This window comes from Mesorhizobium shangrilense (assembly GCF_040537815.1).
In the GTDB taxonomy this organism is placed as follows: Bacteria; Pseudomonadota; Alphaproteobacteria; order Rhizobiales; family Rhizobiaceae; genus Mesorhizobium; species Mesorhizobium shangrilense.
In genome coordinates this window covers 3,606,609-3,662,889 of the sequence record NZ_JBEWSZ010000001.1, presented here as the reverse complement: position 1 = coordinate 3,662,889, position 56,281 = coordinate 3,606,609, and the positions used below count along the sequence as shown (strand labels likewise).

General features: G+C 63.3%; 55 protein-coding genes and 1 other RNA gene (2 of these 56 only partly in view). 45 read left to right on the top strand and 11 right to left on the bottom strand.

Annotated features, from left to right (window positions below; genetic code table 11):
* Window positions 1-207, top strand: partial view of a 3-deoxy-manno-octulosonate cytidylyltransferase gene (locus tag ABVQ20_RS17890; protein ID WP_354460829.1) — the final stretch only. The gene continues 522 nt to the left of window position 1, outside the view; only the last 207 of its 729 coding nucleotides appear in the window; its start codon lies off the left edge, out of view; the stop codon is at window positions 205-207.
* Between the two features lie 36 nt (window positions 208-243).
* Window positions 244-1,107, top strand: coding sequence for a prephenate dehydratase (locus ABVQ20_RS17885; protein ID WP_354460828.1), 864 nt, complete (start codon window positions 244-246; stop codon window positions 1,105-1,107).
* Here the strand turns inward: ABVQ20_RS17885 and ABVQ20_RS17880 are convergent.
* From ABVQ20_RS17880 to ABVQ20_RS17870, 3 genes are read right to left on the bottom strand one after another with little or no spacing between them, the layout of a single operon-like run.
* Window positions 1,104-1,409, bottom strand: coding sequence for a Dabb family protein (locus ABVQ20_RS17880; RefSeq protein ID WP_354460827.1), 306 nt, complete (start codon window positions 1,407-1,409; stop codon window positions 1,104-1,106). The two genes, ABVQ20_RS17885 and ABVQ20_RS17880, sit on opposite strands and share 4 nt — an antisense overlap.
* 38 nt (window positions 1,410-1,447) lie before the next feature.
* Window positions 1,448-2,389, bottom strand: coding sequence for an NAD(+) diphosphatase (nudC, locus tag ABVQ20_RS17875; RefSeq protein WP_354460826.1), 942 nt, complete (start codon window positions 2,387-2,389; stop codon window positions 1,448-1,450).
* A 39-nt stretch (window positions 2,390-2,428) separates the two neighbouring features.
* The gene (locus ABVQ20_RS17870) at window positions 2,429-2,848 is read right to left on the bottom strand and encodes an HIT domain-containing protein (protein ID WP_354460825.1); all 420 of its coding nucleotides are present in this window, start codon (window positions 2,846-2,848) and stop codon (window positions 2,429-2,431) included.
* 153 nt (window positions 2,849-3,001) lie between these two features.
* On the opposite strand from ABVQ20_RS17870, the gene ffs reads away from it, so the two are divergent.
* The 7 genes from ffs (at window position 3,002) to ABVQ20_RS17835 (ending at window position 8,808) form a co-directional block, all read left to right on the top strand.
* Window positions 3,002-3,098, top strand: an RNA gene (gene ffs, locus ABVQ20_RS17865) — signal recognition particle sRNA small type.
* 105 nt (window positions 3,099-3,203) lie between these two features.
* Window positions 3,204-5,006, top strand: coding sequence for a DNA polymerase III subunit gamma/tau (locus ABVQ20_RS17860; RefSeq protein WP_354460824.1), 1,803 nt, complete (start codon window positions 3,204-3,206; stop codon window positions 5,004-5,006).
* 27 nt (window positions 5,007-5,033) lie between these two features.
* Complete coding sequence (locus ABVQ20_RS17855; protein WP_227349139.1) at window positions 5,034-5,357, top strand: YbaB/EbfC family nucleoid-associated protein; 324 nt, start codon at window positions 5,034-5,036, stop codon at window positions 5,355-5,357.
* A gap of 16 nt (window positions 5,358-5,373) precedes the next feature.
* Window positions 5,374-5,781, top strand: coding sequence for a hypothetical protein (locus tag ABVQ20_RS17850; protein WP_354460823.1), 408 nt, complete (start codon window positions 5,374-5,376; stop codon window positions 5,779-5,781).
* Window positions 5,782-5,913: 132 nt separating this feature from the next.
* A complete protein-coding gene (locus ABVQ20_RS17845; RefSeq protein ID WP_354462204.1) occupies window positions 5,914-6,831 on the top strand; it encodes a cell wall hydrolase in 918 nt (305 codons plus the stop codon).
* A gap of 76 nt (window positions 6,832-6,907) precedes the next feature.
* Window positions 6,908-7,513 (top strand): recombination mediator RecR, encoded by a 606-nt coding sequence (recR, locus tag ABVQ20_RS17840; protein WP_354460822.1) that lies wholly within the window; start codon window positions 6,908-6,910, stop codon window positions 7,511-7,513.
* Window positions 7,514-7,536: 23 nt separating this feature from the next.
* Complete coding sequence (locus ABVQ20_RS17835) at window positions 7,537-8,808, top strand: lytic murein transglycosylase (protein WP_354460821.1); 1,272 nt, start codon at window positions 7,537-7,539, stop codon at window positions 8,806-8,808.
* 60 nt (window positions 8,809-8,868) lie between these two features.
* On the opposite strand, the gene ABVQ20_RS17830 is transcribed toward ABVQ20_RS17835, so the two are convergent.
* Complete coding sequence (locus ABVQ20_RS17830) at window positions 8,869-9,138, bottom strand: hypothetical protein (protein WP_354462270.1); 270 nt, start codon at window positions 9,136-9,138, stop codon at window positions 8,869-8,871.
* Between ABVQ20_RS17830 and ABVQ20_RS17825 the strand changes: the two genes are divergently transcribed.
* Genes ABVQ20_RS17825 through ABVQ20_RS17805 form a run of 5 tightly spaced genes read left to right on the top strand, consistent with a single transcriptional unit; the run spans window position 9,068 to window position 14,295 of the window.
* Window positions 9,068-10,711 (top strand): ABC transporter substrate-binding protein, encoded by a 1,644-nt coding sequence (locus ABVQ20_RS17825; protein WP_354460820.1) that lies wholly within the window; start codon window positions 9,068-9,070, stop codon window positions 10,709-10,711. The two genes, ABVQ20_RS17830 and ABVQ20_RS17825, sit on opposite strands and share 71 nt — an antisense overlap.
* A gap of 18 nt (window positions 10,712-10,729) precedes the next feature.
* On the top strand, window positions 10,730-11,791 hold the full coding sequence (locus tag ABVQ20_RS17820; protein ID WP_354460819.1) for an ABC transporter permease: 1,062 nt from the start codon (window positions 10,730-10,732) through the stop codon (window positions 11,789-11,791).
* On the top strand, window positions 11,788-12,708 hold the full coding sequence (nikC, locus tag ABVQ20_RS17815) for a nickel transporter permease (RefSeq protein WP_354460818.1): 921 nt from the start codon (window positions 11,788-11,790) through the stop codon (window positions 12,706-12,708). The genes ABVQ20_RS17820 and nikC overlap by 4 nt, the downstream gene beginning before the upstream one ends.
* A 10-nt stretch (window positions 12,709-12,718) precedes the next feature.
* Window positions 12,719-13,552: an ABC transporter ATP-binding protein gene (locus ABVQ20_RS17810; RefSeq protein WP_354460817.1), complete on the top strand. Its 834-nt coding sequence runs from the start codon at window positions 12,719-12,721 to the stop codon at window positions 13,550-13,552.
* Window positions 13,549-14,295, top strand: coding sequence for an ABC transporter ATP-binding protein (locus tag ABVQ20_RS17805; RefSeq protein ID WP_354460816.1), 747 nt, complete (start codon window positions 13,549-13,551; stop codon window positions 14,293-14,295). The genes ABVQ20_RS17810 and ABVQ20_RS17805 overlap by 4 nt, the downstream gene beginning before the upstream one ends.
* Before the next feature lie 30 nt (window positions 14,296-14,325).
* Here the strand turns inward: ABVQ20_RS17805 and ABVQ20_RS17800 are convergent, their stop codons facing one another.
* From ABVQ20_RS17800 to ABVQ20_RS17790, 3 genes are read right to left on the bottom strand one after another with little or no spacing between them, the layout of a single operon-like run.
* Window positions 14,326-17,427 (bottom strand): efflux RND transporter permease subunit, encoded by a 3,102-nt coding sequence (locus ABVQ20_RS17800; protein ID WP_354460815.1) that lies wholly within the window; start codon window positions 17,425-17,427, stop codon window positions 14,326-14,328.
* Entirely contained in the window at window positions 17,424-18,500 is a 1,077-nt protein-coding gene (locus ABVQ20_RS17795; protein WP_354460814.1) for an efflux RND transporter periplasmic adaptor subunit, read from the bottom strand. Before ABVQ20_RS17795 ends, ABVQ20_RS17800 begins: the two co-directional genes overlap by 4 nt.
* Window positions 18,497-19,546 (bottom strand): efflux RND transporter periplasmic adaptor subunit, encoded by a 1,050-nt coding sequence (locus tag ABVQ20_RS17790; protein ID WP_354460813.1) that lies wholly within the window; start codon window positions 19,544-19,546, stop codon window positions 18,497-18,499. The genes ABVQ20_RS17795 and ABVQ20_RS17790 overlap by 4 nt, the downstream gene beginning before the upstream one ends.
* A 352-nt stretch (window positions 19,547-19,898) precedes the next feature.
* Here ABVQ20_RS17790 and ABVQ20_RS17785 point away from each other — a divergent pair, with 352 nt between their 5' ends.
* Complete coding sequence (locus ABVQ20_RS17785) at window positions 19,899-21,176, top strand: 4-aminobutyrate--2-oxoglutarate transaminase (RefSeq protein WP_354460812.1); 1,278 nt, start codon at window positions 19,899-19,901, stop codon at window positions 21,174-21,176.
* Between the two features lie 96 nt (window positions 21,177-21,272).
* Here the strand turns inward: ABVQ20_RS17785 and ABVQ20_RS17780 are convergent, their stop codons facing one another.
* Entirely contained in the window at window positions 21,273-22,514 is a 1,242-nt protein-coding gene (locus tag ABVQ20_RS17780; protein WP_354460811.1) for an NAD(P)/FAD-dependent oxidoreductase, read from the bottom strand.
* 497 nt (window positions 22,515-23,011) lie between these two features.
* On the opposite strand from ABVQ20_RS17780, the gene ABVQ20_RS17775 reads away from it, so the two are divergent.
* From ABVQ20_RS17775 to trmB, 18 genes are all read left to right on the top strand, one after another.
* The gene (locus tag ABVQ20_RS17775; RefSeq protein ID WP_354460810.1) at window positions 23,012-24,301 is read left to right on the top strand and encodes an imelysin family protein; all 1,290 of its coding nucleotides are present in this window, start codon (window positions 23,012-23,014) and stop codon (window positions 24,299-24,301) included.
* Between the two features lie 95 nt (window positions 24,302-24,396).
* The gene (locus ABVQ20_RS17770; RefSeq protein ID WP_354460809.1) at window positions 24,397-24,708 is read left to right on the top strand and encodes a (2Fe-2S)-binding protein; all 312 of its coding nucleotides are present in this window, start codon (window positions 24,397-24,399) and stop codon (window positions 24,706-24,708) included.
* Window positions 24,674-25,159: a bacterioferritin gene (gene bfr / locus ABVQ20_RS17765; RefSeq protein WP_354460808.1), complete on the top strand. Its 486-nt coding sequence runs from the start codon at window positions 24,674-24,676 to the stop codon at window positions 25,157-25,159. Before ABVQ20_RS17770 ends, bfr begins: the two co-directional genes overlap by 35 nt.
* Before the next feature lie 12 nt (window positions 25,160-25,171).
* Entirely contained in the window at window positions 25,172-26,779 is a 1,608-nt protein-coding gene (locus ABVQ20_RS17760) for a di-heme oxidoreductase family protein (protein ID WP_354460807.1), read from the top strand.
* Complete coding sequence (locus ABVQ20_RS17755) at window positions 26,779-27,852, top strand: imelysin family protein (RefSeq protein WP_354460806.1); 1,074 nt, start codon at window positions 26,779-26,781, stop codon at window positions 27,850-27,852. Before ABVQ20_RS17760 ends, ABVQ20_RS17755 begins: the two co-directional genes overlap by 1 nt.
* A gap of 85 nt (window positions 27,853-27,937) precedes the next feature.
* Window positions 27,938-29,041, top strand: coding sequence for a DUF1513 domain-containing protein (locus ABVQ20_RS17750; RefSeq protein ID WP_354460805.1), 1,104 nt, complete (start codon window positions 27,938-27,940; stop codon window positions 29,039-29,041).
* 135 nt (window positions 29,042-29,176) lie between these two features.
* Complete coding sequence (gene tsaB / locus ABVQ20_RS17745) at window positions 29,177-29,854, top strand: tRNA (adenosine(37)-N6)-threonylcarbamoyltransferase complex dimerization subunit type 1 TsaB (RefSeq protein ID WP_354460804.1); 678 nt, start codon at window positions 29,177-29,179, stop codon at window positions 29,852-29,854.
* Window positions 29,855-29,936: 82 nt separating this feature from the next.
* Window positions 29,937-30,431 carry a ribosomal protein S18-alanine N-acetyltransferase gene (gene rimI / locus ABVQ20_RS17740; protein WP_354460803.1) on the top strand — a complete coding sequence of 165 codons (495 nt, stop codon included), beginning with the start codon at window positions 29,937-29,939 and terminating at the stop codon, window positions 30,429-30,431.
* A 29-nt stretch (window positions 30,432-30,460) separates the two neighbouring features.
* Window positions 30,461-31,261, top strand: coding sequence for a lyso-ornithine lipid O-acyltransferase (gene olsA / locus ABVQ20_RS17735; RefSeq protein WP_354460802.1), 801 nt, complete (start codon window positions 30,461-30,463; stop codon window positions 31,259-31,261).
* 62 nt (window positions 31,262-31,323) lie between these two features.
* Window positions 31,324-32,721 carry a tRNA (N6-isopentenyl adenosine(37)-C2)-methylthiotransferase MiaB gene (miaB, locus tag ABVQ20_RS17730; protein WP_354460801.1) on the top strand — a complete coding sequence of 466 codons (1,398 nt, stop codon included), beginning with the start codon at window positions 31,324-31,326 and terminating at the stop codon, window positions 32,719-32,721.
* A gap of 83 nt (window positions 32,722-32,804) precedes the next feature.
* The gene (locus ABVQ20_RS17725) at window positions 32,805-33,797 is read left to right on the top strand and encodes a PhoH family protein (protein WP_227349586.1); all 993 of its coding nucleotides are present in this window, start codon (window positions 32,805-32,807) and stop codon (window positions 33,795-33,797) included.
* A 17-nt stretch (window positions 33,798-33,814) separates the two neighbouring features.
* Window positions 33,815-34,321, top strand: a complete 507-nt coding sequence (gene ybeY / locus ABVQ20_RS17720) for an rRNA maturation RNase YbeY (RefSeq protein ID WP_354460800.1) — start codon at window positions 33,815-33,817, stop codon at window positions 34,319-34,321.
* A 28-nt stretch (window positions 34,322-34,349) separates the two neighbouring features.
* Entirely contained in the window at window positions 34,350-35,423 is a 1,074-nt protein-coding gene (locus tag ABVQ20_RS17715; RefSeq protein WP_354460799.1) for a hemolysin family protein, read from the top strand.
* A 16-nt stretch (window positions 35,424-35,439) separates the two neighbouring features.
* A complete protein-coding gene (locus tag ABVQ20_RS17710; protein ID WP_354460798.1) occupies window positions 35,440-35,910 on the top strand; it encodes a VOC family protein in 471 nt (156 codons plus the stop codon).
* Between the two features lie 104 nt (window positions 35,911-36,014).
* Complete coding sequence (gene lnt / locus ABVQ20_RS17705) at window positions 36,015-37,604, top strand: apolipoprotein N-acyltransferase (protein WP_354460797.1); 1,590 nt, start codon at window positions 36,015-36,017, stop codon at window positions 37,602-37,604.
* A 138-nt stretch (window positions 37,605-37,742) separates the two neighbouring features.
* Entirely contained in the window at window positions 37,743-38,162 is a 420-nt protein-coding gene (locus ABVQ20_RS17700) for a helix-turn-helix domain-containing protein (protein ID WP_227349111.1), read from the top strand.
* Window positions 38,163-38,329: 167 nt separating this feature from the next.
* Window positions 38,330-39,595, top strand: a complete 1,266-nt coding sequence (gene metK / locus ABVQ20_RS17695; RefSeq protein WP_354460796.1) for a methionine adenosyltransferase — start codon at window positions 38,330-38,332, stop codon at window positions 39,593-39,595.
* 28 nt (window positions 39,596-39,623) lie between these two features.
* A complete protein-coding gene (trmB, locus tag ABVQ20_RS17690; protein WP_354460794.1) occupies window positions 39,624-40,325 on the top strand; it encodes a tRNA (guanine(46)-N(7))-methyltransferase TrmB in 702 nt (233 codons plus the stop codon).
* On the opposite strand, the gene ABVQ20_RS17685 is transcribed toward trmB, so the two are convergent.
* A complete protein-coding gene (locus ABVQ20_RS17685) occupies window positions 40,305-41,717 on the bottom strand; it encodes a sensor histidine kinase (protein ID WP_435528374.1) in 1,413 nt (470 codons plus the stop codon). The genes trmB and ABVQ20_RS17685 overlap by 21 nt on opposite strands.
* Window positions 41,717-42,391 (bottom strand): response regulator transcription factor, encoded by a 675-nt coding sequence (locus ABVQ20_RS17680; RefSeq protein WP_354460792.1) that lies wholly within the window; start codon window positions 42,389-42,391, stop codon window positions 41,717-41,719. Before ABVQ20_RS17680 ends, ABVQ20_RS17685 begins: the two co-directional genes overlap by 1 nt.
* A gap of 108 nt (window positions 42,392-42,499) precedes the next feature.
* On the opposite strand from ABVQ20_RS17680, the gene ABVQ20_RS17675 reads away from it, so the two are divergent.
* The 4 genes from ABVQ20_RS17675 (at window position 42,500) to ABVQ20_RS17660 (ending at window position 46,980) form a co-directional block, all read left to right on the top strand.
* Window positions 42,500-43,564, top strand: a complete 1,065-nt coding sequence (locus ABVQ20_RS17675) for an ABC transporter substrate-binding protein (protein WP_354462203.1) — start codon at window positions 42,500-42,502, stop codon at window positions 43,562-43,564.
* A gap of 296 nt (window positions 43,565-43,860) precedes the next feature.
* Window positions 43,861-44,805 carry a Bug family tripartite tricarboxylate transporter substrate binding protein gene (locus tag ABVQ20_RS17670; protein ID WP_435528373.1) on the top strand — a complete coding sequence of 315 codons (945 nt, stop codon included), beginning with the start codon at window positions 43,861-43,863 and terminating at the stop codon, window positions 44,803-44,805.
* Window positions 44,802-45,287, top strand: a complete 486-nt coding sequence (locus ABVQ20_RS17665) for a tripartite tricarboxylate transporter TctB family protein (protein WP_354460791.1) — start codon at window positions 44,802-44,804, stop codon at window positions 45,285-45,287. The genes ABVQ20_RS17670 and ABVQ20_RS17665 overlap by 4 nt, the downstream gene beginning before the upstream one ends.
* Window positions 45,288-45,465: 178 nt before the next feature.
* The gene (locus ABVQ20_RS17660) at window positions 45,466-46,980 is read left to right on the top strand and encodes a tripartite tricarboxylate transporter permease (RefSeq protein WP_354460790.1); all 1,515 of its coding nucleotides are present in this window, start codon (window positions 45,466-45,468) and stop codon (window positions 46,978-46,980) included.
* A gap of 34 nt (window positions 46,981-47,014) precedes the next feature.
* On the opposite strand, the gene ABVQ20_RS17655 is transcribed toward ABVQ20_RS17660, so the two are convergent.
* Window positions 47,015-47,179 carry a hypothetical protein gene (locus ABVQ20_RS17655; RefSeq protein ID WP_354460789.1) on the bottom strand — a complete coding sequence of 55 codons (165 nt, stop codon included), beginning with the start codon at window positions 47,177-47,179 and terminating at the stop codon, window positions 47,015-47,017.
* A gap of 366 nt (window positions 47,180-47,545) precedes the next feature.
* Between ABVQ20_RS17655 and rimP the strand changes: the two genes are divergently transcribed.
* From rimP to pnp, 8 genes are all read left to right on the top strand, one after another.
* Window positions 47,546-48,178, top strand: a complete 633-nt coding sequence (rimP, locus tag ABVQ20_RS17650) for a ribosome maturation factor RimP (RefSeq protein WP_354460788.1) — start codon at window positions 47,546-47,548, stop codon at window positions 48,176-48,178.
* A 48-nt stretch (window positions 48,179-48,226) separates the two neighbouring features.
* Window positions 48,227-49,822 carry a transcription termination factor NusA gene (gene nusA / locus ABVQ20_RS17645; RefSeq protein ID WP_354460787.1) on the top strand — a complete coding sequence of 532 codons (1,596 nt, stop codon included), beginning with the start codon at window positions 48,227-48,229 and terminating at the stop codon, window positions 49,820-49,822.
* Between the two features lie 38 nt (window positions 49,823-49,860).
* Window positions 49,861-50,511 (top strand): RNA-binding protein, encoded by a 651-nt coding sequence (locus ABVQ20_RS17640; RefSeq protein WP_354460786.1) that lies wholly within the window; start codon window positions 49,861-49,863, stop codon window positions 50,509-50,511.
* Complete coding sequence (infB, locus tag ABVQ20_RS17635) at window positions 50,508-53,132, top strand: translation initiation factor IF-2 (RefSeq protein WP_354460785.1); 2,625 nt, start codon at window positions 50,508-50,510, stop codon at window positions 53,130-53,132. The genes ABVQ20_RS17640 and infB overlap by 4 nt, the downstream gene beginning before the upstream one ends.
* 110 nt (window positions 53,133-53,242) lie before the next feature.
* The gene (gene rbfA, locus ABVQ20_RS17630; protein WP_354460784.1) at window positions 53,243-53,653 is read left to right on the top strand and encodes a 30S ribosome-binding factor RbfA; all 411 of its coding nucleotides are present in this window, start codon (window positions 53,243-53,245) and stop codon (window positions 53,651-53,653) included.
* Window positions 53,653-54,630 (top strand): tRNA pseudouridine(55) synthase TruB, encoded by a 978-nt coding sequence (gene truB, locus ABVQ20_RS17625; protein ID WP_354460783.1) that lies wholly within the window; start codon window positions 53,653-53,655, stop codon window positions 54,628-54,630. The genes rbfA and truB overlap by 1 nt, the downstream gene beginning before the upstream one ends.
* 206 nt (window positions 54,631-54,836) lie before the next feature.
* Window positions 54,837-55,106 carry a 30S ribosomal protein S15 gene (rpsO, locus tag ABVQ20_RS17620; protein ID WP_006337962.1) on the top strand — a complete coding sequence of 90 codons (270 nt, stop codon included), beginning with the start codon at window positions 54,837-54,839 and terminating at the stop codon, window positions 55,104-55,106.
* Between the two features lie 441 nt (window positions 55,107-55,547).
* Window positions 55,548-56,281: the 5' portion of a polyribonucleotide nucleotidyltransferase gene (gene pnp, locus ABVQ20_RS17615; protein WP_354460782.1), read on the top strand. Its footprint extends 1,414 nt past the window's final position; only the first 734 of its 2,148 coding nucleotides appear in the window; its start codon is at window positions 55,548-55,550; its stop codon lies off the right edge, out of view.

The following is a 56,281-nucleotide window of genomic DNA, read 5'->3' as shown; positions in this document are numbered from 1 at the left end:
CATATCGGTCTCTATGCGTATCGCCGTTCAGCGCTCGAACGGTTCGTGGCGCTGAAGCCGTCGCCGCTGGAACGCCGCGAGAAGCTGGAGCAGTTGCGGGCGCTGGAGGCCGGCATGCGCATCGACGCCGAGATCGTCAATTCCGTGCCGCTCGGGGTGGATACGCCGGAAGACCTGGAACGCGCCAGGACGATCCTTGCGGCCTGAGACAATCCGTTAGAACCTTCAATCAGAGATCTGGCCATGCCTGAAAAAACCAACAGAATATCCTTCCAGGGCGAGCCGGGCGCCAATTCCGACACCGCCAGCCGCAACGTCTATCCCTCGATGGAGCCGTTGCCGTGCCCGACCTTCGAGGATGCCTTCAACGCGGTCGAGACCGGCAAGGCCGATCTCGCCATGATCCCGATCGAGAACACCATCGCCGGGCGCGTCGCCGACATTCACCATCTGCTGCCGGAATCGAAGCTGCACATCGTCGGCGAATATTTCCTGCCGATCCATTTCCAGTTGATGGTGCTGCCGGGCGTCAAACGCGAAGAGATCAAGACTGTGCACAGCCACATCCACGCGCTTGGCCAGTGCCGCAAATACATCCGCAAGAATGGCTGGAAGGCGATTGTCGCCGGCGACACGGCGGGTGCGGCCAAAATGGTCTCCGAGGTCAAGGACCGCACCATGGCCGCTCTGTCGCCGGCGCTGGCCGCGACGCTCTATGGGCTCGATATCATCGAGGAGAATGTCGAGGACACCGACTCCAACGTCACGCGGTTCGTCGTCCTGACCAAGAACAAGCAGTGGGCCGAACGCCCGTCGCCCGACGTCAAGATGATGACGACCTTCATCTTTCGCGTCCGCAACGTGCCGGCGGCGCTCTACAAGGCGATGGGTGGCTTCGCCACCAACGGCATCAACATGACCAAGCTGGAGAGCTACCAGCTGGGGGCCTTCACGGCGACGCTGTTCTACGCCGACATCGAGGGCCATCCCGATGACCCGCTGGTCAAGCTGGCACTGGACGAGCTTCGCTTCTTCTCGCGTGAGGTTCGGATCCTAGGCGTTTATCCGGCCAGCGCGTCGCGCGAACAGTGGAAGGTGGCGGACTAAATCACCGCACCCAGCGGGACATAGTCGATCTCCATGAAGGCTTCGACTTCCGGGACCCAGCGGTCGCGAACGAAGGCGACGTGGTCGGGATGGTCGTTATATCGCGTATAGGCGGCCTGATCGGCGAATTCCATCGAGAAGCCGAAGCGATAGTCGTTCTTGGGGCTGATCTGCCGCAGCTGTTCGAAATGGGTGACGCCCCTGATCGCCGACAGGATTTTCTTGGCGTCGACCAGGAACCTCTTTTCCTCCAGCGAATGCGGCGGATGCTTTAGCGTGAAGACGACGGTGTGACGGATCATGTCCTGCTCCTGCGATGTCTTTCAGTATTCGCTTCTCATCATTCGCTGTCGACCCAGGCGCGGATGAGATGATGCGCGATCGCGCCTTTCGGCGGCGTGAACAGATTGCCGGGATGTTCCTTGGCCAGCATCGAACGTACCTCGTCGCGAAAAAACCAGCGGCAATCCTCGAGTTCATTGAGGTCGGCCTGAATGTCGTCGTTGAGTGGCTCACCGAAGCAACCGATCATCAGTGAATAGGGAAACGGCCATGGCTGGCTGGCGTGGTAGACGACGCGGCCAAGCCTGATGCCGGCTTCCTCCAGCGTCTCGCGGCGCACGGCCGCTTCGATCGTCTCGCCCGGCTCGATAAAACCGGCTAGCGCCGAATACATGCCCGGACCGAAATGCCGGCCTCGGCCGAGCAGGCACTTTTCCCGGGTCGCGGTCAGCATGATGGCCACCGGATCGGTGCGGGGAAAATGCTCGGTGCCGCAATTCGGGCAGTGCCGCTTGTAGCCGCCGGCCCGCATCTGCGATTGCGTGCCGCATTTGCTGCAGAAGCGATGGCTGGCATGCCAGGCCAGAAGTGCGGCCCCTTGCGCCATCGCGCCGGCCGCCGCCTCGTCGATCAGCCCCTGCATGTAGACCGAACGGTAATCGATGGCCTTGATCGTTTCCGGAAGCTGCTCGGGATCGACGCCGGCCGGGACGGCCAGAACCGGTCCGGTTTCCGAAAAGCCGAGCAGGACACCCTGGTCCAGCAACACTTGAAGAGTTTGGCTTTCACTGGCGCCGAACCAGGGATCGAGATCGCCATCGCCGAGTTTCAGGTAGAGCCGGCCTCCGTGCATCAGCAAAAGCCGTGCCGAAGGGTCGGCAAGCGCCTTTTCGACGGAATCATCGGACCGGTTCTCGGACTGCCGATCGATCATGTTGCCGGCGAAGCCGACGAACTGGCTCGGCTCGCGCAAGGGCGCGTCAAACAGGCGGAAGCTCATGGGGACTCAGACGACTTTCGGGGTGGACACGGGACAGGCTTATAACGCCGCCTTGATCGTTTCGGCAAACCGTCTGAGGTCGGAGCCCTGATAGGGCTCGCGCATGCCGTGTCCCCAGACCGGGCCAGGCCAGCCGGCGTCGCCTTCAGAACGTGCGATGACATGGATATGCAACTGGCGCACGATGTTGCCGAGCGCCCCGGTGTTGATCTTCGTGCAGCCAGTCACCTTTTTCAGCGCCTGCGCCACCATATTGGTCTCGAAAGTCAGCATCGCCTGGTCGAGCGGCGTCATGTCGTGGATTTCTTCCGCGCCGGGCCGCTGCGGCACCAGCAGCAGCCAGGGCCAGCGCCGGTCGTTCATCACCCGCAATTCGCACAGCCCGAGCCACATCAACTGCTCGCTGTCCGCCTCCAGACGGGCATCCAGCGTGAATCCGGCCTTCAGGCCAGGCAGCATCGGCGTTTCCCTCGATTTTGTCGTTTCCTCAAACTCACAAACGCTAGAGCGGCAGCAACGGGGCTGCAAGTGAATCATTGATCCCTCACGCTTTGGTGCGCCGATTCCCGACCGCACTTGCATTTCATCGCCGAATTGCCGATATGGAGGCCGGGAGGTTGGTGGTGGACGATCCACTCGCCAACCGGGTCAGGTCCGGAAGGAAGCAGCCCTAACGAGCCCGGAACGGGTCATTGTTCCAGCCTCCCACCTCTTCGCCTTTCGCTCGCGACATTGACGGCGCCAAGCCGTGCGAGCGAAACTATGCGCGGGAATCGGCCGCCTCCAGTCGCGGCACTTGGAGCTTTACGGGCGAATGAGCGAAGCCGGAAATTCTGGGACCGAAAAGGCCGTCGCCTATCGCGTTCTGGCGCGCAAATATCGTCCCTCGAACTTCTCCGAACTGATCGGCCAAGAGCCGATGGTCCGCACGCTCACCAATGCCTTTGCCACCGGTCGCATCGCCCAGGCCTGGATGCTGACCGGCGTCCGAGGTGTTGGCAAGACGACAACGGCGCGCATCCTGGCGCGGGCGCTCAACTACAAAACCGCCTCCACCGACCAACCGTCCGTCGATCTTGCCGTGCTGGGCGAGCATTGCCAGGCGATCATGGAAGGCCGCCATGTCGATGTCATCGAGATGGACGCCGCCTCGCACACCGGCATCGACGATATCCGCGACATCATCGAGCGCGTGCGTTATGCGCCGGTCTCGGCGCGCTACAAGGTCTACATCATCGACGAAGTGCACATGCTCTCCACCCAGGCCTTCAACGGCCTGCTGAAGACGCTGGAAGAGCCGCCGCCGCACGTCAAGTTCATCTTCGCCACCACCGAAATCCGCAAGGTGCCGATCACCGTGCTGTCGCGCTGTCAGCGCTTTGATCTCAGGCGCATCGACGCCAGCGCGCTGGTCGCGCATCTCGCCTCGATTTCGGCCAAGGAAGGCATTTCGGTCGACGACGACGCGCTGGCCATGGTCGCCCGTGCGGCAGAGGGCTCGGCGCGCGATTCGCTCTCCATCCTCGACCAGGCGATCGCCCATGGCGGCGGCACCGTCAGTGCCGAAGCGGTTCGGGCCATGCTGGGGCTCGCCGACCGCGCCCGCATCGTCGACCTGTTCGAGCATGTGATGAAGGGTGACGTGGCGGCCGCGCTTGGGGAATTCCGCGCGCAATATGACACCGGCGCCGATCCGGCCGCCGTGCTGACCGATCTTGCCGAGTTCAATCATCTTGTTACCCGCCTGCGCTTCGTGCCGGCCGCGATCGACGACGCCTCGCTCTCCGAGGACGAGCGCCAGCGCGGCGCCGATTTCGCCAGGGCTTTGTCGGTCAGGGTGCTGTCCCGGACATGGCAGATGCTGTTGAAAGGCATTCCGGAGGTGCAGTCCTCCAACCGGCCGGTGAGTGCCGCTGAAATGGTGCTGATCCGACTTGCGCATGCCGCTGACCTGCCGACCTTGGACGAAGCGCTGAAATCCCTGGAGGGCGGGTATTCCGCGCCGGGAGGGACGCCGCGTTCGAACGGCGCGCCGGCAAGCCCAGGCAATGGTGGCGGCGCCAGCGCGGTGGCGCAGACGCGCATGCCCACGGGGTCGGGCGGCGCACAGGCCATGCGGCTGGTCGAGGCCGTGCCTGCTCCTGCCGCCTTCGTCGCACCGCGCGAGCCTGTGCCGGAGACGCCGCAGGTGTCGGTAAAGTCGCTGGCCGACATCGTGGCCCTTGCCGACGCGCAGCGCGACATTGCCTTCAAGGTCCTGGTCAAGCGTTGCATGCGCCTCGTTCGCATCGAGCCAGGCCGCATCGACGTCAATCTGACCGACGATGCGCCAAAGATGCTGCTCAACGACCTGACCACCAAGTTGCGGGCCTGGACCGGCCGCAACTGGCTGGTGTCGCTGTCGAAGGAGGAGGGCGGCCAGACCCTGGCCCAGATGGAATCGGCAAAGCGCGAGACGGCCTTTCTCGATGCCAAGAGCGACCCGACGGTCGCCGCCATCCTCGCCCGCTTCCCCGGCGCCAAGATCATCGACGTGCGTATTCCCGACGCACCGGAAGTGGATAGTGACGAAGCGGATCTGCCGGTCGAGCCGGCGGCGGACGACGACGAAATTTAAACAGCATCAATCGCAAAGGAACGCGCGATGAAAGATCTTCTCGGCCTGATGGGCAAGGCAAAGGAAATGCAGGCCAAGTTCCAGGCCATGCAGGACGAGATCGCCACGCTGGAGGCCACCGGTCAGGCCGGCGGCGGTCTGGTGGTGGTGACGCTCACCGGAAAATTCGAGATGAAGTCGCTGAAGATCGACCCGTCCCTGTTCAAGGAGGACGAGGTCGAGATTCTGGAGGACCTCTTGCTTGCCGCCCATAATGACGCCAAAGTCAAGGTCGAGCAGATCATGCAGGAAAAGACCAAGGCGCTGACCGCCGGATTGCCGATACCGCCTGGAATGAAGCTGCCTTTCTAGCCATGGCGCCAAGCCCGTGATCGAAGAGCCGTCGGACAGGTTGATCGAGCAGCGGATCCGCAACAGGATCTATGAGATTCTTGAAATCCTGGCGGAGTGCGACGAGGGCGTGGACCTCGTAAGCATAAATGGCTACTTCAATCTCTTCGAGGATTTCGTCCATCGCCCGTCGATAGAATCCGGCATGTCGGCTCTTTCGAGGGACGAGCGTGCCATCGTGCTGGAAATCGCCCATTTCCTGGAAGTGGCCTGCGAAGCAACGCCGGACTTCACCAAGGCGGAGTTCATAGCCAGCGGCTGGCCGGAGCAGATCGCGCCGAAAGCAAGGGATGCGCGGGCGCTGTTTCTGATTCGCGGCCTGTTTTCGGAAGAGTTCGAAGAGGCCGAGCCTGGACGGGCCAACATAGCGCAGGCCGCGCGATAGTCGGGTTTTTGCCATTGAACTGTGCCAATTTGAGCACTCTTTTCAGTTAATAACGCTTTAGCCATCTTTTTGCCCGAAAGTGTCTCATTCTTGCCGCAGCCTGGGGGCGGGCATTGAAATGAGGGTTACTTGTTGATCGCCACGCGATGGAAGACGCCGCTGTTGCTCGGTGTCGTCACCTCCCCGCTGTTTTTGGCCGGTTGCAGTCAGACCACGTCGCACGGCATGTCCGTCGCGAGCCTGACCAGCGCCATCACGCCGAGCTTCCTGAGCTCGCGGGCCTACAGCCACACACCGAAGGACAAGGAGTGCCTGGAGCGCGCCATGTTCTTTGAGTCCAACCGTTCGAGCCGGGACGGCATGATCGCCGTCGGCACGGTGGTCATGAACCGGCTGCGGTCCGGTCAGCATGGCAGCACCATCTGCGAGGTGGTCGGCGAGCCCGGGCAGTTCGCGCCCGGCGTCATGACGAGGCCGATGAATTCGCGGGCTTTGCCCGATGTCGAGGCCGCCGCCGACGCCGTGCTGAAGGGTGAGCGGCAGACCAAGCTGAAGAACACGATGTATTTCCACACCGCTGGCCTTCGCTTCCCCTACAAGAACATGCACTACACGATGGTTGCCGGCGGCAATGCGTTCTACGAGAAGCGTGGCCGCAACTGGCAGCCGCTGCCGGATGAGCCGCAGGTTGCGGTCGCCTACGCGGCGCCCTCGCTGTCAAAACCTGTCGCACCTGCGGTACTGGTTGCCTCCGCCGCGCCTGTTCCCGTGGTCAAGCCAACAGCCGGCAAAACCACGACAGCTGAGCCTGTCTACACGACCGCTTCCATCCAGCCGCGACCGAAGCCCGCCAGGGAAACGCTGGTGGCGATGCAGGAGCCCATGCAGGAACCGGATGCGGCCCGCTTTGGAGGCAATTTGCAGCCACGGACGATACCGTTCCCGGCTGCTTCGCAGCAGCAGGCGACGATGGCCTTTGAAGCGACGCCCGAGAACACCGATGCGATCGGCGCGATGATCGCCAGCCAGAGCCGGCCGCTGCAGGAATAAAGTGCCGGGGAGGGACTGTCAGCACGGTCCTGCCCCGCATGTTCCAAAGCGCGCGGAAAAATCCTAAACCGGTGCGATGTCGAAGCGAATCGCCGGTCCCGAAATCGAACGCCTGATCCAGCTCCTGGCCAAGGTGCCGGGGCTTGGTCCCCGCTCGGCCAGGCGCGCGGCCCTTCATCTGATCAAGAAGAAGGAGCAGCTGTTGTCGCCGCTCGCCGCTGCCATGGGCGAGGCGGCCGACAAGGTGCGGATATGCTCGACCTGCGGCAATGTCGATACGTCGGACCCCTGCATGATCTGCACCGACCCGCGCCGCGATGCCGGCATCCTAATCGTCGTCGAGGATGTTTCCGATCTGTGGGCGCTCGAACGCGCGGCGGCCATGAACGTGCGCTACCATGTGCTCGGCGGCACGCTGTCGCCGCTCGACGGTATCGGCCCCGAGCAGCTCAACATCCGCTCGCTGGTCGACCGTGTCGCCGGCGGCGAGGTGAAAGAGATCATCTTGGCCGTCAACGCCACGGTCGAAGGCCAGACGACGGCGCACTACCTCACCGACCAATTGTCCGGCTTCGACATCAAGGTGACGCGGCTGGCGCATGGCGTGCCCGTCGGCGGCGAACTCGACTATCTCGACGAGGGAACGCTGGCCGCGGCATTGCGGTCGCGGACGGCGTTTTGACGGGGCTGGCGGAGGATTCTCGGATGAGCGGCTTTCTCCAAGCGATTGAACGCGGCCTCTATCAACTGGCCATCGCGATTTTCCTCGCCATCCTTGTCACGTTGGGCGCTTCCGCTCCCGCCTCGGCTGCAAAGGTCGATGACCAGTTCCGCAACTGGCTGCAGAGCGAGCTCTGGCCGGAAGCCAAGGCGAAGGGGATTTCCAGGGAGACCTTCGATGCCGCCTTCGACGGCATCAAGCCGAACCTCAAACTGCCGGACCTGGTCTTGCCGGGCGAGAAAGCGACAACGCCACAAAAGCAGCATCAGGCCGAGTTCGGTTCGCCCGGCGCCTACTTCGCCGAAAAGACCATCGGTGCCGTCGTCGCTGGCGGCCGGGCGCGCGCTGCCACCAACGGCAGCACGCTGGCGGCGATCGAGAAACGGTTTGGTGTGCCGGGTGAAATCCTGCTGGCGATCTGGGGCCGCGAGACCGGTTTCGGCGCGGCCAAGATGCCTTACGACGCGTTCGAGGTGCTGGGCACCAAGGCGTTCATGTCGACCAAAAAGGAGTTTTATCGCACCGAACTGCTGGCCGCGCTGGAGATCGTCGAGCGTGGGCTGGCTCCCGTCGGCGCGATGAAATCGTCCTGGGCGGGCGCGCTCGGCCAGCCGCAGTTCATGCCGACCTCGTTCCTGAAGCACGCGGTAGCCTATAATGGCGGCGGCCGGGCCGACATCTGGAACTCCGTGCCGGACACGCTGGCCTCCATCGCCAACTATCTCGATCACTATGGTTGGGTGAAGGGCCGTGGCTGGGGCTTCGAAGTGACGGTGCCCACGGCGGTTTCCTGTTCGCTCGAGGGGCCGGACCAAGGCAAGAAAATCGCGCAATGGGCGGCGATGGGCATCAAGCGCGTCGACGGCAAGCCGTTCCCGGCAAGCGAATTGAAGGCCGAGGGCTTTCTGCTGATGCCGGCCGGGCGCAGCGGCCCGGCCTTCGTCGTCACGCCCAATTTCTATGTGATCAAGGAATACAACAACAGTGATCTCTATGGCCTGTTCATCGCCCACGCCGCCGACCGCATCGCGCATGGCGACAGCAATTTTTCCGGCAGCTGGGGCGCTGTCGGTGGCCTCTACCGATCCGACATCGCCGCACTGCAGCGGGCGCTGGAAGCCAAGGGCTATGATGTCGGCAGCGCCGATGGTTTGCCCGGCTTCAAGACACGCCGCTCGATCGGCACATGGCAGGCCAAGAACGGCCGTCCCGCCACCTGCTTTCCGGACGCTGATCTGGTCGCGGTGCTTAAGTAGCTCCGATATTAGCAGATTTTTCCCGATTGGCCGCGCCGATTAGCTTGCTTATGCATCGACTCACTGCCGCCCCTTCGGCTCCAATGCGCTGTCTTGCAAATGCTCGTTGCCGGCTTGAAAGCTGCCGGCTATGGTGTTGACCAGCTGGACAAAAAACGCGACGTTGAAGGTCAGAGGGCCGTCGTCAGGCCCCGAAAAGAATTGTGCAGCCCTGAGCCGGGAACTCAGGTCAATAACCAACAAAAAGGGAACAATCACCATGATGATGGAAAAGTTTGCACTACGCTCTCGTACCTTGCTTGCGGGCGCGGCGATGTCCGCGCTGCTCATCGGCGTTGCACCTGCCTTCGCCGTCACGCCCGCCGACACGCTGGTCGAGGGCTTTGCCATCGACGACATCATCTCCATGGATCCGGGCGAGGCCTTCGAGCTGTCGACCGCCGAGGTCACCGGCAACACCTATGACCTGCTTGTCCGGCTCGACCTCAGCGACACATCCAAGGTCAAGGCCGATCTCGCCGACAGCTGGAGCGTCTCCGACGACGGGCTGACCTATACATTCAAGCTCAAGCCCGGCCTGAAGTTCGCCTCGGGCAATCCGATCACGGCGGCCGATGTCGCCTATTCGTTCGAGCGGGTCGTCAAGCTGGACAAGAGCCCGGCCTTCATCATCGAACAGTTCGGCATCAGCGGCGACAACGTTGCCGCCAAGGCCAAGGCCGTCGACGACGCCACCTTCCAGTTCACCGTCGACAAGGCCTATGCGCCGAGCTTCGTCTTGAACTGCCTGTCGGCCACGGTCGCCTCGGTCGTCGACAGCAAGCTGGTCAAGGAGCACGTCGTCAAGGCAGCGCCGACCGCCGACTACAAATATGACAACGACTTCGGCAACGCCTGGCTGAAGACCGGCTATGCCGGTTCCGGCGCCTACAAGCTGCGTGAATGGCGCGCCAACGAAGCTGTCGTCATGGAACGCAACGACAATTATCACGGCGACAAAGCCAAGCTTGCCCGCGTCATCTACCGCAACATGAAGGAAAGCTCGGCACAGCGCCTGGCGCTCGAAGCCGGCGACATCGACGTCGCCCGCAACCTTGAGCCGAATGATCTCGACGCCATCGCCAAGAACGACAAGCTGACGACCACCAGCGCGCCGAAAGGCACGGTCTACTATATCAGCCTCAACCAAAAGAACCCTAATCTCGCCAAGCCCGAGGTTCGCCAGGCTTTCAAGTATCTGGTCGACTATGACGCCTTGAGCACAACCATCCTCAAGGGCATCGGCGAAATCCACCAGTCCTTCCTGCCCAAGGGCGACCTCGGCGCCATGGACGACAATCCCTTCAAGCTCGACGTCGCCAAGGCCAAGGAACTGCTGGCCAAGGCCGGTCTGCCGGACGGCTTCAGCGTAACCATGGATGTGCGCACCGGCCAGCCGACCACCGGCATGGCGGAATCGATCCAGCAGACGCTGGGCCAGGCCGGCATCAAGCTGGAGATCATTCCAGGCGACGGCAAGCAGACGCTGACCAAGTACCGCGCCCGCAACCACGACATCTATATCGGCAATTGGGGCCAGGACTATTTCGACCCGAACTCCAACGCCCAGACCTTTGCCTCGAACCCGGACAATTCGGATGCCGGCAAGTCCCACACGCTCGCCTGGCGCAATGCTTGGGACATTCCGGACCTGACCAAGGAAACGGAAGCGGCTCTGCTGGAGAAGGATTCGGGCAAGCGCGCGGACATGTACAAGGATCTGCAGCAGAAGGTCCTCGACACCAGCCCCTTTGTCATCATCCATCAGCAACTGGAAGTCGCCGGGTTGCGCAAGAACCTCAAGGGCTTCGCGCTTGGCCCGAGCTTCGACAGCAATTTTGTCGGCCCGGTCTCGAAAGAGTAACGCCAGCGGACGCGCCACATGAGCGCGATTGAAAACGAAGGCGGGCGCCGCAGCGCCCGCGCCGTCGCCATTGCGTCGGCGACCGGCCGCTTCCTGGTCATCGCGGTAACGACCTATCTTGGTCTTCTCGCGGTGACATTCTTCATCGGCCGGGTCATTCCGATCGATCCGGTGCTGGCGGTGCTCGGCGATCGCGCCCCTGTCAGTGTCGTCGAGCGCACACGTCGCGAAATGGGCCTCGACCTGCCGCTGGTCGAGCAGTTCTACATCTATGTGAAAAATGCCCTGAATGGGGATTTCGGTACATCGGTGCTGACCACCAACCCGGTCATGACCGACATTCGCCGCGCCCTGCCGGCAACGACGGAATTGGCGACGCTTGGAACGCTGATCGGTGCGCTGTTCGGCGTGCCGCTTGGCGTGTTGGCGGCGGTGAAGCGCGGCAGCCTCATCGACCAGATCGTGCGCATCATTGGCCTGATCGGCTATTCCGTTCCGATCTTCTGGCTCGGCCTGCTCGGGCTCGTCCTGTTCTATGCCAAGCTGCAATGGGTGGCCTTCCCGGCAAGGCTCGACGTCGTTTACGAATACACCTTCACGCCGATCACCGGCTTCTATCTTCTCGACTCCGCGATGCAGGGGCAGTGGGACGTCTTCTACGACGCCTTCCGGCACATCATCCTGCCGGCCTCGCTGCTCGGCTATTTCTCGCTCGCCTATATCAGCCGCATGACGCGCTCGTTCATGCTCAACGAACTGGCGCAGGAATACATCGTCGCCGCGCGCGCCAAGGGCCTGTCCGAAACCCGCATCATCTGGGGCCACGCGCTGCGCAACGCCGCGGTGCCGATGGTAACCGTGATTGCGCTGTCCTATGCCGGGCTGCTTGAAGGCTCGGTGCTGACCGAGACCGTGTTCTCCTGGCCGGGCATCGGCCTCTACATCACCAACTCGTTGCAGAATGCCGACATGAACGCGGTGCTCGGCGGCACCATCGTCATCGGTTCGGTGTTCATCGGCATCAATCTCCTGTCCGATCTGCTCTACCGCGTGCTCGATCCGAGGACGAAGACAGGATGAGTACACAGGCCATCCAGAGCCGTCGCGAGTGGCTGCTCAGCGAGCGGCCGGCGTCGCGTATGCAGGCACGGCTCGGCCGCGCCTATGTCGCGTGGCGGCGCTTTTCCGCCAACAGGCTGGCATTTCTCGGCCTGCTCATCATCATTGCCTTGCTGGTCATCGCCGCCCTTGCCGGCGTGCTGGCGCCCTATTCGCCGACATTCGGCGATCTCAAGAATTCGCGGTTGCTGGCGCCCAGTGCCGAACACTGGTTCGGCACTGACGACCTTGGCCGCGATATCCTTTCGCGCATTCTCTACGGCTCACGATGGACACTCTACGTGGTCATCCTGGTCGCCATCATAGCGGCGCCGATCGGCTTGCTGGTCGGCACCGTTGCCGGCTATGCCGGCGGCTGGACCGATGCCGTCCTGATGCGCATCACCGACATCTTCCTCGCCTTCCCCAAGCTGATCCTCGCGCTGGCCTTCGTCGCGGCCCTCGGCCCGGGCATCGAGAACGCGGTGCTCGCCATCGCCATCACCTCATGGCCGCCTTACGCCCGTATCGCGCGCGCCGAGACGCTGACGGTGCGCAATTCCGATTACATCAAGGCTGTGCAATTGATGGGCGCCTCGCCCTTCCGCATCGTGCTGCGCCACATCATGCCGCTCTGCATTTCCTCGCTCATCGTCAGGGTGACGCTCGACATGGCCGGCATCATCCTGACTGCGGCCGGCTTGGGCTTCCTTGGCCTCGGCGCCCAACCGCCGCTGCCCGAATGGGGCACGATGATCGCATCGGGCCGCCGCTTCGTGCTCGACCAGTGGTGGGTGGCCGGCGCGCCCGGTTTCGCCATCCTCATCGTCAGCCTCGGCTTCAACCTGCTCGGCGACGGTCTTCGCGACGCGCTCGATCCCCGGAGTGGTGACCAATGAGCGGCGACCAATGAGCACGCTTCTCGACGTCGACGATCTGCGCGTCACATTTCCCACCCGCACCGGCCTGATCGAGGCGGTGCGTGGCGTCTCCTTCTCGCTCGGCCGCGAGCGGCTCGGCATCGTCGGCGAATCCGGTTCCGGCAAGTCGCAGACCGGCCGCGCCATCATGGGCCTGACGCCGCCGCAGGCCAGGATATCGGCCAACAAGCTCGCCTTCGACGGCATCGACCTGTTGGCGGCATCGCCGCGCGAACGGCGGGCGCTGCGTGGAAAACGCATCGCCATGATCCTGCAGGATCCGAAATATTCACTCGATCCGGTGATGAGCATTGGCCGCCAGATCGTCGAGACGCTGCGTACGCATGAGAAGGTCGGCAAGGCCGAGGCGCGCGACAGGGCGCTGGCCATGCTGGAAGCCGTGCAGATCCGCGACCCCGGCCGTGTCTTCGACCTGCACCCGCACGAGGTCTCCGGCGGCATGGGTCAGCGCGCCATGATCGCCATGATGTTGATCGCCGGACCGGAGATGATGATCGCCGACGAGCCGACCTCGGCGCTCGACGTCACCGTGCAGCTCGACGTGCTCGGCATCCTCGACAAGCTGGTCAGCGAGCGCGGCATGGGGCTGATCTTCATCTCGCATGATCTGCGTCTGGTCTCGTCCTTCTGCGACCGGGTCATCGTCATGTATGCCGGCAAGGTGGTCGAGCAGCTCAAGGCGTCGGAGCTTGGCCGCGCGCAGCATCCCTATACGCGCGGTCTGCTCAACTGCATGCCCAGGATCGACGACGACCGTCACCCGCTGCCGGTGCTCGACCGCAAGCCGGAGTGGGCGGCATGAGCGCGGCTCTTGTCGTGGACGGGCTGGAAGTGCTCTTCGACCGGTTTCGCGCGCTGAAAGGCGTCAGCCTCGAGGTGCAGTCGGGAGAATCCTTTGGACTCGTCGGCGAGTCCGGATCCGGCAAGTCGACGCTGCTGCGGGCCATTGCCGGTCTCGCGCCGGTCGCCTCGGGCAGCATCACCGTCAGCGGCAAACGCCTTGGCGCACGGCGCGACAAGGCCTTTTACCGCGAAGTGCAGATGGTCTTCCAGGACCCGTACGGTTCGCTCCATCCGCGCCAGACGGTCGACCGCCTGCTGCAGGAACCGCTCGCCATCCATGGTTTTGCCGACGGCGAAAAGCGCATCCAGCGGGCGCTGGACGAGGTTGGCTTGGGCAATGGCTTCCGCTTCCGCTATTCGCACCAATTGTCGGGCGGCCAGCGCCAGCGCGTGGCGATCGCGCGCGCCCTGATCCTGGAACCGTCGATCCTGCTGCTCGACGAGCCGACCTCGGCGCTCGACGCGTCCGTGCAGGCGGAGGTGCTCAACCTGCTCGAGGAAATCCGTCGCCGGCGCAAGCTGACCTTCCTGATGGTCAGCCACGACCTCGCCATCATCACCCATATGTGCGAACGGCTGATGGTGATGCAGAATGGCGAGGCGGTCGAGAATCTGACGGCGGACGATCTTGTCGAGCGTCGCGTGACCAAGGATTACACGCGCAACCTCTTAAGGGCCAGCGACGGGTTTGTGCGGGCGTAGTTCGGGAACTCGGCGATCGTGTTTCGCAGCTCAGGCTGCCCCACCTTCGGGCACAGATTCCCCTTGCGCGCCTTCGCTATCCTGCCTCTCCTTCGGCTCCTTGATCCGGAACCAAGCCACATAAAGCGCCGGCAGGAACAAGAGCGTGATCGCCGTGCCGGCAATGATGCCGCCCATCATGGCGAAGGCCATAGGCGCCCAGAACACTTCGCGCGCGATCGGGATCAGCGCCAGGCTGGCGGCGGCGGCCGTCAGCGCGATCGGCCGCATGCGGTGTTCGGTGGCCTCGATCACGGCCGTCCAGCGGTCCTTGCCCTCGGCGACGAGGTGCTCGATCTGCACGATCAGGATGACCGAGTTGCGGATCAGGATGCCGATCAGCGCCAGCACGCCGAGGATGGCGACGAAGCCGAGCGGCGCACCGCTGGGCAACAGTGCGGCGACCACGCCGATCAGCCCGAGCGGCGCCACGGCCACGACCAGGAACAGGCGCTGGAAGCTTTGCAACTGGATCATCAGGATCGTCGCCATCAGGAACAGCATCAACGGCACCACGGCCGCGATCGGCCCTTGGCTTTTGGCGCTTTCCTCAACCGTTCCGGCGGTGGCGACGGCGTAGCCGACCGGCAGCTTGGCGATGAAGGCGTCGACCGAGGGTTTCAGTTCCTTGTCCACCGTGGCCGGCAGCGCGTCGCCGACCATTCCGGCGAGCACGGTGACGGTCGGCACGCGGTCGCGCCGCCACACGGTCGGCTGTTCCATTTCGTAGTGGAAGTTCGCAACGGAGGCGAGCGGGATCGATTCGCCGTTGCCGGTCGGCAATTGCATGTTCTGCAGCGTCTCGATCGAGCCGCGCTCGGCGGCACTCGACCGGGCGATGACGTTGATCAAATAGGTGGCGTCGCGCACCTGGGTGATGGTGACGCCGCCGACGACGAGGTTCATCGCGCTGGCGATATCCGACGATGTGATGCCAAGCTGGCGCGCCTTGTCCTGCAGCACGTCCACCTTCAGCATCCGCGCCGGCTCGTTCCAGTCGAAGGTCGGCGCGCCCAGCTTCGGATTGGCCGAGATAACGCCGGCCAGTTGCTGGGACAGCGTCCTTACCGTTTGAACGTCGGGGCCACTGACGCGATATTGCACCGGCCGGCCCACGGGTGGTCCGAGTTCAAGCGTCTTGACGAAGGCATCGGTGCCGACGAAATCCTCGCGCAGCAGCTTCTCGATGGCAGCCTGCACCCGGTTGCGGGCCTCGATGTTCTTGGTGACGATGACGGTCTGGCCGAAATAGGGATTGGCCGGCTGCACGTCATAGGCCAGCACGAAGCGCACCGCGCCTTGGCCGATATAGGAACTCCAGTGGTCGATGTCGGGATTGCCGGCGAGAGCTGTCTTTTCGAAGCGCTCCATCTGGTCGCGCGTCTCGGTGATCGAACTGTTCTGCGGCAGGTTCCAGTCGACGATGAGCTCAGGCCGATCCGACGACGGGAAGAACTGCTGCTGGACATGGCCCATGCCGACGATCGACGCGCCAAACAGCAGGATCGTCGCGATGACGGTGAGCCAATGATGCCGCACCGATCCGATGAGGACGGTACGGAACATCGAGCTGAAGCGTCCGGGTTTGTCCTGGTGCTTGTGCTTCATCGTCGCCGGCAGGATGGTGACGCCGAGCAACGGCGCAAAAAGCACCGCCACGATCCAAGAGACCAGCAGGGACACGGCAATGACGACGAACAGCGTGTAGGTGTATTCGCCGGCGGAGCTGCTGTTGAGGCCGATGGGAATAAAGCCGGTGACGGTCACCAGCGTTCCCGTCAGCATCGGGAACGCCGTCGACGTGTAGACATAGGTCGCTGCCTTGCGCAGCGTGTCGCCGGCCTCCAGCCGCGCCACCATCATCTCCACCGCGATCATGGCGTCATCGACGAGAAGGCCGAGCGCAATGATCAGCGCACCCAGCGAAATGCGCTGCAGCGAGATGCCGAGATAGTCCATGAACAGGAAGGTGATGGCCAGCACCAGCGGGATCGACAGCGCCACGACGAAGCCGGCACGCAAGCCCAGGCTGATGAAGGAGACGGCCAGCACGATAGCCACCGCCTCGAACAATGCGCGGGTGAAGCCCGAAACGGCTTCCTCGACGATCACCGGCTGGTCGGCGACCAGATGGACCCCTACACCGACCGGCAGGTCGGCGACGATCCTGTTTATTTCGGCCTGCAGCGCCTTGCCGAATTCGAGCACGTTGGCGTTGGGCTTCATGCCGATGGCGAGCCCGATGGCATCCTCGCCGTTGAAGCGGAACAGCGCTGTCGGCGGATCGGCATAGCCGCGGGTGATCGTCGCCACGTCGCTCAGCCGGAAGAACCGGTCGTTGACGCGCAGATTGATGGCGCGCAGGCTCTCTTCTGAGGTGAACTGGCCGCTGACGCGCACACTGATGCGCTCCGGTCCGGTCTGGATGACGCCGGACGGCGCGATCGCGTTCTGGGCTTGCAGGCTCGCCACGATCGCCTGCTGGTTCAGGCCCAGCGCCGCGATCTGGCGGGTCGAGAATTCGAGATATATAGCCTCGTCCTGCGCGCCGATCAGGTCGACCTTGCCGGCGTTCGGCACGGCCAGGATCCTGGTGCGGGCGTCCTCGACATAGTCGCGCAGCTGGCGCAGGGTCAGCCCGTCGGCGGTGAAAGCGTAGATATTGCCGAACACGTCGCCGAAATTGTCGTTGAAGAACGGACCCTGCACGCCCTCCGGAAACTGCGGGCGGATGTCGTTGATCATGTTGCGGACACGGACCCATGTCGGGACCAAGTCACGCGCCTTGGTGGATGGCTTCAGGTTGACGAAGATGATTGTCTGGCCGGCCGTGGTGACGGACTTGGAGTAGTCGAGGCTGTCCAGTTCCTCCAGCTTCTTCTCGATGCGGTCGGTCACCTGGCTCAGCGTGTCGTCCACCGAGGCGCCCGGCCAGTTGGCCTGGATCAGCATCGTCTTGATGGTGAAGTCAGGGTCTTCCTCGCGGCCGAGATTGAGGTAGGCCGAGACGCCGGCCACGACGAAGACCAGCATGAAATACCAGACCAGCGAACGGTGGCTGAGCGCCCAGTCGGAGAGGTTGAAGCCCTTCACTTGGCGGCTCCTTCAAGGATCTTGACCGTCTCGCCATCGGTGAGGCTGTGGATGCCGGCGGTGACCAAGCGCATCCCCGCATCGAGCCCCGAGGCGACGGTGAAGGAATTCGCGTTGCGGTCGCCGACCTTGATGTCGCGCAGATGCACGGCAAGGGATTGCGGGTCGACGATCCACACCTGCTGGCCGCCGTCTTTCTCGAGCAGAGCCGACAGCGGCAGCTCGATGATCGGATCGATCGCCGTCACACGGGTTGCCGTCACAGTAGAGCCAAGTCGGAATGCCGTTGGCGCGTCGAGCAGTGTCAGCCGCACGCGCCGGGTCCTGGTCGAGCTGTCGGCCTGCGGGGCAATCTCGCGTAGTTTGGCCTGTGTGCGGATCGAGGGCGCCGACTGCAGGATGATTTCGAACCCAGTGCCTGCCGAAAGGTCGCCCGTCAGCCGGTCAGGGATATCGACCACCGCCTCGCGCACGTCGGAGCGAGCGACGGTCAACACTGTCTGGCCGGCGGCCACGGTCTGCCCGACCTCGGCGCTCACCGCCGTGACGACACCGTCGAAATCCGAAAACAGCCGGGCGTAGCCAAGCTGCTCTTCCGATCTTGCCAGTGCCGCCTTGGCGCGCTCGACATCGGCTTGCGCCGCTTGCCGCGCCTGCAGAGCAGCGTCGTAGGTGGCCTGCGAAGTGTTCTTGTCGGCAAGCAGCGCGCGCTGGCGCTCCTCGCTGCCCGCGGCGTTGGTGAATTCGGCCTGGGCGTTCGACAGGCCGGCCTTGGCTCCCTGCACGGCAAGCTCCAGCGCCGTCGGGTCGAGCGTGGCGATCGTCGTGCCCCTGGTGACGAGATCGCCGACATTGACGTCGCGTGTGACGATGCGGCCGAGAAGGCGGAATGCGAGGTTGGCGCTGAATTCCGGCTCGATGGCGCCGGCAAAGCCGAGCGTCTGGCTGGTCCGGGGTTGGACGACCACCGAAAGCACCGGCCTGATGATCTCCGGCGTCTTTTCCGGCTCGGCCGAACAGGCGGCGAGGAAGACCAGCACCGACAGTCCGAGTGCGCGTGACTGCCGGCTCATTGCTCGGTCTCCCCGGCGATCTCGACGACTGCGCCGGGACTGAGCAACTGGCCGCCGGCGGTGACGACGTGTTGTCCGGCTTCGAGCCCCTTGTTGACGACGATGACGCCGGAATCATAGGCCAGGATGTCGACAGGTACCACGGTGACGGCCTTGGACGCCGGGTCGACGAGCCAGACCGCCGGTGTCCCGGCGCTGGAGGTCAGCGCTTGCCACGGCAGGATCATGGCCTTGACCGGCCTGGCGCCGACGGAGCCGGTGACGGCGGCGCCAAGCGGCATGGCGGCGGGTGTATTGGGGATGGCGACCTTCACGCGAACCGATGCGGAAGCAGGATCGACGACCGGTGAAATCTCGCGCACCATGCCTGTCGCCTTGACGGCCGGATCGGACACCAGCGTGACGGACACCGGCGGCGGCGCTGTCGAACTGCCGGCGACTAGTGTTTCAGGGACGTTGAAGACCGCGTCGCGGTCGCCGTCCTCGGCAACGGTGAAGACGGTTTGCGCCGCCTGTACCACCTGGCCGGCTTCCACCATGCGCGCGGTGACGATGCCAGGCCTGGTCGACCGCAATTCGGTGAAGGACAGGTTGTCCTTTGCATTGTCCAGCGCGCTTTGCGCCTGTTGCACGCTGCCTTGCGCCACACTTTGCGCCTGGTCCGCCGCGTCGTAGTCGCGTCGCGTGGTGAAACCCTTGGCAAGCAGCGTCTTTTGCCGCGCGAACGCGGCGGCGGCCTGCGTCAGTTGCGCCTGGGCCGCATCGAGATCGGCCTGCGCCGAGCGCAGGTCCGATTCCTGTTCCTGCGGATCGATGCGCGCCAGCAAGGTGTCCTTGTCGATATGCTGACCGATCTCCACGAACCGTTCGGCGATACGGCCGCCGACCCGGAAGGACAGGTTGTTCAGCGTCCGCGCCGCGATCACGCCGGTCAACGATGTGGTCGGCGCATAATCGGAGACCTTCACTTCTTCGGCGCGCACCATGATCGGCAGTTTGTGCGCAGCCGCCTCCTGCTTCTGGCAACCGGCAAGGAGAAATGTCATCAGGGAGCAGGCCAGAATGGTGGACGCTGTCTGCAACGGCAAATGTCTGGGGGCTTTGTGCGATGGCTGCGGGGCGGACGATGTCGCGTTCCAGCTCATGGCTTCCCTCGCCGGGCGCGACTGTCCTGACGGTAACGCGTTGCAGGCTGCACGAAGATAATCGATCCCCACAAAAAAGGGAACCTCTCTCGTACGCGTATCGGCCGACTGGCTAGGACCTCGCGGGACCATTGCCGGACGACAGGCCCAATCGCCTCCCGGTGGTGCCGACTTGAGGAAAATATGAAATAAGGTCAGAAGACTTCCCGGCAGCCATCAAACGAGAACGGGCGACAGCCTGACGAGGGATAAAATGAAGAATTCAGCCATTTCCGAACGCAAGAACCAGTCGATTTCGCGCGGCGTCGGAATGACCACGCAGATCTACGCCGAAAAGGCCGAAAACTCCGAAATATGGGATGTTGAGGGCCGTCGCTACATCGACTTCTCGTCCGGCATTGCCGTGGTCAACACCGGCCATCGCCACCCCAAGGTGATCGAGGCGGTCAAGGCGCAGCTCGACCGCTTCACCCACACCTGCCACCAGGTTGTGCCCTATGAAAGCTATGTGCGGCTGGCCGAACGGCTGAACGCCATGCTGCCCGGCAAGTTCGAGAAGAAGACCATCTTCGTCACGACCGGCGCCGAGGCGGTCGAGAACGCCATCAAGATCGCCCGCAACGCCACCGGCCGCCAGGCCGTCATCGCCTTTGGCGGCGGCTTCCATGGCCGCACCTTCATGGGCATGGCGCTGACCGGCAAGGTCGTGCCTTACAAAGTCGGCTTCGGCGCCATGCCGGGCGACGTCTACCACGTGCCGTTCCCCGTGCCGCTGCATGGTGTCTCGGTCGCCGATTCGCTGGCAGCGCTGGACAAGCTGTTCAAGGCGGATGTCGATCCGGCCCGCGTCGCAGCGATCATCATCGAGCCTGTGCAGGGTGAGGGCGGCTTCTACGACGCGCCGCGTGAACTCCTGACCGCGCTGCGCAAGCTCTGCGACCAGCACGGCATGCTTCTGATCGCCGACGAAGTGCAGACCGGCTTTGCTCGTACGGGCAAGATGTTTGCGATGGATCACCATGACGTGGCGGCCGACATCACCACCATGGCCAAGAGCCTGGCTGGCGGCTTCCCCTTGGCCGCGGTCACCGGTCGCGCCGAGATCATGGATGCTCCCGCCCCCGGCGGGCTCGGCGGCACCTATGGCGGCAGCCCGATCGGCGTCGCCGCCGCGCATGCGGTGCTCGATGTGATCGAAGACGAGAAGCTCTGCGATCGGGCCAACACGCTGGGTGCAAGGCTGAAGCAGCGGCTGCAGTCGATCCGTGACGACGTGCCCGAGATCGTCGACATCAGGGGCCTCGGCTTCATGAACGCGGTCGAGTTCAACGACGTCAAGAAGGGCCTGCCGTCGGCCGAGATCGCCAATGCGATCCGGTTGAAGGCGCTCGACAAGGGGCTGATCCTGCTGACCTGCGGCGTCTATGGCAACGTCATCCGCTTCCTCGCGCCGATCACCATCCAGGACAACGTCATGAACGAGGCGCTCGACATTCTGGAAAGCTCGATCCGCGAAGTCTGCGCCGCCTGATCATGGATGTCGGCTCGAGCGGTTCTGGCAAGGAACCGCTCACCGATATCCATAGGGTCGGGTTTTCGAGCCGACCGAGACGCTTTGTTCCGAAGCCTAGGCTGGCGTCTTTGGCTGGAAGGCGGCAAGCGCCGCCTTCAGTCCATCCGGTCCTGTCGCCACCGTTTCCGGCGTCGGCGAGAAGCCGGCGCCGAGCATCTTGCGGCCAAGCATGTGATCGCCCGGACGGTTGACCGATTCGATGCCGAGCAGCCGGTTCCCCGCATAATGGTAGATCGAGAACTTGTTGTCGGGCAGGTCGCCCAGCACGACATGGCTGTCGCCACCGGCGGTCAGGCCGACCATCTGCAGCTTCATGTCGCCAATGTCGGACCAGAACCACGGCACCGCTGAAAAAGCGTCGGCGTGGCCGGCAATCGTTCTTGCGGCAAGCCGCGCCTGGTCCGTGGCGTTCTGCACCGATTCCAGCCGCACGTCAGTGCTGGTGAACCAGTGCCGGTAAGAGGCAGTGTCGCCGATCGCGAGAATCTCCGGCACCGAACTGCGCATCTGGTGATCGACACGGATGCCGTTGGCGACGGCGAGGCCGGCGGCTTCAGCCAGTTCGACATTCGGCACGGCGCCGATGCCGACGATGACCATGCGCGCCGGCAACCTTTCGCCGGCTGAGGTGATCGCGGCCACGACATGGCCGTTTTCGCCTTCCAGCCGTGCGATCGAGGTGCCGGTAAGGATGCGCACGCCGGTTGCTTCCAGCCGTTGGCGGACATGGCTGGCCACCACCGGCGCCACCGCGCGGCCGAGCAGGCGGTCCACCGCCTCGACCACTGTCACCGTGCGGCCGGCTGCCCGCAGCGTGGCGGCGATTTCCAACCCGATGAAGCCGCCGCCGAGAATGACGACTTCGTCGCTCTGCGCGCTGAGGTCACGGATCAGCCGAGCGTCATTGAGCGAGCGCAGCGACAGCACGCCCGAAAGCTCCGAGCCGGGCAAGGCGAGTGTGCGCGGACGAGACCCTGTCGCAAGGATCAGGTGGTCGAAGGCCAATGAACCGCCGCCCGCGATCTCCAGGCTTCGGTTGCCGGCATCAATCCGCTCGATCCGCACACCCGGCCGGAAATCGATGATGCTGCCCGTGTAGAAGGCCTCGCCGCGCAGTGGCTGCGGCTTTGCCTCGGCATCCTTGATGAAGGTCTTCGACAGCGGCGGCTTGTGGTAGGGCAGGTCCTTCTCGTCGCCGATCAGGACCACCGGCCCGTCATAGCCTTCCTCGCGCAAACTCGCGGCCGCCTGCACGCCCGCATGACCCGCACCGACAATGACAACACCGTTCTTCATCGAAAGCCCAATTCCTGTTTCCGAAGTCTAAAGCGCGTCGCGTTCTGGTTTTATGCATGTCGCTATCCCAAAACCGCTGCGCACTTTTGGACGACATGCATTAAAAGGTTTTCGCCAGATCAGGATTGTCCGGCGCCGTCGCGGGACGGCATTTGCCGGTCGCACCCGGAATGGCTGATGTCAATTGCCACGTCTGGCGGCAAGTCGGTCCACAGCCAGGCGTAAAGTTGAGCGTCATAGTTTAGAATAATTCTAAACTATTGTTTCAATTGGCTTTTCCTGTCGATTTCTATTGACTTCCAGCAGCGCCGAAGCTTTATGGAAACTCGCGCATTAGCGCATCCCTTTGATGTCTGGGCCTTGAACCCGTTCGATTGGAGGCATTTTTGGTGTCTTACTTCCGTGAACCGCGCGATGGCGCGGCATGTTTTGCGCATATGGCCCGGCGCCGATTGCCGCGCGCGCAGTTTATAGAATTTCCCAACCGGAGAGCGATAATGACAGCACGATATGGCAGCAGGCTTGCGGCGATCGGTGCCACGGCGCTGCTGACAGCAGCGGTGTTCGTGCTGCCTGCCAAGGCGGAAACCGATGCGAAGGCGGTCATCAAGACCTATTCCGACATCGCGCTCGCCAAGTATGAGGATTCGCTGACCACGGCGAAGGCGCTGGACAAGGCGGTCGATGCGTTGATTGCCAAGCCGTCGGCCGAGACGCTCGACGCCGCGCGTGATGCCTGGAAGGCGGCGCGCGTTCCCTACCAGCAGACCGAAGTCTACCGTTTCGGCAACAAGATCGTCGACGACTGGGAAGGCAAGGTGAATGCCTGGCCTCTGGACGAGGGCCTGATCGATTATGTCGCCAAGAGCTATGGCACCGAGTCGGATGCGAATTCGCTCTATACAGCCAATGTCATCGCCAACAAGTCGATCGAGATCAATGGCAAGAAGGTCGATGCCACGAAGCTGACGCCGGAATTCCTGTCCGGCACATTGCAGGAAGCTGGCGGCATCGAAGCCAATGTCGCCACCGGCTATCACGCCATCGAATTCCTGCTCTGGGGCCAGGACCTGCATGGCACTGGTCCGGGCGCTGGCGAGCGGCCCTATACGGATTATGATCTCCAGAACTGCACCGGCGGCAATTGCGATCGCCGCGCCCAGTATCTGAAGTCGGCCAGCGACCTTCTGGTGTCTGATCTCCAGGAGATGGTCAACGATTGGAAAGAAGGCGGCGCCGCGCGCAAGAACCTTGTCGATGGCGAGCCGAATACCGGCATCTCGACGATCTTCACCGGGATGGGGTCGCTCTCCTACGGCGAGGTTGCTGGCCAACGCATGAAACTGGGTCTGATGCTGCATGATCCGGAGGAGGAGCACGACTGCTTCTCCGACAACACCTACAACTCCCATCTTTATGACGCGATCGGCATCCGGGCCGCATATCATGCCAGCTATACGCGCCTCGACGGCACTGTCGTCTCAGGCCCTTCGGTGTCCGACATGGTCAAGGCAGTCGATCCGGCCGTCGACAAGGAGCTGTCGAAGAAGCTGGACGTCACCGTCGCCAAGATGGAGGCGATCAAAGCCCGGGCGCTGGCCGGTGAAGCCTATGATCAGCAGATCGGCGAAGGCAACACGGAAGGCAACGCCACCGTCCAGGCGGCCATCGACGCGCTGGTCGACCATACCAAGTCGATCGAACGTGCTGTCAGCGCGCTGAAGCTCAATGCCATCGCTTTCGAAGGTTCCGACAGCCTCGATGCGCCGGACAAGGTGTTCCAGTAAGGGCGAACCCCCCGGCATGATCTTGAAACGGTCGTGCCCGATGAAGATTTAAGCCACACGGCGAGGAGGACGCGCCGTCAGCCAGAGCCAAGTCAATGCTGATCTGCCATTGCAACATCATCACCGAGAAGGAAATCGAGCAGACGATCGTCGGACTGCTGGATATGGATCCCTGGCAGCTCATCGTGCCGGCAAAAATCTACCATGCCATGCAAAAGCGCGGTCGCTGTTGCGGCTGCTTCCCAAATGTGGTGGAAACGATCATTCGGGTAACCGAAAATTACCACGCCCGCTCGGAGGTGAGCGGCGTGGATATCGTTTCACACTTGGATCGCGTCAGAGGCCTGCGCGTCCAATACGGGAGCAGAACCCATGAAAGGCGAAAGGCAGATCATCGAGCGGCTTAACGAGGCTCTGTTTCTGGAGCTCGGAGCCGTCAACCAGTACTGGGTGCATTTCCGGCTCCTGGAAGACTGGGGATACGCCAAGCTGGCGAAGAAGGAACGCGCTGAGTCAATCGAGGAGATGCACCACGCCGACAAGCTTATTGCCCGCATCATCTTCCTCGAAGGCCATCCGAACCTGCAGTCCGTGGCGCCGTTGCGCATCGGGCAGAATGTGAAGGAAGTGCTCGAATCCGACCTTGCCGGCGAATATGACGCGCGCACCGCCTACAAGCGCTCGCGCGAGATCTGCAACGAAGGCGGCGACTACGTGACGATGAAACTGTTCGAGGAGTTGCTGGCCGACGAGGAGGGCCATATCGACTTCCTCGAGACCCAGCTCGACCTGCTCGCCTCGATTGGCGAGGAAAAGTATGGCCAGCTCAACGCCGCATCGGCGGACGAGGCGGAGTAAGGACATGCCGGAATGCGGCGCACCATAGATATTTCGCGCCGACTGCGGCGGGCCGGATGCGATGGCCTGCCACCCATAGGACCGGGACGGAAAGCGCCGCTTCACGGTCTTTCGTTCGCTTTCATGGTAATGCTTGCTGCCTCTGGCCAGGCTGGCGCACAGGAGCCCGCCGGCCTTTCGCCCAGCCGCGCCGATCTGACGGCCAAGGACAAGGCGCGCGTTCTTGCCGTTACCAGGCCGGCCACCGATTTCTCCAAGCCCGAACAATTCGAGCCGATGCCAGGCGGCGCCGGCACCTCGAGAAAGGATGTCAATCGTGACTCCTTCTCGCAATCGTCAGCCAACATCACGTTCGAGGAAGAGGGCACCTTCAAGCTCGGCAATGGCTTCTTCACCAAGGTCTGGGTGTCCTCACCGTCTTCGACCCAGGCCTCGGATGGCCTTGGTCCACTGTTCAACGCCCGCGCGTGTCAAAGTTGCCATCTGAAGGACGGCCGCGGTCATCCGCCGGAAGGCAGCGCCGACGCGACCTCGATGTTCCTGCGATTGGCGCGGGCGGCCAGCACCGAGGAAGAGAAGGCTGAGGTCGCCGACCACCGGGTGTTGAATTTTCCGGACCCGACCTATGGCAGCCAGCTGCAGGATCTTGCCGTGCCCGGCCTTGCCGGCGAAGGCCGCATGCGCATCACCTATAAGGAGCGCAAGGTGACGCTCGGCGATGGCAGTGTCGTTTCATTGCGCAAGCCGAGCTATGCGGTCGACGATCTGGCTTATGGACCGCTGGACCCGCGCACCACGCTGTCGCCGCGCGTGACACCGCAGATGATCGGCCTTGGCCTCATCGAACAGATCCACCCTGCCGATATCCTGGCACGCGCCGATCCGGATGATCGCGACGGCGACGGTATTTCCGGCAAGCCCAGCATCGTACGCGATGGCAAGACCGGCGAACTGACGCTCGGTCGCTTCGGCTGGAAGGCGCAGACACCGTCAATCCGCGAGCAATCGGCCGACGCTTTCGCTGGCGATCTCGGTATCTCGACACCGGAAGTGCCAAGGCACTGGGGGGATTGCACTGCGGCCCAGGAAGCGTGCCTGGCCATGCCCAATGGCGTGCAGGAGCGCCTCGGCCCTGTCGAGGCGCCGCCGCCGATCATGGATCTGGTCACCTTCTATTCACAGAACCTTGCCGTGCCGGCCCGCCGCGATACCGGCAAGCCGGAGGTTCTGGCCGGCAAGCAGGTTTTCTACGATCTCGGTTGCGTTTCCTGCCATACGCCGAAATTCGTTACCCGCCGCGATGCGCCCAACAAGGCCCAGGCATTCCAGCTGATCTGGCCGTATTCGGATTTTCTGTTGCACGACATGGGCGATGGGCTGGCTGACGGCCAGCAGGTTGGCGACGCCACAGGCAATGAATGGCGCACGCCGCCGCTATGGGGCACCGGCCTGACCCAGACGGTCAACGGCCATACGTTCTTCCTGCACGACGGGCGCGCGCGCAATCTGACCGAGGCCATTCTCTGGCATGGCGGCGAGGGGCAGAAGGCCCGTGATGGTTTCGCTGCGGCCAATTCGGCGGACCGGGACGCGCTCGTCAAATTCCTGGAGTCATTGTGATGTCGAAACGCCTTGCGCTCGTCCTGCCTCTGTTTCTGCTCGGCGGTTCGCCCGCACCTGCGGCAGTCGAGGCTTCGCAGGTGATCCAGTCGGCGATTGATGGCTTTGTCCGCCCTGCCTATGCACGCCTGCATGATCATGCGGAGAGCCTGACCAAGGCAATGCACAAGCTTTGCGAGGCACCCTCGCAAGGTGATCTCGATGCCGCCCGCGGCGAGTTCTCGGCCACGGTGGAAGCCTGGTCGACCGTGGAAATCATCCATTTCGGTCCGATCGCCGAAGGCAACAGACTGGAACGCATGCTGTTCTGGCCGGACCGCAAGAGCATCGGCCTGAAGCAGGTGCAGGCTGCGTTGTCGGACAAGGACCCAAGTGCTGCGGATCCGGCTCAATTGGCCGGCAAGAGCGTGGCCATGCAAGGCCTGGGGGCACTGGAGTTCGTGCTTTACGGCGCCGGTGCGGAAACCCTGGTGGGCAAGGACGATCCATATCGCTGCGCCTATGGTGCGGCGATCGCTGGCAATATCGAGACGATGACTGGTGATGTCAGCGCCGCGTGGAACAAACCTGATGGATTCGCGGCACTTTGGGCCAAGCCGGGGCCGCAGAACCCCACTTACCACAATGGCACCGAGGCGGTGACCCAGCTGGTCGGCGTTCTCATCGACGGGTTGGAAATGGTCCGCGACGTTCGCCTCAAGGGATTCTTTGCCGGCAGTCCGGATGCCGGCAAGCCGAAGCAGGCTGTCTATTGGCGCTCCGAAAACACGGGCAGTGCATTGGCCGGGAACCTTGTGGGCATGGATGCCTTGTTCCAGGCCTCGCATCTTGGCGATGCCCTGCCAGCCGATACGCGCTGGATTGCCGACTCGATCCATATCCAGCTTACCAACGGAGCCGCGGCGGCAAAGGCAGTGACGGGCCCAATGGACAGGGCGCTCGCCGATCCGGAGATGCGCAAGAAGCTCGACTATTTCTCCCTGGTGACGACCAGCCTTTCTGGCCTTGTCGGCGAAAAAATCACAGCCGCATTCGATCTGACCGCCGGCTTCTCGTCGCTCGACGGAGACTGAGCATGATCCCGAACCGAAGGAACGCGTCAGCGAAAAGTGGAAGCCGGTTTTCGGATAAGATCATGCTCAAAGAAGGATATTGATCTTGAAGACGCCGCTGACAGACCGCCGCGATTTCCTCAGGGCTGCCGGCGCAGGCCTAATGACGGCCATGGCGCCCTCGGCCTGGGCCGCGACGTTGGCCGCCGACGCGATCTTCGCCACCGCCTTCGTCAGGCGCGACGGCGGCTTTGGTGCAGCCGTCCTGTCCGAAGCCGGCAAGGTCCTGCACGCCATCGACCTGCCCGATCGCGGTCACGACGTCACTTTCGATCCGGTCTCGAAACGCTCGGTCGTCTTTGCCCGGCAACCCGGCACCTTCGCCGTGGTGTTCGACCATACCGGTCGTGAAGCGCCGCGGACCATTGCCAGTGTTCCCGGCCGGCATTTCTTCGGTCATGGCGTGTTCTCCACCGACGGCGCGTTGCTCTATGCCACCGAGAACGACTTCGACAACGCCGCCGGCGTGGTCGGCATCTATGACGCACGTGCGCAATTCAGCCGTATCGGCGAATTTCCGACCTATGGCATGGGTTCGCATGAACTGCTGTTGCTTGGCGACGGGCGAACGCTGGCCATCGCCAATGGCGGCATCGAGACGCATCCGGATTTCGGCCGCACCGAACTCAACATCGCGACGATGAAGCCATCCTATGTGCTGGTCGACCGCATCACCGGCGACCTGATCGAAAAGCACGAACTGCCGCCAAAGCTGCATCAGCTATCGATTCGCCACATGGATGCCGATCCATCCGGCACGGTGTGGTTCGGCTGCCAGTACCGGGGGCCAGGCACCGATTGCCCGCTGCTCGTCGGCCGGGCCGCGCGCGGCAAGGAATTGCAATTGCTCGACATGCCGCAAGACGTGCTCTCCGGCTTCAGGAATTATGTCGGCTCGGTGGCCGCCAATCCTGCCGCCGACACGATTGCGGTATCTTCGCCGCAGGGCAATTCGCTTGTGGTGATCGATGCGACCAGCGGCAAGGTCGTTACGACAAGCAATCTGGTCGAAGTCTGTGGCGTCGCGCCGGATGGAGCGGGCTTCATGGCGACCACGGGAGCCGGTGAGATTGTGGGCGCCGGCATGAAACGTTCCGAACCGGACTATGTCTGGGACAACCACATGCTGCGGATCGAGCCGACCGCATAGGCAGCCGGCTCAGGCCGAAGCGAAGCCGCTTAACAATTTATGCACTGTCCCCTTGCGGCGACGAGCCATGGCGGGCACAGGGAAACCGAGCAAGACCGTCACTCGAACCATTGTCTGGGATCAACCGGCCGCCTCATGAAATTGCTTGCCATCGATTGTGCCGCCAGTCTCTGCGCCGCCTGCGTCTATGACGCCGAGGCGAAGCGCGAGCTCGGCCGCTCGGTGCTCGATCTCGGCAAGGGCCATGCCGAGCATCTGATGGCGGTCATCGAGGAAGCGCTGAAGATCAGCGCGACCGGCTACGCTGGCCTTGGCGCCATCGCCGTCTCTGTCGGCCCGGGTTCCTTCACCGGGCTAAGGGTCGGTGTGTCGGCGGCGCGCGGGCTGGCGCTGGCGCTGAAAATTCCGGCGATCGGAGTGACCAGCCTGGAAGCGTTGGCGGCGCAGGCCGCCGAGGCATTTCCCGGCCGCCCGGTGCTGTCAGCGCTCGATGCCGGGCGCGAGGAGATCCATGCCGCATTCTTTGATGCGCTGATGACTCTGGCCTTTGGTCCGGCCGTCACCACGCTGTCCGAGGTTGTGGCGATCGCCAGGGATCGCTCGCCGGTCCTCGCCGGAACGGCAGCCCTCCAGATCGCGGCAGCGACCGGTCGCGCGTTCGACATCGGCCCGACATCAGCCACCGCCGACATAGCGGTCTATGCAAGACTGGCTGCCGCGAAAGGCGAGGGCGAAAGGCCGAAACCTCTTTATCTGCGCGGTGCGGATGCCAAGCCGCAGGCGGGGTTCATTCTAGCAAGGCTCAGACCATGATCCCGAACCAAAGGTCCGCGTCAGCGAAAAGTGGAAGCCGGTTTTCGGAAAAGATCATGGCCAAACTGGAAGACGATAACTGATGCGCATTCCCTTCCTCCAACCGCGTCGCAGGGACTATGCGCTCGAGCCGCTGAGAATCACCGACAGCCCGGCCATTTCCATGTTGCATCGCGAGGATTTCGTGCGGCCCTGGACCGATGGCGAATTCGCCGCGCTGCTCGAGCAGAATACGGTGTTTGGCTATGCCGCGCGCGAGACCGGGCAGGGCGCCAAGCCACCGGTCGGTTTCGTGCTGGCGCGGCTGGCGGCCGGCGAGGGCGAGATCCTGACCGTCGCGGTGGCGCGCTCGCACCGCCGGCAGGGACTTGGCTGGCAATTGATGGATGCCGTGCTGCGTGAACTGCATGGGCAACGCGCGGAGGCGCTCTTCCTCGAGGTCGACGAGACCAATGTGGCGGCGGTAGCGCTTTACCGGCGGCTGGGCTTCCGCGAAGTCGGCAAGCGCCCCAATTACTACAAGTCGCCGGAACACGGCCCAACCGGCGCGCTTGTCATGCGCCGCGATCTTCGCTAGCCAGAGCGCGGGGACAGGGCCACCGACGGATGATCAAGAAAATCAGGATTTTCCTGGCACTGGCCCTCGTTGTCGCCAGCTCTCTGGTCCTCGTGCCGTTGCAGATGCTGTCGATGAAAACCGGGCTTTGGCCCGAGACGTTCATCCTTAAGATCTGGCACCGCATGATCCTCAGGGCGCTGGGCATGCGCGTCCATGTCAAGGGCACGCTGTCCACCCAGCGCCCGTTGCTGGTGGCGGCAAACCACATCTCCTGGACCGACATCATGGTTCTCGGCTCTTTTGCCGATGTGAAATTCATCGCCAGGGCCGATATGGCCGGCTGGCCGCTGATCGGCATGTTGTCGAAGCTGCAGCGCACCGTCTTCATCGAGCGTGAGCGCAAGCGTTCGTCGGGCGACCAGGCGAGCGAGATCGCCAACCGCATGGCCAAGGGCGATGCCATGGTGCTGTTTGCCGAAGGCTCGACGGCCGACGGCAACGTCGTCATGCCGTTCAAGAGCACGCTGTTCGGTGCCGCCTCCATGGCGATTTCGGAAGGCGCGGCGCAAACCGTCTTCATCCAGCCGGTGGCGATCGCCTATACGAGGCTGCATGGTGTGCCGCTTGGCCGCCGACATCGGCCGATTGCCGCCTGGATCGGCGATGAGGATCTGATGCCGCATCTCAAGGTATTGATGTCGGAGGGGGCTCTCGACGTCGAGGTGCACTTCGGCGAGCCGGTCGCCTTCTCCAAGGGTTCGAACCGCAAGGAAACGGCGAAGCTGATGGAGCGTGAGGTTCGCGCGATGATGCAGGCCGCACTCGCCGATCCGCGCCCAAGCCGTTAGCCCGGAGGGTTGTGGGCAAAAGCGTCTGTTTTTTGTCATCGAAAGGCGTTAGAAGCCGCCGGATGGATTTGAACACGATAGAACGGGACGGCATCGACCCCACGGCAGCACCATCCGCGGCGACCAGGAAGGTCTTCGTCAAGACCTATGGCTGCCAGATGAATGTCTACGATTCGCAGCGCATGACCGATGCGCTGGCGGCCGACGGTTATGCGGCGACCGATGTGATCGACGAAGCCGACCTCGTGCTGCTCAACACCTGCCATATCCGCGAGAAGGCTGCCGAAAAGGTCTATTCCGAACTCGGCCGTATCCGCGACATGAAAGCCGAGCGGGCCCTGGTGGGCCGCGAGATGGTGATCGGCGTTGCCGGCTGCGTGGCGCAGGCGGAGGGAGCCGAGATCCTCCGGCGCTCGCCCTCCGTCGACCTGGTTATCGGCCCGCAGACCTATCACCGGCTGCCCGACGTGCTGGCGCGGGTGCGCGGCGGCGAGAAGATCGTCGAGACCGAATACGCCATCGAGGACAAGTTCGAGCATCTGCCGCAGCCCAGGCGCGCCGAGGTCATCAAGCGCGGCGTCACCGCGTTCCTGACCGTTCAGGAAGGCTGCGACAAGTTCTGCACCTTCTGTGTCGTTCCCTATACGCGCGGCTCGGAAGTGTCGCGCCCGGTGGCGCAGATCGTCGCCGAGGCAAAGCGCCTGGCGGAAGCCGGCGTGCGCGAGGTGACGCTGCTTGGCCAGAACGTCAATGCCTGGCATGGCAAGGGTGACAATGGTGAGGAATGGGGCCTTGGCCGCCTGCTGTTCCGGCTGGCCGAGATCCCCGGCCTTGCGCGGTTACGCTACACCACTAGCCACCCGCGCGACATGGACGACGAACTGATATCGGCGCATCGCGATCTGCCGGCGCTGATGCCCTATCTGCATCTGCCGGTACAGTCGGGCTCGGATCGTATCCTCAAGGCGATGAACCGCAGGCACACGGCCAGGGATTATCTGGCGCTGCTCGACCGTATCCGCGCGGCGCGGCCCGACATCGCGCTTTCGGGCGATTTCATCGTCGGGTTCCCCGGCGAGACCGAGGCCGATTTCGAGGCGACGATGCAACTTGTCCGCGATGTCGGCTATGCCTCGGCCTTTTCGTTCAAATACTCGGCGCGCCCCGGCACGCCCGGCGCCGACATGCCCGATCACGTTCCGGAAGCCGTCAAGGACGAACGCCTGCAGCGGCTGCAGGCGCTGCTTGTGAAGCAGCAACAGGATTTCGGCACGAGCCTGATCGGCAGGACCATCGATACGCTGATCGAGAAGCCGGGTCGTCAGGCCGGCCAGAAGGTCGGCCGGTCGCCTTGGCTGCAGCCGGTTATTGTTGATGAAAAGGCCGGCGAGATCGGTGACATTATCCAGGTGCGAATCACGAAGACGGGTTACAATAGCCTGTTCGCCGAATTGGCCTGAGAGCCTCGGCAGATGAGGAGAGACGGTTGAGCGCTGCTGAAGTGAAGACCTTGCCCCCGAACCAGCAATCCGGGGCGTCGGATATGGCGCACATCGTACTGACCTTCGACAACAACAAGCTTGCCAGCGCCCTTTACGGACAGTTCGACGAGAATCTCGCCAGGCTGGAACAGAAACTTGGCGTCGATATCCGTTCGCGTGGCAATCAGTTGACCATCAAGGGCTCAGCCTCGGCCGCCGAGCAGGCTCGCCGCGCGCTGGATAATCTGTACGGCATTCTCCAGAAAGGCGTGGATATCGGCCAGTCCGATGTCGACGGCGCCGTGCGCATGGCGATCGCCGCCGACGACCAGCTGACGCTGCCGACGCTGGAGCGCAAGGGCAAGGTGTCCGCCGCCCAGATCGCCACGCGCAAGAAGACGATCTATGCCCGTTCGCTCAACCAGGACGCCTATATGCGGGCGCTGGAGCGGTCCGAGCTTGTGTTTGGCATCGGCCCGGCCGGCACCGGCAAGACCTATCTGGCGGTGGCGCACGCGGCGATGCTGCTGGAGCGCGGCATGGTCGAGCGCATCATCCTGTCGCGGCCTGCCGTCGAGGCTGGCGAGCGGCTCGGCTTCCTGCCGGGCGACATGAAGGAAAAGGTCGATCCCTATCTGCGTCCGCTCTATGACGCGCTTTACGACATGATGCCGGCCGACAAGGTCGAGCGGGCCATTGCCGCCGAGGTCATCGAGATCGCGCCGCTGGCCTTCATGCGTGGCCGCACGCTGGCGCATGCCGCCGTCATCCTCGACGAGGCGCAGAACACCACGCCGATGCAGATGAAGATGTTCCTGACGCGTCTGGGCGAGAACTCGCGCATGATCGTCACCGGCGACCCCACCCAGATCGATCTTCCGTCGAACACGAAATCGGGCCTGGTCGAAGCGTTGCGTGTCCTGGACGGCGTGGCCGGTGCGGTGACCGTGCGCTTCAACGATGGCGACGTTGTCCGCCATCCGCTGGTGGCCGAAATCGTCAGAGCCTATGACCGGGACGCCAAGCTGGCGCGCGGCCTGGGCGCCGAGAGCTGATATGACGATGCGGCGTCATGCCTGAAAACACAAACCCGGCCGATGGGGATTTTTCGGTTCCCGTCGACATTGACCTGATGCTCGAGGCGGGAAGCTGGCCGGACGAAGCCCGGCTTGCGCTGCTGGTCGACCGTGCCGTCACGGCCGCCTTCGCTGAAACCGGTACGACGGGGCATTCCGAACTCAGCGTCGTTTTTTCCGACGATGCCCATATTCGGACCCTCAATGCCGACTGGCGCGGCAAGGACAAGCCCACCAACGTATTGTCTTTCCCCGCCTTTCCGTTCGCCAAGGGCAGTCCGTTACCGCCGATGCTGGGCGATATCGTGCTGGCCGCCGAGACCGTCGCGCGCGAAGCTGCACTGGAAGACAAGCCGCTCGAGAACCATATCACTCATCTCGTTGTCCATGGCCTGCTGCATCTGCTGGGCTATGATCACGAGACCGACGCCGAGGCGGAGGAGATGGAAGCCATCGAGCGTACGGCGCTCGCAAGGCTTGCCATTCCCGATCCCTACGCGTAACTACGAAGACACAACCAACCGGACCACGATGAACGACAAACCTGAAACTGCCGCCCGCCCCGACGCCGGCAGTACGACCAAGGCTTCCGATACGTCGGAAGAGGGATCAAGTCCGAGTACCATTTCCGGCAGCGTCGCCAGCGAGCACTCGCCTGCCGGGCCCTCTCTGTTCAACCGTATTGTCGGGCTCTTTCGGCAGCGCAATGGAACCAGCCTGCGCGAGGAAATCGCCGGCGCCCTTGCCGAAACCACCAGCGACGCCGAGTCCTTCTCGCCTGGCGAGCGCGCCATGCTCAACAACATCCTGCGACTGCGCGAAGTGCGCGTCGAGGACGTCATGGTGCCGCGTGCCGACATCGAGGCGGTCGAGATCAACACGACGCTGGGTGACCTGCTCGGCGTGTTCGAGCAGTCCGGCCATTCCCGCATGCCCGTCTATTCGGAGACTCTCGACGATCCGCGCGGCATGGTTCACATCCGCGACGTGCTGGCGCACATCACCAAGATCGCCCGCGTCAAGAAGGGCAGGACGACACGCAAAGCGCCGGCCATCCCGCTTCTCGATCTCGCCCAGGTCGATCTCGCCCGCACGATCGGTGATTTGAACCTCATCCGCCCGGTGTTGTTCGTGCCGCCGTCGATGCTTGCCTCCGATCTGATGGGGCGCATGCAGACGACGCGCACCCAGATGGCGCTGGTCATCGACGAATATGGCGGCACCGATGGTCTCGCCTCGCTCGAGGACATCGTCGAGATGGTCGTTGGCGACATCGAGGACGAGCATGACGACGACGAGCCGATGATCACCCAGAGCGGCGACGGCGTGTTCGTCGTCGACGGCAAGGCCGAGATCGACGACGTCGCCAAGATGATCGGCGAGGAATTCGCGGCCGGCGAACATGGCGAATATGTCGACACGATCGGCGGCATGATCTTCAACACGCTTGGCCGCGTGCCGGCACGCGGTGAAGTCGTCCAGGCCATACCCGGATTTGAATTCCACGTGCTCGACGCCGATCCGCGCCGCGTCAAGCGGGTGCGCATCGTGCACAGCCAGAAGGCAGAGCGCCGCCGGCGCGCCGCCCGCACCGAGCAGGCCTGAAAACGTCGCCCGCCCGATGACGGTCGACGATCCGTTCAAGCACGCAACCCTGGGTTCCGGGGTGTTTTACAGGGATCCTTGGGCCGCCTTGGCCTGGCTCGAGATGGCGTTCGGCTTCGAGCGCAGCATGGTGGTCAGCGATCCCTGCGGGAAACTCGTCCACTCCGAGATGCGGTTCGGCGACGGCTATATCATCGTCGATTCCGAATGGGCCGATCATATCGCCAGTCCCGCATCGGTGGCGGGCAGGAACACGCAGTCGGTCTATGTGCGCCTCAAGGATGGCCTGGATGAGCATTGCGAGCATGCCAGGGCCGCGGGCGCGGCAATAATCGAGGAGCCTGCCGATCAGTTCTATGGCGAGCGGCTTTATCGGGCACGCGATCCGGAAGGTCATGTCTGGACCTTCACGCAGACCCTTCGTTCGGTTTCGCGCGAGGACGCCGAGAGGCTGGGTGGCCTGCGGATCGAGGGCTGGCATCGATAGCGGTAGCGGCCGCATCAAGGCCTTGCCGGTAGATAAGCCGTTATTTGGAGCACGGACCGCGGCCTGTTAAATCTTGCTTCCTGATTCGCGACTCGGAAGTATGCATGGAGCGCCTTGCCGGCCGGATAATTCTACTTTGGGGTTGGCGGCGCGCGCTCGTGGCGTTTTTCGCCGGGACGCTGGCGGTTCTTGGCCAGGCGCCCTACGATTTCTTCGCGGCCTGTTTCGTCTCGTTTCCGCTTCTGGTCTGGCTTCTCGATGGGGCGACCAGCGAGGCTCCCGGCAGTCTGTTCCGGCGCCTGCGCCCGGCATTCGCCGTCGGCTGGTGGTTCGGCTTCGGTTATTTTCTTGCCGGCCTTTGGTGGATAGGCTCGGCGCTTCTAGTCGAGGCAGACACCTTCGCCTGGGCCTTGCCGCTCGCGGTGGTCGGCATCCCGTTCGCGCTCGCATTCTTCTATGGTTTCGCGGCAATGGTCGCCCGGCTGCTATGGAGCAACGACATCGGCCGCATCGCTGCCCTTGCCTTCGCTTTCGGCCTTGCGGAATGGTTGCGTGGTTTCCTGTTCACCGGCTTTCCATGGAATGCCGTCGGCTATGCGGCCATGCCCGTGCCCCTGCTGATGCAGAGCGTGTCGGTGACCGGCATGATCGGCATGAATGCGCTCGCGGTCTTCGTTTTCGCGCTGCCGGCGCTGCTGGCGGCCCGCCGTCATCTTCGCCTCGGCGCGGCATTGCTCGTCGCGCTCGTAGCCGCTCACGTCGGCTTCGGCTATTTCCGGCTCAATGCCCCGGTCGAGCCCCCAACCAGCACGATCGATGTCCGCATCGTGCAGCCGGCTGTCGACCTCTCGGAGAAATGGGATGCCTCGGTGCGCGACCGCATCTTCGCCACCATGATGGGCCTTTCCGCCAAGGCACCCGAACCCGGCCACGCGAAGCCGCAGCTGATCCTGTGGCCGGAAACCTCGGTGCCGTTTCTGTTCACCGAGCGACCGGATGCGCTGACGGCGCTTGGCGAGATGCTCGCCGGCGGCCAGATGCTGATTGCCGGCATCGTTCGCGAGGAGGGTGGGTCGGCGAATGCCGACAGCCGCTATTACAATTCGGTGGTCGCGATCAACGACAAGGGAGAGATCGTCGACGCTGTCGACAAGGTCCATCTCGTGCCCTTTGGTGAGTATCTGCCTTTTGCCGGGCTGCTCGGCCGTCTCGGCCTTGACCAACTCGTTGCCGGGCCGACGAATTTCGCCGCCGGCAATGAACGGCATGCGATCACCGTGCCCGGCGGCATCCGCGCGCTGCCCTTTATTTGCTACGAGGTGATCTTTCCCGAACTGGTGGCGGTTGACGCTGCGTCAGCACAGCTTATTGTGAATGTCACAAATGACGCATGGTTTGGCGACACGCCGGGTCCGTACCAGCATTTCAGGCAGGCGCAGATTCGTGCGGTGGAAAACGGGCTGCCCCTGTTGCGCGCGGCCAACAACGGTATTTCCGCGGTTGTCGATCCACGCGGGCGCATCGTCGACGCATTGGCGATCGACGCGCGCGGCGCCATAGACGTACGTGTGCCGATTTCCGGGCAGGCTGTTATCTCCTCCGGTCAACGGCGCATTAACGGAATGCTGATCATGTTGCTGTTTGCCCTCTTCGCATGCGTGTCGAATGTAAGGCAAAGGCTACGGGCGAATTGACGTCGACACATTAGAAACTCATACTGTACCGCCTGAAATTTCTCGAAGCCGTTGGATCGTACTGTTGGGGCAGTCGCCACCGGCTCCGCTTGGGCAGGAAAAAATAGAAAAAGCCGGAAAAATTCGGCGAGGAAAAAAATGATAGAAGACAACAAGAAGAAACCGAATCCGATCGACATCCACGTTGGAAGTCGCATCCGGCTTCGCCGCAACATGCTGGGAATGAGCCAGGAAAAGCTGGGCGAAAATCTCGGCATCACATTTCAACAGATCCAGAAATATGAAAAGGGCACCAACCGCGTTGGCGCCAGCCGTCTCCAGGCGATAGCCTCCATACTTGGAGTGCCTGTCGCCTTTTTCTTCGAGGACGCGCCGGGCCAGGAGGCCAGCGGCAATCGCGGATTTGCCGAGGATTCATCGATGTCGTTCGCCGTCGAGTTCTGCGGCAGTCCGGAAGGTCTTCAGCTTAACCGGGCTTTCGTCAAGATCACCGACATGAAGGTGCGCCGTAAGATCATCGAGCTTGTGAAATCCCTTTCCTCCGACGATCCGGAATGAACGGAACCGTGGCTCCGGCGGTCACCGCCGCCGGTCCACCACATAACAATATCAACATTCCTTCATGCCAGAACGGACGCACCGCTTGACGAGCGGCGCTCCGCACCGTTAACACGTGGCGCGCCAAAATCGGCAGCCTGCCGATCGTTTTTCAAGAGGGGACACCCGTGACGCGGCAGAATTACTTCTTTACCTCGGAATCCGTTGCCGAGGGTCATCCCGACAAAGTCTGTGACCGTATCTCCGACGAGATCGTCGATCTGGTTTATCGCGAGGCCAAGAAGACCGGCATGGACCCGTGGAAGGTCCGCGTCGCCTGCGAGACGCTGGCAACCACAAACCGCGTCGTCATCGCCGGCGAGGTGCGCGTCCCCGAGACGCTGCTCAAGAAAGACAAGCAAGGCAAGATCCTGATGGATGCGGCCGGACATCCGGTCGTCAATCCGGCGAAATTCAAGTCGGTCGCCCGCAAGGCGATCCGCGAAATCGGCTACGAGCAAGCCGGCTTCCACTGGAAGACCGCGAAGATCGAGGTGCTGCTGCACGGCCAGTCGCCTGATATCGGCCAGGGCGTCGACAATGCCGCGGACCGTCAGGGCGAGGAGGGTGCTGGAGACCAGGGCATCATGTTCGGCTATGCCTGCCGCGAGACGCCGGACCTGATGCCGGCCCCGATCTATTACAGCCACAAGATCCTCGAATTGCTGGCTGCCGCCCGTCACGAGAACAGCGGCGAGGCCGGCAAGCTCGGCCCGGATGCCAAGAGCCAGGTCACCGTGCGCTACATCGACGGCAAGGCCGCCGAGGCGACGCAGATCGTGCTGTCGACGCAGCATCTCGATGCTACCTGGGATTCCAAGAAGGTCCGCAACGTCGTGGAGCCCTATATTCGCGAGGCACTGGGCGACCTCAAGATCGCCGACGACTGCATGTGGTACATCAATCCGACCGGCAAGTTCGTCATCGGTGGGCCTGATGGCGACGCCGGGCTGACCGGCCGCAAGATCATCGTCGACACCTATGGTGGCGCGGCACCGCATGGCGGCGGCGCCTTCTCTGGCAAGGACACCACCAAGGTCGACCGCTCGGCCGCCTATGCGGCGCGCTATCTGGCCAAGAATGTGGTGGCGGCGAAGCTTGCCGACCGCTGCACCATCCAGCTTTCCTACGCCATCGGCGTTGCCCAGCCTCTGTCGGTCTACGTCGACCTGCACGGCACCGGCAAGGTCGACGAGGCCAAGCTCGAGGAAGCGTTGCGCACCGTGATGGACCTGTCGCCATCCGGCATCCGCCGTCATCTCGACCTCAACAAGCCGATCTACGCCAAGACATCGTCCTACGGACATTTCGGCCGCAAGGCCGGTCGCGACGGGTCTTTCTCGTGGGAAAAGACCGATCTCGCCAAGGCGCTCAAGGACGCTGTCGCCGCCTGATCGCGGCGCCAGGTCTAAAGGTCTAGTCATGGATCCGAAGGACAGACCAAGCCGCGCGACCGAAGCTTTTTTCGGTCGCCGGCGCGGCAAGGCCATGCGTCCGCAGCAGGCTGCGGCGCTGGAAACCGGATTCACGAAATACCGGCTCGACCTGACGGCGGAATCGCCCCGTGATCTCAGCGACCTGTTCGAAGCCGATGTCGCCGCCGTGCGCCTTGAAATCGGCTTCGGCGGCGGCGAACATCTGCTGCACCGCGCCACGGAATCTCCGGCGATCGGATTCATCGGCGTCGAGCCCTTCGTCAACGGCATGGCCAAGATGATGATGGCGGTCAAGGAAAGGCCGCTTGCCAATCTTCGCGTGTATGACGACGACGCCACGCGCTTGCTCGACTGGCTTCCGGAAAATTCGCTCGACGGCATCGACCTTCTCTATCCGGACCCGTGGCCGAAAAAGAAGCACTGGAAGCGCCGCTTCGTCAGCCCGGTCAATCTCGATCGTTTCGCGCGCGTGCTGAAACGCGGCGGACGATTCCGTTTCGCGTCGGACATCGACACCTATGTGAACTGGACGCTGCTGCATTGCCGCGCGCATGGCGGCTTCGCCTGGCAGGCGGCGGAAGCGGCCGACTGGCACCAAGCTTACGAAGGCTGGCCGGGCACGCGCTACGAGGCCAAGGCCATCCGCGAGCAGCGCCACCCCGCCTACCTAACCTTCCTTCGCACCTGATCCTGCAGCGCTGGCGGGAAACGATGCCCGCACAAGCAGGCCACGGCCATCCACTCCTGTCGTCAATTCGAGCCTGCCGCCAAAGAGCGCCGCTATTTCCTCGACGATAGGCAGGCCAAGTCCTGCCCCTGGTTTTTCACCCGCACGGCCGCGCACGAAGCGGCGGCGCACGTGCTCCAGTTCCGCCTTAGGGATGCCCGGCCCGGTGTCCTCGATTTCCAACAGCACATCGCCGCCGCTGGCAGACACCCTGACGGTCGCCTCCGCGCCGCTTCCCGCGTAGGTCAGCGCGTTCTCGATCAGGTTGCGGATCATCTCTCCCAGCAGCATCGGCTCGCCGAGCATAGACAGCGCTGTTTCAGCTTCGAAGCCCAGATCGATGCCGGATGTATGGGCCCGCGTGACGAATTCGGCGGTGAGGGCGCTGGCAAGTTCGGTCAGGTTGACAGTGTCGAGGTTCTTCAGGCGGTCGGATGCGGCCTCATCCACCTTGGCGAGCAGCAGGAGCTGGGCGATCACCCGTTCGGCGTGCGCTACGGCATCGTCGCCGACTTTTGCAGCACTGCGGGCTTCGTCAAGTGAGCGAGCACGAGCCGAAAGCGCCAGCTGCGTGCGGATGATGGTCAGCGGCGTGCGAAGCTGATGGCTGGCGTTGCCGGTGAAATGGCGCATGGCGCCCAGTGTCGAACTCAGCCGGCCCATGAATGAATTGACGGTGTCGACCAGCCCGCGCACTTCCCTGGGCACCGATTGTTCGATCGGGTGGAGGTCGTCGGGGTTGCGTTCGGCAATCGCATCGCGCAAGCGATAAAGCGGCCTGAGCGAATATGTGACCGCGAGCCATGCGATTGCCACGGCACTGCCGATCAGGATGGCGAGGCGCAACGCGGAGCGCAGCAGGATGGTCTGGGCAAGTTGCGTTCGAGCGATCGTCGTCTCGGCGATGGTAACCACGAAGGGTACCGAATTTGCCCCAGTCGAGGCGGCGCGGGAAAGCGAGGCCAGCCGGATCGGCTCGCCGCGAAAGCTTGCATCGGCATAGCGGCTTTCCTCCCGGCCCAGTTGCTGGATCACCGGCAGGGTCTGGTAGCCGGTGATGAAGGCACCGTTCGGCCCGTCGATGCGGTAGAAGACGCGGTCCTGCGCCGCCGAGGTCAGCATTTCCAGCGCGACATAGGGGATGTCGACCTCCAGCGCTCCGCCTTCGCCGACCACCACGCGCTCGGCGATTGCCAGCGCCGAACCGGCCAGCACGCGGTCGGACACGGCATTGGCCGTATCGACCGCTTCGCGATAGGTATCGGCAAGCGCGATCAGCCCGATGCCGACCAGCGGCACCAGAAGCCACAGCAGCAGCCGCCCGCGCAGGGAATAGGGCCTGTCCCCAGCCATCATGGGTTCTGGATCTTTTCGAGATAGTAGCCGATGCCACGCGCGGTCCGGACCGTCAGGCCGCAAGGCGCCAGCCGCTTGCGCAGCCGGCTGACATATTGCTCGACGGCATTGGCGCTCAGATCCTCGTCGAAGCCGGCCAATGATTCGATGATCGCCTGTTTGGCGACCACCTTGCCGGCGCGCATGAACAGGGTTTCGAGCAGCGCGAGTTCGCGCGCCGGAATGTCGATTGTCGCGCCCCGCCAGGAAAAGCCGCGCGTGTTGAGATCGAGCACGACATCACCGAAAGAAACCACCGCAGCCTTGAGGCCGGCGCGCCGCCGCATCAGCGTGCGCACACGCGCTTCCAGTTCGTCGACATCGAAGGGCTTGACCATGTAGTCGTCGGCGCCGAGGTTCAGCCCGGTGACTTTTTCGGTCAGCGAGTGGCGTGCCGACAGGATAAGCACCGCCACGTCATCCTGGCGGCCGCGGATCGTGCGCAGCACGTCAATCCCATCCATCTCCGGCAAATTGAGGTCGAGGATCACAAGGTCGAACCGTTCGGTGGCCACCACGGCGACAGCGGACGCGCCGTCGCCGACGACATCGACCGCGTAGCCACTGCCCTTGAGCACGGCCGCGAGACCGCTTGCCAGCGTCGCATTGTCCTCCACCACCAGGATCCGCACCGAATTCTCCTCACCCTCGCGCAAACGATGCCTATCCGTCAGGCAAAGGTCCAGCCCGCAACGTCCGTTGTTGTGTGGCTCGGACAGGTGATGCATGTTCCCGCGACAATGCGCATGGCCATCCTCACCGCTGTTGTCTGTCTTTCGGTGCCCGCATGGGCCGAAATTACTGTATTTCCGGCGCTGGATGGTCGCACGGAAGCTCGTTCGCTGGTCGTCTATTCCTCGCTTGATGCCCCCTTGGCCAAGCCGATGATCGAGGGTTTCCAGAAGGCCAACCCCGATGTTGCCGTGCGCTATGAGGAATTGCTGACGACCGATATCTACGATCGGGTTATCGCCGAGACCGATGCCGGCAAGGGCACCGCCGACATCGCTTTCTCCTCGGCCATGGACCTTCAGGTCAAGCTGGCCAATGACGGCTACGCCCAGGAGAGCCGGCTGCCGCTGTCGGATCGCTGGCCGCGCTGGGCCAACTGGCGCGATACCGCCTATGCCTTGACCTTCGAGCCGGCTGTCTTCGTCTACCACAAGCCGAGCTTCAAGGATGCGCCGCCACCAGCCACACGCGGTCAGTTCGTCGATTTTCTCAAGGCCCAGGGTGACAAGGTCCACGGCCGTATCGCCACTTACGACATCGAGCGCTCGGGCGTCGGCTTCATGTTCATGGCGCGTGACCAGGAGCAGTATCCCGACATCTGGTCCGTGATCCGCTCGATGGGCGCGGCCGGCGTCAAGCTTTACTCGACCAGTTCCGCCATCCTGGAGCGCATTGCCGACGGACGTTTCGTGCTTGGCTACAACATCCTGGGTTCCTACGCAGCCGACTGGGCGGCGAGACATCCCGATGTCGGCATCGTCCTGCCCAAGGATTATACCGTGGTGATGTCGCGTATCGGGCTGGTTCCCGCGGCCTCACGTTCGCCGGATCTCGGGCGCCGCTATCTCGAATATTTCATGTCGGCCGAGGGCCAGACGGTGATGGCGCGCGAACTCCAGATCGCCGCCCTCAATCCCGATGTCTCGGGCCAGAACACCGCGAACAGGATGCAGGAGGTGCTCGGCGCGCAACTGCGCCCCGTGCCGGTCAGCCCGGGGCTCATGGTCTACCTCGATCAGGTCAAGCGCACACGCCTCATCGAGCGATGGAACGAAGCCCTGCGCAGCCCTTGAGCGGCAGCCTGGCTCCAACTTTATGCGCCAGTGTCAGTTTGATGTCAGCTTCCTGCGCTAGGGAGGACAGGCCCATCCGTTGGAGGCGGTAAGGCTCGGAAAGTTCGGGAGGACTTCGATCACATTTTTCGCCAGCAAACCGACAGCGATCGCGCTGGATCGGGGCAGGAAGATGTTGCGCGAGTGCAGGCCGAAACGCCTGCTGTTTCTCTCGTCATGTCCGGGACGCAGGCCAGCGCAGGCTTCGAGACTGTGAATGCATTGCCCCATGCGTGGGCAGCAAGGGAGGAACGGCAGTGAAACAGTTCACTTTGGCAGCCATCATCACCGGCATGCTCGCCCTGCCGGCCATGGCGGCCGACTACAAGATCATGGCTCCGGCGGCACCCGGCGGCGGCTGGGACCAGACGGCACGTTCCATGCAGACCGCGCTGCAGGATGAAAAGATCTCGGGCAGCGTCCAGGTCAACAACGTCCCAGGCGCCGGCGGCACCATCGGCCTTGCCCAGTTCGTCAACCAGGCCAATGGCGATCCGGCCCAGCTCATCGTCGGCGGCTATGTCATGGTCGGCGCTATCCTGACCAATGCGTCGCCGGTCACGCTCGACCAGGTCACGCCCATCGCGCGCCTGACCGGCGAATATGAAGCGCTCGTCGTGCCCGCTGCTTCCGACATCAAGGACATGGCCGGCCTCGTTGCCAAGCTCAAGGCCGATCCCGGCGCGGTGTCATGGGGCGGCGGCTCGGCCGGCGGCACCGACCACATCACGGCGGGCCTGATCGCCAAGGCCATTGGCGTCGATCCCACCAAGGTCAATTATATCGCCTTCTCGGGCGGCGGTGAGGCGCTGGCGGCGATCCTGGGTGGCCAGGTGACGGTCGGCATCTCCGGCTATGGCGAATTCGAATCCCAGATCAAGGCTGGTCAGCTCCGCATCATCGGCATTTCCAGCGACGCCAAGGTCGACGGCATCGACGCGCCGACCTTCAAGGAAGGCGGCGTCGATGTCGCCATCCAGAACTGGCGCATGGTTGCCGCCGCCCCAGGCCTCTCGGCCGACCAGAAGGCCGCGGTGGTCGCTGACGTCGACAAGATGGTCCAGTCGGCCTCCTGGCAGAAGATCCTCGCCGACAAGGGCTGGGCGAACACCTATCTCGCTGGCGACGACTTCACCGCGCAGCTGAAGAAGGACACGGACGCGACCGCGGCGATCCTGAAAGACATCGGCCTGGTGAAATGAGCCAGGCGACCCATCATGACGCGAAGCGCCGCCCCGACTGGGCGGCGCTTGTCATCGCGGCGGCCCTGGCGGTCGTTGCCGTGGTGATCGCGTGGAGCACCGCCAGCCACGGCACCGGCGCCAGCTATGCGCGCGTTGGCCCGACCACCATGCCCTACGTCATTGCGGTGGCGTTCGGCGGCCTGTCGATCTGGACCGCCTTCGAGGCGTTTCGCGGCGAATTCCCGGAACGCGAGCATCAGGAACTCAGCCCGATCCTTTGGATCGTCGGCGGCCTCGCCGCCCAGATGCTGTTGCTCAAGGTCGCCGGCTTCTCGATTGCCACGGGCCTGCTCTTTGCCGCGACCGTGCGCGCCTTCGGCAGGGGGCCGTTGTGGAAGACCATACCCATCGGCATCGCGCTGTCATTCGTGATCTGGATTATATTCGCCAGGGGACTGCAGCTCTCGCTGCCCGCCGGCCTGCTCGAACATCTGTTCTGATGCATGTCGCCCAAAAGTGCGCAGCGGTTTTGGGACAACGACATGCATGAAACCTAGTCCATGTCGCCCAAAAGTGCGCAGCGGTTTTGGGACAACGACATGCGCAACAAAGACTTGAAGCGTGTCATCCGTTCAAACGCGACGCGCTTTATCGCGATTTATGGGAGCTCGTCTCTGAATGGACACCTTTGGTCTGCTGGCGCAGGGGCTGCTGACGGCTCTTGAGCCGATGAACTTGCTCTACGCGTTGATCGGCGTCACGCTCGGCACCGCCGTTGGCGTCCTTCCAGGCATAGGGCCGGCCCTGACGGTCGCGCTGCTGTTGCCGGTCACCTACAAGCTTGATCCGGCGGGCTCGCTGATCATGTTTGCCGGCATTTATTATGGCGGCATGTATGGTGGATCGACCACATCGATCCTTCTCAACACGCCGGGCGAAAGCGCCTCGATCGTCACGGCGCTCGAAGGCAACAAGATGGCGCGCGCCGGGCGCGGCGGTCCGGCACTCGCCACCGCCGCCATCGGCTCGTTCGTGGCCGGGCTGATCGCCACGATCGGCCTCGCCTTCATCGCGCCAACCGTGGTCCAGATGGCGCTGTCCTTCGGACCGGCCGAGTATTTTGCGCTCATGGTGCTGGCTTTCATGACCGTGTCGGCAGCGTTTGGTGATTCGACGCTGCGCGGCCTGACCGCGCTGTTCATTGGCCTCGCCCTCGGCCTGATCGGCATAGACCTGCAAACCGGCCAGGCGCGTCTTGTCTTCGGCGTTCCCGACCTTCTCGACGGCGTGGAGGTGACGACTCTGGCCGTCGCCCTGTTTGCCGTCGGCGAGGCGCTGACCGTCGCGGCCGGCAAGGGTGGCGACACCACCATCCAGGCCATCAAAGGCTCGGTCTGGATGACGCGCGAGGACTGGCGGCGTTCATGGAAGCCGTGGCTGCGTGGCACAGCCGTCGGCTTTCCGATCGGCGCGATGCCGGCCGGCGGTGCCGAGATCGGCACCTTCCTGTCCTATTCGATGGAAAAACATCTGGCGGAAAAGCCCGAAGAGTTCGGTCATGGCGCGATCGAAGGCGTCGCGGGGCCGGAAGCGGCCAACAATGCCTCGGCCGCCGGCACGCTTGTGCCGCTGCTGACGCTCGGCCTGCCGACGACGGCCACGGCCGCCATCATGCTGGCCGGCTTCCAGCAGTTCGGCCTACAGCCAGGCCCTTTGCTGTTCGCCACCAATCCGCAACTCGTCTGGGGATTGATCGCGAGCCTGCTGGTGGCCAATCTGATGCTTCTGGTGTTGAATCTGCCGCTGATCGGCGTCTGGGTGCGGCTGCTGACCATCCCGACGCCCTGGCTTTACGCCGGCATCCTGCTGTTTGCGACGCTCGGCACCATCGGTGCCAATCCATCGACTTTCGAACTCGGCATGCTGCTGGCGTTCGGCCTGCTCGGCTATGGGCTGCGCCGATTCGGCTACCCGATCGCCCCTGTCGTGGTCGGGCTCATCCTGGGGCCGATGGCCGAGCAGCAGTTGCGCCGCGCGCTTGCAATCAGCCAGGGCGATCCGTCGGTCCTGCTGGGATCGCCGATTGCGATTGCCTTGATGCTGCTGGCAGCCACTGCGGTTTTGCTACCGCTCTACCTGCGCGCCAGAGGCAGGGGCAAGGTGCTGACCCAACTGGGCGCCACCGAGGACTGAGCACACGGAATCATCCGCGCGAAAGGGGACAGGCTTAGTAGCGGCGGATGCCGTCGAAATGCTCCGGATTGATGCCGAGCTTCACGAGATCATGATTCTTCGGGCGGTGGCCACGTTCGATGGCCGCGGCCGCGGAGACTGCGCTGCCAAAGGCGCGCACCAGGTCACCAATACGGCCAAGGGGTTTGTAGGAGTTCATGTTCATCGTCCTCTTTAGGTGGATATCTGGGCCGTAGGTAGGTATCGCCAGGCAAAGCGGTAGAGACGCATATGCATGCTTGCCATGCAGCCGCCGCATGATCAGCCAATCGACCACGGGCGCGCTGCCGGCCGGAGGACTTGAAAGGGACGCGGTATTCGTCTATATCAGCTTCAAATTCTTGGTCGGTATGACGAAGAGTGGGTCCACCCGGTCCCGCTCTTTTTTGTTACCTGCCGGGCGCATCTGACCGAAAAGTGCGAAGCGGTTTTCGGATGGTTCCGATGCGCAAGCTGAGAACAGGCAAGGGGAGACACCCGTTTCGGATGACTCCCAACGGCCCACGAATCGAACGACAGGAATGGAATGACTGCAACGGCAACCGAGGGCGACGACCGCATCATCCGTGAAAGCGGCATCGATGCACGCATCGCGCAGATCGTGCAACCGGTGCTGCGCGGCATCGGCTTCCGCCTCGTGCGGGTGCATCTGTCCGGGCAGAACGGCCTGACATTGCAGATCATGGCCGAGCGCGACGACGGCACCATGACCGTCGAGGATTGCGAAGAGGTCAGCCGCGCGGTGTCGCCGGCGCTCGACGTCGATGATCCGATCGAAAAGGCGTATCATCTTGAAGTGTCGTCGCCGGGCATCGACCGGCCGTTGGTCCGCAAATCGGATTTTGTGACCTGGACCGGCCATCTGGTGAAGATGGAAACCTCGATCCTCGTTGCCGACCGCAAGCGGTTCAAGGGCAAGATCGCCGAAGCCGGTGAAGACGATGTGCTCATCGAGCGCGACGTGGCGGCCTATGGCCAGGAACCGACGGTGCGCGTGCCCTATGATGCGATCGCCGACGTAAGGCTGATCCTGACCGACGATCTCATTCGCGATGCGTTGTCGAAGGACAACCGGGAACGCAAGGAAGCGAAGAAACGCCGCGGCGAACCCGATGATGCACCCGAGGGTGCGGAAGACGAAACCGAACAGGAACTGTGATTGGGCTGCCGGGCATGAACGCTCGGCAACAAGCTCGGGAGAAATAAGATGGTTGTAAGCGCCAACAGGCTTGAACTGCTGCAGATCGCCGACGCGGTCGCGCGTGAAAAGTCGATCGACAAGTCGATCGTCATCGCCGCCATGGCTGATGCGATCCAGAAGGCCGCGCGCTCGCGTTACGGCCAGGAAACCAATATCCGCGCCGACATCAACGCCAACACCGGCGAGATGAAGCTGCAGCGGCTGATGGAAGTGGTCGAGAAGGTCGACGACTATGCCACGCAGATCGCCATTTCCTCGGCCCGCGAGCGCAATCCCGACGCGCAGCTCGGCGACTTCATCGCCGAACAGCTGCCGCCGATGGATTTCGGCCGCATCGCCGCCCAGTCGGCCAAGCAGGTCATCGTGCAGAAGGTGCGCGAAGCCGAGCGCGACCGCCAGTACGACGAATACAAGGATCGCATCGGCGAGATCGTCAACGGCACCGTCAAGCGCGTCGAGTACGGCAACGTCATCGTCGATCTCGGCCGTGGCGAGGCGATCATCCGCCGCGACGAGCTGATCCCGCGCGAGAACTACAAGTATGGCGACCGCGTCCGCGCCTATGTCTATGACGTGCGCCGCGAACAGCGCGGCCCGCAGATCTTCCTGTCGCGTACCCATCCGCAGTTCATGGCCAAGCTCTTCACCATGGAAGTGCCGGAAATCTACGACGGCATCATCGAGATCAAGTCGGTCGCCCGTGACCCGGGTTCGCGCGCCAAGATCGCCGTCATCTCGCGTGACTCTTCGATCGATCCGGTCGGTGCCTGCGTCGGTATGCGCGGCAGCCGCGTCCAGGCGGTCGTCGGCGAATTGCAGGGCGAGAAGATCGACATCATTCCGTGGTCGCCTTCGGCCGCGTCCTTCATCGTCAACGCGCTGCAGCCGGCGGAAGTCGCCAAGGTCGTGCTCGACGAGGATGCCGAGCGCATCGAAGTCGTGGTTCCCGACGACCAGCTGTCGCTGGCCATCGGCCGTCGCGGCCAGAACGTGCGCCTCGCTTCGCAGCTCACCGGCTGGGACATCGATATCCTGACCGAGGCTGAAGAATCCGAGCGCCGCCAGAAGGAATTCGTCGAGCGCTCGTCGCTGTTCATGGAAGCGCTCGATGTCGACGAAATGGTCGGCCAGGTGCTCGCCTCCGAAGGCTTCACCAGTGTCGAGGAAGTCGCCTATGTCGATTCGAGCGAAATCGCCTCGATCGACGGCTTCGACGAGGACACAGCTTCCGAGATCCAGACCCGCGCCCGCGAGTATCTGGAGAAGATCGAAGCCGAGCATGACGACAAGCGCAAGGCGCTGGGCGTCACGGACGAGTTGCGTGAAATTCCCGGCATCACCACGGCAATGATGGTGACGCTCGGCGAGGACGGCGTGAAGACGATCGAGGATTTCGCCGGCTATGCGGCTGACGACCTGACTGGCTGGAAGGAACGCAAGGACGGCGAGACGAAGGTCTATCCGGGTGTGCTCGCCAGCCACGGCGTGTCGCGCGCCGATGCCGAGCAGATGGTTCTGGCCGCCCGCCTCAAGGCTGGCTGGATCACCGAAGACGAGCTTGTGGCCGAAGACGTTTCGGCTGACGAAGCCGTTGGTGCGTGAGGTGAAACCGCATCGCACCGAACCCGCCCCTGGACGAGATGAACGATCGCACCTGCATCGTCACGCGCCGACAAGCCGAACCGGATGAACTGATCCGTTTCGTCGTCGGCCCGGATTCGGTCGTCGTTCCCGATCTCAAGAGAAACCTCCCCGGCCGTGGTTGCTGGGTGACCGCCGACCGCCTACATATCGACAAGGCGGCGGCGAAGAACCTGTTTGCTCGCGCATTCAAGGCGCAGGTGACCGTACCGCCAGATCTTGGCGGCATGGTCGACGGGCTGCTTTCCAGATCCGCTTTGGGTATGCTTGGCCTTGCCCGCAAGGCGGGCGCGATTTCGCTTGGGGCCACCAAGGTCGAGAGCGCGGTTCGTAGCGGGCTGGCGCTTTTCGTGCTTCATGCGGCCGAGGCGTCCGATGATGGGGTGCGCAAGATCAGCCAGGCGCGACGGGCAACCGTCCATCTCGGCGGACCTGCAACGCTTGCTTACAAACTTTTCTCCGAGGCCGAGTTGAGCTTGGCATTGGGGGGTACAAATGTGATACATGCTGCCGTTCTCGCGGGAGACGCGGGCAGGGCGGTCCTGAAGCGCATGGTTGCGCTCGACCGATATCGGGGCGGTACCCCGGACGATCTTGCAATGATTGCGGCTGTTGCTGACGAAGATGATGCCGCAGAGGATATGGAATGAGCGATACGAAATCGGGCGACGATAAGACGTTGAGCGTTACACCGAAGAAGACCTTGACGCTGAAGCGCCCCGGTATGGAACAGGGCACTGTGCGCCAGAACTTCTCGCATGGCCGCACCAAGGCGGTCGTGGTCGAGACCAAGAAGCGCAAGTTCTCCATGCCCGGCGACAAGCCGGAGCCGGCTGCTGCCGCGCCTGTGTCCGTCTTCACGCCGAAGCCACCGGTCGCACCCGCGCCTGCGCCCGCGCCAGCGCCGACCCCCGCGCCGGCGCCCGTCGTCATGCAGGAAGCGCCCAAGGCTCCGCCGCCGCCTCCGCCGCCATCAAGGCCAGCCGAACGCGGCGGCATGGTGCTGAACGAGCTGTCGCGCAGTGAAATGGAAGCGCGCCGCAGGGCGCTTGAAGGCTCGAAAGTTCGCGAGGTCGAGGATCGCCAGCGCGCGACCGAGGAAGCCAAGCGCCGCGCCGAGGACGAGGAGCGCCGCAAGCGGGAGCGCGAGGAATCCGCACGCCGTCAGGCAGAGGAAGAGGCGCGCCTCCAGACCGAGGCCGAGTCCCGCCGCCGCGCCGAGGAAGAAGCACGCCGCCGCGCACCGCAGGCAGCGGAACTGGCAACCGTCGACGACGAAGAAGAGGTCAAGCCGAAGCGGGCTGTGGCCGGCGCACCGGTGCGCCGTCTGGTCACGCCCGAAGTGGCGCGTCCGGCCAAGCCGACCAAGAGCGAGGAAGACCGTCGCCGTGGCAAGCTGACGCTGAATTCCGCATTGTCCGACGAGGACGCGCGGGCTCGTTCGCTGTCCTCGATGCGTCGCCGCCAGGAAAAATTCAAGCGCGCGATGCATAATGAGCCGCGCGAGAAAGTCATGCGCGAAGTGATCCTGCCAGAGACCATCACCATCCAGGAACTGGCGCAGCGCATGTCCGAGCGCGCCGTCGACCTGGTCAAGTTCTTCATGAAGCAGGGCCAGATCCTGAAGCCGGGCGACGTCATCGACGCCGATACGGCCGAGCTGGTCGCCACCGAATTCGGCCATACGGTTCGCCGCGTCGCCGAGTCCGACATCGAGGAAGGCCTGTTCAACATCGCCGACCGGCCAGAGGATCTGGTGTCGCGTCCGCCGGTGGTCACGATCATGGGCCACGTCGATCACGGCAAGACCTCGCTGCTCGACGCCATCCGCAATGCCAATGTCGTCTCCGGCGAGGCCGGTGGCATCACCCAGCATATCGGAGCCTATCAGGTCGAGAAGAACGGTCACAAGATCACCTTCATCGACACGCCCGGCCACGCCGCCTTCACGGCGATGCGTGCACGTGGCGCCCAGGCAACCGACATCGCCATCCTTGTGGTGGCGGCGGATGACAGCGTGATGCCGCAGACGATCGAGTCGATCAGCCACGCCAAGGCAGCCGGCGTTCCGATCATCGTGGCGATCAACAAGATCGACAAGCATGATGCCGATCCGCAGAAGGTGCGCTCGGAACTGCTGCGTCACGAAGTCTTCGTCGAATCCATGGGCGGTGAAGTGCTGGACGTCGAAGTGTCGGCAACCAAGGGCACCAATATCGACAAGCTGCTCGAGGCGATCCTGCTGCAGGCCGAAATCCTCGACCTCAAGGCCAACCCTGACCGCACCGCCGAAGGTGTCGTCATCGAAGCCCAGCTCGACAAGGGCCGTGGTCCGGTCGCCACCGTCCTGGTGCAGACCGGCACGCTCATGCCCGGCGACATCCTTGTTGCCGGCAATGAATGGGGCCGGGTGCGCGCGCTGGTCAACGATCGTGGCGGGCAGGTCAAGGAAGCGCCGCCGGCAATGCCGGTCGAGGTGCTCGGCCTTCAGGGCACGCCGCAGGCGGGCGACCGTTTCGCTGTCGTCAACAACGAGGCCCGTGCTCGCGAGATCACCGAATATCGCCAGCGTCTGGCGCGCGAGAAGGCGGTTGCAAAGCATGCCGGCCAGCGCGGCTCGCTCGAACAGATGATGTCGCAGTTGCAGACAAGCGGGCTGAAGGAATTCCCGCTGGTCATCAAGGGCGACGTGCAGGGCTCGATCGAGGCGATCAACGCGGCCCTGGACAAGCTCGGCACCGACGAAGTGCGTGCGCGCATCGTCCATGCCGGCGCTGGCGGCATTACCGAAAGCGACGTGTCGCTGGCGGAGACGTCGGGCGCCGCGATCATCGGCTTCAACGTTCGCGCCAATGCACAGGCGCGTGCGGCCGCAGCGGCCGCTGGCATCGAGATCCGCTACTATTCCATCATCTACAACCTCGTGGATGACGTGAAGGCAGCCTTGTCGGGCCTGCTGTCGCCGGAGCGTCGCGAGACCTTCATCGGCAATGCGCAGATCCTCGAAATCTTCGACATCACCAAGGTCGGCAAGATCGCCGGTTGCCGTGTCACCGAAGGCAAGGTGGAGCGTGGCGCGGGCGTACGCCTGATCCGCGACAACGTCGTCATCCACGAAGGCACGCTGAAGACCTTGAAGCGCTTCAAGGACGAAGTCTCGGAAGTCCCGGGCGGCCAGGAGTGCGGCATGGCCTTCCAGAACTACGAGGACATGCGCGTCGGCGATATCATCGAGTGCTTCCGCGTCGAGATGGTAACCCGGACGCTCTGAGTTCGAGTATCTTGCTGAGACCGGGCGGTGGTCGAGAGACCGCCGCCCAAAACATATGAGACATGCGGCGCGGTCCTATCCCACGCCTCACGCTTTCAGGATTGAGAAAAATGCCCCGTCCAACCACATCAAGTCCATCCCAGCGCATGCTGCGCGTCGCCGAACAGGTGCGCCATGCCCTGTCCGAAACCTTGCAGCGCGGCGAGATCATCGATCCGCTGATCGAGAACACTGTGGTTTCGGTCTCGGAAGTGCGCATGTCGCCCGACCTGAAGGTCGCCACGGCCTTCGTCTCGCCGCTCGGCGCCAAGGATACCGATGCCGTGGTGGCGGCGCTGAACAAGCATGCGAAATTCGTGCGGGGCCGCGTCTCCGGTGCGCTCCGGCAGATGAAGTTCATGCCTGAGTTTCGCTTCAAGCTCGACACCTCGTTCGACAATTTCGCCAAGATCAACACCTTGCTGAAGTCGCCCGAAGTTGCGCGCGATCTCTCCGAGGACGACGACAAGGACACTGAATAGTGGGGCGCCGCGGCAAGAAGAAGGGTCGGCCGATTTCGGGCTGGCTGGTACTGGACAAGCCGGTCGGCATGGGTTCGACCGAAGCCGTCTCCAAGATCAAATGGCTGTTCCAGGCGGACAAGGCCGGCCATGCCGGCACGCTTGATCCCCTGGCGTCCGGCATGCTGCCGATCGCGCTTGGCGAGGCCACCAAGACCGTGCCCTACGTGCAGGACGGCGCCAAGATCTATCGTTTCACGGTTGCCTGGGGCGAGGAGCGCTCGACCGACGATCTCGAAGGCCCGGCGACCAAAAGTTCGGAGCAACGCCCCTCCGAGACGGATGTTCGTGCGTTGCTGCCAAAATACACCGGCGTCATCATGCAGACGCCGCCGCAGTTCTCGGCCATCAAGATCGCCGGTGAACGCGCCTACGATCTCGCCCGCGAAGGCGAGACGGTCGACATTCCAGCGCGCGAAGTCGAGATCGGCCGTCTGGAGATCATCGAGCATGGCGCCGACCACACCATTTTCGAGATCGAATGCGGCAAGGGCACCTATGTGCGCTCGCTGGCCCGCGACATGGGTCGCGACCTCGGCTGTTTCGGCCATATTTCCGAACTCCGCCGGGTCGAGGTCGACCCGTTCACAGCCGAGGATTTTGTCACGCTGGCCGAACTCGAGGCCGCTCGTTTTGGCAAACCAGGCGATGAACCCGCGGAATCGGTGGAGGCGGATGACGCAGTAGACGTGCCCGTCGACTTCAGCGCCATCGACGCGCTGCTGGTCGATACATCCGCCGCACTCGACTGCTTGCCGCAGGTCGCGATCAGCGATGATGCCGCGACCAAGATCCGTCTCGGCAATCCGGTGATCATCCGTGGTCGCGATGCCCCGGTCGAAGCCGAAGAAGCCTGCGCCACGGCACGCGGCAAGCTTGTGGCCATCGGCGCCATCGAGCAGGGCATGTTCAAGCCAAAGCGGGTTTTCGCCGGGTGATTGTCCGTAATCCTGCATCATCTTGCCCCGCATGGCTGTCCGGAAGCCCGCGTGAAGCCGGCTTGTGAATTGGGCTGGCGTTTTCCGGGGAATTGCACTATATGCGCCGCAGCATAGCGCCTTGACGCCTTGCTTGCACCGGCCCCTGCTGGACGACATCCCGGCTGAGGGCGTCCCGTTTCCTCGAACAGATAAGGAAAAACACGATGTCGATTACTGCCGAGCGCAAAAAAGAATTGATGGGTGAATTCGCAACCGCCAAGGGCGATACCGGGTCTCCGGAAGTCCAGGTGGCCATCCTTTCCGAGCGCATCAAGAACCTGACCGACCACTTCAAGGACCACAAGAAGGATAACCATTCCCGCCGTGGTCTGCTCGCTCTCGTCTCCCAGCGCCGTAGCCTGCTTGATTATCTCAAGCGCAAGGACGACGCGCGCTACCAGACGCTGATCGAGAAGCTCGGTCTGCGCCGCTGACGAATTGACCGGCGGGTTCTCTTCGGAGGGCCCGCCGGTCGCGCATTGGAGCATCGGGCTGAAAGGCGCGACGCGATCTTCAAGACAAACCAATGCACGAATGAAGCATGGAGCGCGCCGCAAGTCTGAACGGACATGCAAAGGACGCTCCGGTAATTTGAATTTGCGTGTGATTACGTCCGAAAACCTCAGGTTTTCGAGATCATGTGCAAGACCGATCGCATCGATCGGCAATTCGGTTCCGCGGCGGCACAGGGCTGCATCGGAACCGCCCATGGACAGTCATGGGGCAGGATTGCAGGACGCTCGCGCGGCCACCGCGCCCGACTTATCGAGCTTCCCGCTGTCTTGCCCGTGACTGGTCCGCAAAGGAAGCCAGGGGGAAAGGGCATCCGCGCACGGTGAAACGGCGCGGCCCTTTCCGCATACAAAGGACAAGATATGTTCAATTACCACAAAGTGGAAATCGAGTGGGGCGGCCGTCCGCTCATCCTGGAAACCGGCAAGATCGCCCGTCAGGCTGACGGCGCCGTGCTTGCCACCTACGGCGAGACCAAGGTTCTCGCCACCGTCGTCTCGATGAAGGAGCCGAAGCCAGGTCTCGATTTCTTCCCGCTGACCGTCAACTATCAGGAAAAGACCTACGCCGCCGGCAAGATCCCGGGTGGATATTTCAAGCGCGAAGGCCGTCCGAGCGAGAAGGAAACGCTGGTTTCCCGCCTCATCGACCGCCCGATCCGCCCGCTTTTCGCCGCCGGCTACAAGAACGACACCCAGATCGTCGTCACCGTTGTGCAGCATGACCTCGAGAACGATCCGGACATCCTGTCGATCGTCGCCACCTCGGCGGCGCTGACGCTGTCGGGCGTTCCTTTCATGGGCCCGGTCGGCGGTGCTCGCGTCGGCTACATCAACGGCGAATACGTGCTCAACCCGCACATCGACGAGATGCAGGAATCCAAGCTCGACCTCGTCGTCGCCGGCACCGCCGACGCCGTGCTGATGGTTGAGTCCGAAGCCAAGGAACTTGGCGAAGAGCTGATGCTCGGAGCCGTCATGTTCGGCCACAAGGGCTTCCAGCCGGTCATCGACGCCATCATCAAGCTGGCCGAAGTTGCCGCCAAGGAACCGCGCGATTTCACCGCGCCGGACTATTCCGCGCTTGAAGCCGAGAT

Bases quoted from the DNA above. Each gene is read 5' to 3' on its own strand.
- ABVQ20_RS17885 (WP_354460828.1), top strand. From the start codon at position 244: ATGCCTGAAAAAACCAACAGAATATCCTTCCAGGGCGAGCCGGGCGCC.
- ABVQ20_RS17880 (WP_354460827.1), bottom strand. From the start codon at position 1,409: ATGATCCGTCACACCGTCGTCTTCACGCTAAAGCATCCGCCGCATTCG.
- nudC (WP_354460826.1), bottom strand. From the start codon at position 2,389: ATGAGCTTCCGCCTGTTTGACGCGCCCTTGCGCGAGCCGAGCCAGTTC.
- ABVQ20_RS17870 (WP_354460825.1), bottom strand. From the start codon at position 2,848: ATGCTGCCTGGCCTGAAGGCCGGATTCACGCTGGATGCCCGTCTGGAG.
- ABVQ20_RS17860 (WP_354460824.1), top strand. From the start codon at position 3,204: ATGAGCGAAGCCGGAAATTCTGGGACCGAAAAGGCCGTCGCCTATCGC.
- ABVQ20_RS17855 (WP_227349139.1), top strand. From the start codon at position 5,034: ATGAAAGATCTTCTCGGCCTGATGGGCAAGGCAAAGGAAATGCAGGCC.
- recR (WP_354460822.1), top strand. From the start codon at position 6,908: ATGTCGAAGCGAATCGCCGGTCCCGAAATCGAACGCCTGATCCAGCTC.
- ABVQ20_RS17835 (WP_354460821.1), top strand. From the start codon at position 7,537: ATGAGCGGCTTTCTCCAAGCGATTGAACGCGGCCTCTATCAACTGGCC.
- ABVQ20_RS17825 (WP_354460820.1), top strand. From the start codon at position 9,068: ATGATGATGGAAAAGTTTGCACTACGCTCTCGTACCTTGCTTGCGGGC.
- ABVQ20_RS17830 (WP_354462270.1), bottom strand. From the start codon at position 9,138: ATGAGCAGCGCGGACATCGCCGCGCCCGCAAGCAAGGTACGAGAGCGT.
- ABVQ20_RS17820 (WP_354460819.1), top strand. From the start codon at position 10,730: ATGAGCGCGATTGAAAACGAAGGCGGGCGCCGCAGCGCCCGCGCCGTC.
- nikC (WP_354460818.1), top strand. From the start codon at position 11,788: ATGAGTACACAGGCCATCCAGAGCCGTCGCGAGTGGCTGCTCAGCGAG.
- ABVQ20_RS17810 (WP_354460817.1), top strand. From the start codon at position 12,719: ATGAGCACGCTTCTCGACGTCGACGATCTGCGCGTCACATTTCCCACC.
- ABVQ20_RS17805 (WP_354460816.1), top strand. From the start codon at position 13,549: ATGAGCGCGGCTCTTGTCGTGGACGGGCTGGAAGTGCTCTTCGACCGG.
- ABVQ20_RS17795 (WP_354460814.1), bottom strand. From the start codon at position 18,500: ATGAGCCGGCAGTCACGCGCACTCGGACTGTCGGTGCTGGTCTTCCTC.
- ABVQ20_RS17790 (WP_354460813.1), bottom strand. From the start codon at position 19,546: ATGACATTTCTCCTTGCCGGTTGCCAGAAGCAGGAGGCGGCTGCGCAC.
- ABVQ20_RS17785 (WP_354460812.1), top strand. From the start codon at position 19,899: ATGAAGAATTCAGCCATTTCCGAACGCAAGAACCAGTCGATTTCGCGC.
- ABVQ20_RS17780 (WP_354460811.1), bottom strand. From the start codon at position 22,514: ATGAAGAACGGTGTTGTCATTGTCGGTGCGGGTCATGCGGGCGTGCAG.
- ABVQ20_RS17775 (WP_354460810.1), top strand. From the start codon at position 23,012: ATGACAGCACGATATGGCAGCAGGCTTGCGGCGATCGGTGCCACGGCG.
- ABVQ20_RS17770 (WP_354460809.1), top strand. From the start codon at position 24,397: ATGCTGATCTGCCATTGCAACATCATCACCGAGAAGGAAATCGAGCAG.
- bfr (WP_354460808.1), top strand. From the start codon at position 24,674: ATGAAAGGCGAAAGGCAGATCATCGAGCGGCTTAACGAGGCTCTGTTT.
- ABVQ20_RS17760 (WP_354460807.1), top strand. From the start codon at position 25,172: ATGCGGCGCACCATAGATATTTCGCGCCGACTGCGGCGGGCCGGATGC.
- ABVQ20_RS17755 (WP_354460806.1), top strand. From the start codon at position 26,779: ATGTCGAAACGCCTTGCGCTCGTCCTGCCTCTGTTTCTGCTCGGCGGT.
- tsaB (WP_354460804.1), top strand. From the start codon at position 29,177: ATGAAATTGCTTGCCATCGATTGTGCCGCCAGTCTCTGCGCCGCCTGC.
- rimI (WP_354460803.1), top strand. From the start codon at position 29,937: ATGCGCATTCCCTTCCTCCAACCGCGTCGCAGGGACTATGCGCTCGAG.
- olsA (WP_354460802.1), top strand. From the start codon at position 30,461: ATGATCAAGAAAATCAGGATTTTCCTGGCACTGGCCCTCGTTGTCGCC.
- miaB (WP_354460801.1), top strand. From the start codon at position 31,324: ATGGATTTGAACACGATAGAACGGGACGGCATCGACCCCACGGCAGCA.
- ABVQ20_RS17725 (WP_227349586.1), top strand. From the start codon at position 32,805: ATGGCGCACATCGTACTGACCTTCGACAACAACAAGCTTGCCAGCGCC.
- ybeY (WP_354460800.1), top strand. From the start codon at position 33,815: ATGCCTGAAAACACAAACCCGGCCGATGGGGATTTTTCGGTTCCCGTC.
- ABVQ20_RS17715 (WP_354460799.1), top strand. From the start codon at position 34,350: ATGAACGACAAACCTGAAACTGCCGCCCGCCCCGACGCCGGCAGTACG.
- ABVQ20_RS17710 (WP_354460798.1), top strand. From the start codon at position 35,440: ATGACGGTCGACGATCCGTTCAAGCACGCAACCCTGGGTTCCGGGGTG.
- lnt (WP_354460797.1), top strand. From the start codon at position 36,015: ATGGAGCGCCTTGCCGGCCGGATAATTCTACTTTGGGGTTGGCGGCGC.
- ABVQ20_RS17700 (WP_227349111.1), top strand. From the start codon at position 37,743: ATGATAGAAGACAACAAGAAGAAACCGAATCCGATCGACATCCACGTT.
- trmB (WP_354460794.1), top strand. From the start codon at position 39,624: ATGGATCCGAAGGACAGACCAAGCCGCGCGACCGAAGCTTTTTTCGGT.
- ABVQ20_RS17685 (WP_435528374.1), bottom strand. From the start codon at position 41,717: ATGGCTGGGGACAGGCCCTATTCCCTGCGCGGGCGGCTGCTGCTGTGG.
- ABVQ20_RS17675 (WP_354462203.1), top strand. From the start codon at position 42,500: ATGCGCATGGCCATCCTCACCGCTGTTGTCTGTCTTTCGGTGCCCGCA.
- ABVQ20_RS17665 (WP_354460791.1), top strand. From the start codon at position 44,802: ATGAGCCAGGCGACCCATCATGACGCGAAGCGCCGCCCCGACTGGGCG.
- ABVQ20_RS17660 (WP_354460790.1), top strand. From the start codon at position 45,466: ATGGACACCTTTGGTCTGCTGGCGCAGGGGCTGCTGACGGCTCTTGAG.
- ABVQ20_RS17655 (WP_354460789.1), bottom strand. From the start codon at position 47,179: ATGAACTCCTACAAACCCCTTGGCCGTATTGGTGACCTGGTGCGCGCC.
- rimP (WP_354460788.1), top strand. From the start codon at position 47,546: ATGACTGCAACGGCAACCGAGGGCGACGACCGCATCATCCGTGAAAGC.
- nusA (WP_354460787.1), top strand. From the start codon at position 48,227: ATGGTTGTAAGCGCCAACAGGCTTGAACTGCTGCAGATCGCCGACGCG.
- ABVQ20_RS17640 (WP_354460786.1), top strand. From the start codon at position 49,861: ATGAACGATCGCACCTGCATCGTCACGCGCCGACAAGCCGAACCGGAT.
- infB (WP_354460785.1), top strand. From the start codon at position 50,508: ATGAGCGATACGAAATCGGGCGACGATAAGACGTTGAGCGTTACACCG.
- rbfA (WP_354460784.1), top strand. From the start codon at position 53,243: ATGCCCCGTCCAACCACATCAAGTCCATCCCAGCGCATGCTGCGCGTC.
- rpsO (WP_006337962.1), top strand. From the start codon at position 54,837: ATGTCGATTACTGCCGAGCGCAAAAAAGAATTGATGGGTGAATTCGCA.